Origin of the sequence: Pleomorphochaeta sp., from assembly GCF_050031695.1 — a bacterium.
GTDB lineage: Bacteria > Spirochaetota > Spirochaetia > Sphaerochaetales > Sphaerochaetaceae > Pleomorphochaeta.
This window is the reverse complement of sequence record NZ_JBNAIC010000035.1, coordinates 57672-115342: the sequence shown is the minus strand read 5'-3', so window position 1 is coordinate 115342 and position 57671 is coordinate 57672. Positions and strand designations below refer to the sequence as shown.

Sequence of the window (57671 nt, the reverse complement as noted above, 5' to 3'; positions counted from 1 at the left end):
AAATAAATTAAAAGCTAATCGTTTGAAAAAATTAGAATGTTGTGATGAAGTACAAGAAAAACAAACAAAACTCAAAGTTAAAAAAATAGGTATGAAATCTAATATTGTATATTCATTATGTGGTGGTGCAGGCATTTCTACATTATCTTTCTTTTTAACTATTGCTTTAAGTTTAAATAAAACTGTTAGAAAAAGTATAAAAATTCCTTTTTGCATAAAAGCAGCTGATAATGATATATTAGTTAATGATACATATAATATAAAATTTAAAAGAGGATTAGAACCAAGATTGTCATTCTATGATAATGCTGGAGAAATTGATAAATTATTTAAATCATATATTAAGAAACAACCATACTTACAACAAAATGAAATTTTGAATCAAGTACCCTCTAATTTAAAAGCTTACCCAACAAAAAATATAGAATATCTAAAGTATCTACAAAGTGAATTATATTTAGATGTACTTCCAAGTGTAGATGATGATGAAATTATAAGAACTATGCAATATTACCCTTCAAGTTCTTTTTATAATAATGGATTTGGTATATGTTTAGTTGATGATAAAATTACAATTTGTTCAATTTTACACAATGAAGAAAGCGAAAAATTATTTAGCGAATATCAGAGAACGATAAATTTAATATCTAAAAACTCTGATTCGGTTATAAACGAGAAATAGTATTTAAATAAAAAATGTTAGGGAGGATAGACCTCCCTTTAACTTTGAGGTAATTAATGATAAAAAAAAATGACAATATTAGAAATATTGCAATTATTGCACACGTTGACCATGGTAAAACAACATTAGTAGACAGTATGTTTCAACAAACAGGGCTTCTTCAAGATCAAGATAGAGTTATGGATAGTGGTGCTTTAGAAAGAGAGCGTGGGATAACAATTAGTGCAAAAAACTGTGCTATCGAATATAAAGGTGTTAAAATTAACATAATAGATACTCCAGGTCACGCAGATTTTAGTGGTGAAGTTGAACGTGGTTTATCTATGGTAGATGGTGTTATCTTGTTAGTAGATGCAGCAGAAGGTCCTTTACCTCAAACACGATTTGTATTAGATAAAGCTTTAAAACTTAATTTACAACCAATCATTGTTATAAATAAAATAGATAGAGCTGATGCAAGATCAGCTGAAGTATTAGATGAAGTTTACGATTTGTTATTTGATTTAAGTGACGATGAATCTTTATTAGAATTACCAGTTTTCTATGCTGATGGACGTAGTGGTATTTGTGGAACTGATTTAAAAAATATACATGATAATCTATTTCCTTTATTAGATTCAATGATAAACAATATCAGAGCTCCTGAATTTGATGATGAAGAACCTTTTCAAATGTTAGTTAGTGATTTATCCTATAATGATTTTTTAGGTAGATTAGCTATAGGTAAAGTTATAAATGGTAATGTTTCAATAAATGAACAATTAGTTTGTGTAGGAGCTGATAAAACAAATAATTTAAGAGTATCTAAACTCTATTCATTCAAAGGACCTTCATATTTTCAAGAAACTAATATTGAAGCTGGAGACATAGTTGTTTTAGCTGGAGTTGAGAATGTTGAAATAGGTGATACTATTTGTACAAAAATGAACCCAAAAGCATTGGAAAGAATTACTGTAGATGAACCAACAGTTTCAATGGTATTTAAGAAAAATATTAGTCCTTTAGCAGGTAAAGAAGGTAAAAATATTACAACTGCTAAGATTGGAGAAAGATTAGAAAAAGAAGCTCTTAGAAATGTTTCAATAAAAGTAGAAAAAAATATAGATGATTCTTTTACTGTAAAAGGTAGAGGTGAATTCCAAATGGCTATTATTGTAGAAGAAATGAGACGTGAGGGATTTGAATTATGTGTTGGTCGTCCAAAAATTTTATTTAAAAAAAATGATACTGGCAAATTAATTGAACCTATTGAAAGGTTGATTATTGACTGTCCTGAAGAAAATTCTGGAGTAGTAATGGAGAAATTATCTAAACGTAAAGCCTTGATGAGTGATATTACATATTCAGGTGATAGAGTTAAAATAACTTTTGATATTCCTTCTCGTGGACTTATTGGTTATAGAGATGAATTTTTGACAGATACCAGAGGTTTTGGGATAATGAATTCTTATATAAAAGGATATGATTTATATAAAGGTGATTTCCCTGATAGGAATAACGGATCTTTAGTAAGTGATAGAGGTGGTTCTGCAATTGCGTATGCTCTCTTCCAATTAGAAGATAGAGGTAAATTATTTGTTAAACCTGGAGACAGTATTTATGAAGGACAAGTTGTAGGTATTCGTAATCGTGAGGGTGACTTATTATTAAATCCTACAAGAACTAAGAAATTATCTAATATGAGAGCTAGTGGTAAAGATGAAGCAGTAATATTAACTCCAATTACTAGAGTTACATTAGAACAAGCTATTCAATTAATAAAAGATGATGAATTAGTTGAAATTACTCCTAAATCTATTAGAATGTGCAAGAAAATATTAGATACACAAAAGAGAAAAATCTTTAATAATCGTGGTGAGATCCCAGAATTTTTAAAATAAACAAGTAAATAGCAAAAGGTTAATCCTTTTGCTATATTTTTATAACTAGATAAACTGGTGCGTGATCACTGCCTAGTATTTTATCATCAATATCGCTATTGATAATATTTTCTGATAATTTATTAGATATTAACCAATAATCAATTCTCCATCCTGCATTTCTGTCTCTTGATTTAAATCTATAACTCCACCAGCTATATCTTTCAATGACATCAGGATAAAGATATCTAAAAGTATCAATAAAGCCTTCTTTTAGTAATTTAGTAAAACTTTCTCTTTCTTCAGGAGAAAACCCAGCATTTTTAACATTAGTTTTAGGATTTTTTAAATCTATTTCTTTGTGAGCTACATTAAAATCCCCACACATAATTATAGGTTTATCTTTATTCAAGTTAGATACATATTGTCTAAATTTACTATCCCAATCTAATCTTGTTTCGAGCCTTTTTAGTTTTTCTTGACTATTAGGTGTATATACAGTTAATACATAATATTTTTCAAATTCAAGTAATACTGTTCTCCCTTCAATATCTAAATCATGTTCAATACCGAAGGTAATATTTAAGGGTTCTTTCTTTGAATATATGGCAGTACCACTATAACCTTTTCTTTCTGCATAATTAAAATATTTAAAATAGCCTTCTGGGCTAAAGTCATATTGCCCTTCTGATAACTTGATTTCTTGAAGACAAAAAATATCAGAGTTAGAAGAATAAAAATATTCTTTAAAACCTTTTTTATCGCAAGCTCTAATTCCATTAACATTCCAAGAAGTAAATTTTAGTTGTTCCATATTTATGCTCCATGATATTGATTATATCAAAAAATATAGATAGATAACAATCTTTTTTTAATTAATAAATGTTATCTAAATAATTGTGGTTTATATTGATAAATAATAAGAAGTCACGTAAAAAGTGACTTCTAGTGTAAATAATTAAATAATTATTAATTACATTAATGGTATATTTCTTTCTTCAGAAACCTTTAATGTTTCATCATCCCAAACTGAAGCTTGAACTTCTGCAATATGAGCTTTATTTAAGATAAACATACAAATTCTACTTTGGCCGATTCCTCCACCTATTGTTTGAGGGAATTCGTTATTTAATAATCTCTTATGCCAATATAATTCTTTTCTGTCTTCAGCGTTTTCTAATGCTAATTGTCTTAATAAAGTTTCGTTATCAACTCTAATTCCCATGCTTGATAATTCTAAAGAATCTTGTCTAACGTTATCCCAAACAATAATATCGCCGTTTAAACCACAATGATCTGAATCAGTTTGTGTTGACCAGTCATCATAGTCAGGAGCTCTTCCACCATGTTTAACACCATCAGCTAATTTATTTCCGATACCAATCATGAAAATTGCACCATATTTTTCTGCTAGAACTTTTTCTCTTTGTTCTGGAGTTAAATTTGGATATTCTTTTTGTGCGTCTTCACTATGAATAAAAACAATTTCTTCTGGTAATATAGGATAAGAAGAAGGGAAATTCTCATTTACTAAGAATTGAGTTCTCTTTAGAGCTTCATAAACTTTTTTAACAATTTTCTTTAAGAATTCTAAATTTCTTTCATCGTCAGCCATAACTAATTCCCAATCCCATTGGTCAACATATAAGGAGTGGATTGCATCAATCATATCATCTGGTCTAATTGCATTCATGTCTGTATATAAACCTGTTTTAGGTTGGAAGCCATGGTCTGCTAAAGCCATTCTTTTCCATTTAGCAAGAGAATGAACAATTTCCATTTCTCTATTATTAAGATTACCAATCTCAAATCTAACAGGTCTTTCAATACCATTTAAATCATCATTGATACCTGAACCTTTTGGAACAAATAGAGGGCTTGTAACTCTACTTAATTTTAACTCACCTGATAATTCGCGTTCAAAAGTGTCTTTAACAAATTTGATAGCTTTTTCAGTTTGTTTTTTATTTAAAGTAGGTTTGTAGTTTTCTGGGAAAATCTTATTCATTTCTCTCTCCTATTTTTGATAAAACTTTTTTTACTATATTTTTTAGAAAATACAATGAATAGGTATAAAAATCAAGAATAAAACATTAATAATTTAAGATATGATAAATAATATATTATAAATTTAATAATTTTAGTAATAATTTATTATAAATGTATTAATTAACTAAAATTGAAAATCTGATTAATTATATTAGAATAATAATTAAAAAAAAATATAGCTTGCTTAATTAAAATATGATACTCTATTAGCATGTGTTGTGTAATTTTTTATTTTGTGTGTTAATAATATAATTTTTTTTAAGTAATAAATTTCTATATAATAACTATATGGTTTTAATATTTTAATACTTTTTTTATATATACAAAGTATAAGTTTTAATATAATTTTTAATCTTAAAAAAATGTAAATTATTAAACTTAGACTTGTTTAAATTTAAAATTTGTTTATACTTGTTGAAGAAGGGTAACTAGATTATGACTAAAACAATTGCTTTCCACTTACAAAAAGGTGGTGTTGGAAAAACTACTATTTCAGGGACATTGGCTTGTCAATCTGCTTTAGCAGGTATCCCTACATTATTAGTAGATTTAGATCCTCAAGGTAATGCTTCTTCTTGGTTTTTACAAAAAACACCTAAATGGGAACTTTCTGATGTAGTACAAGGGAAGTGTTTTCCAATTGATGCAATAGTGCCTGTTGAACATATTCCAAATTTGTATATATTACCTACTTTTGGTATTGGTGGCACATTAAAATTATACTCAGAGACAAAATTAGCTGAAGAGCCTTTTGTAATTCAAGATTTAATTAATGAATTTAAAGGTAAATTTAAACATGTTATTTTAGATTTATCTCCTGGATTGGGTCGGCTAGAACGATCTGCATTAATTGCTAGTGATGAAGTAATTACACCAATGACTCCAGAAGCTTTTAGCTTAGATGGTTTAGAAATATTTATTGACGAATTAAAAAGATTGAAAAAGAATTTTAGAGCTTCTGTCATTCATAAAAAAGTAATAATTAATTCTTATGATGATAGAATAAGACAACATAGAGAAATATATAAAGCTGCAAGCAGAGGGAATTTTAGAATTTATCAAATACCTGTAGATCCTGTATTTAGGAAATCACAAGATCAAAATGTTGCTCCTCAATTGTTTAAGGAGAATGGTAAAGGTTTAAAAGAAAAAACAAAAACAACATTTGAAGAAATGGAAAGTGAAATTTGGAGTTAGTATGGCATTAAAAAAGAACGATTTAAACACAAATAATAGAGCCGATAAGCTGTTTAGTGAACCAATAAAAAAAGAAGAAAAAGAGAAAAAAAGTCTAACAACTTTTTCCATTGAACCTTCATTTAAAAAATCTTTAGAATCTCAATTTGAAGAAATGGGATTAGGGTGGGCTTCTGGAATTCGATTTGCACTGAAATTTTTTCAAAAGAATTTTAAATTCAATAATGATGATGTAGATATGTAAATATTAATTAATTTTATAATGCGTCCTAGACTTATAGTTTAGGTTTTTTTTTGTTTTATCATTATAGAATTATAATTTAAATATACCTAAATTGGAACTTTAAATATAAAAACTAATTTTGTTTAAATTCGTTATTTTTTTTATTGTGTTTTTTTATAGTATAAATTATTCTTCAATATAAGAGGATGTATTCATGGATTTAGCTTGGTGGCAGGAAGGTATTTTTTATCAGATATTTTTAAGAAGTTTTAAAGATAGCAATAAAAATGGAATAGGTGATTTAATTGGGTTAATTTCTAAATTAGATTACATAAAAGACTTAGGTGTTGACGCTATTTATATTACTCCTTTTTTCCCTTCTCCCTATTTTGATAGTGGTTTTGATGTTTCCGATTTTTTTGATGTTGATCCTGATGTAGGTACAATGGAAGATCTAGATGAATTAATTTTAAAATCTCATGAAAAGAATTTAAAATTAGTGATTGATATCCCTATAAATCATACTTCTCTTAATCATGAATGGTTTGTTAAAAGCAGTGCTTCTAAAGATAATGAATTTAGTGATTTTTATATATGGAGTGATGAAATACCAAATAATTGGCTTTCAAATTTTGGTGGAAGTTCATGGACTTATAATGAAACAAGAAAACAATATTATATGCATTCTTTTACTAAAGATTTACCAGATTTAAATTGGCGTTGTGAAAATTTAGTATTGAAAATGCTTGATGTTTTATATTTTTATTTAGAAAAAGGCGTTGATGGAATTAGGTTAAGTTGTACTAATTTAATAGTTAAAGATAAGGATTTTAGAAATAATCCTAAATATCCAGGAACTTTTATAAATAGCTATTTTAAACAACGTCATATTTTTGACAGAAATCGACCAATTTCACATAGAATTTTAAGAAGAATAAGATCTTTATTTGATACATACGAAAATCGTGTTTTAATAGGGGATATTGTAATAACCCCTCCTGGGGAGCCTGAAGTAGCAGCTTCTTATTATGGAGTACATAAGGATGAGTGTCATTTAGCTTTTGATTATACAATAGCCAATTCAAAACTTACACCTAAGTTATTAAATTCTTTATCTAATAGATGGATTGATGCTTGTGATACATCTTGGCCGGCTTGGGTTTTATCTAGCCATGATCATAAAAGATTAGTTACTAAATTTAATCGAAATATTCAAAAAACTAGATTAGCAATGATGTTTTTATTAACTCAAAGAGGTACACCCTTTTTATATTATGGAGAAGAATTAGGGCTAGAGGACTCAAGAATACCAAAAAGCAAACAACGTGATTTGCAAAGAAGAAGATTGTTTTTTTTCCAAAATAGTAGGGATGGTGCGAGAGCTCCAATGTTATGGGACAAAACAGTATATGCTGGTTTTTCTACAGTAAAGCCATATTTGCCTTTAGGAAACCAAAAAAAATGTGTAGAAACTCAAGAAAAAAAAGATGTATCAATGTTAAAATATACTAAAAAATTAATTAGTTTGAGAAAAAATCATGAATCATTAATCAAAGGAGATATTTCATTTATTGATGTTCACAATGATAACATAATTGCATACATAAGAGTTATTGATTCTGAAGCTTTATTAGTTATATTAAATTTTACAAGAAAAAAAAGAACAATTAAGTTTGTAGATATTGGGCTTCCTTTTTTTACAAAAGAATCAGTCTTTTCAACAAATCCTTTATCTAAAAGCCCGAATTATAGTAAGACTGAAATATTTCTAAATGGATATGAAGGTGCTATTTATTCAATTGATATATAGTCTTTACATTAATAAAATATTTATATATATTGCTAATGAATGGAGGCCTGTTCTTAGGCAATAGATCTGATTACAGTTATGTCATCCAACCAGTTAGAAGGAATTATTTATGGAAGAAATTTCTAAAAATAATCCGAAAGTAGCAAAAAAGGTTGGTGATTATATAATCAATGCCTTAAATGGCATGGCCCAAGGTCTTTTCGCTTCATTAATTATCGGATTAATCATTAAACAAATTGGGACTTATTTAAATTTACCTTTATTAGTCAATTTCGGATTAGCCGCTCAGTATTTGACCGGACCTGCTATAGGTTTAGGTGTTGCCTTATTTGTTGGAGCTCCTAAATTAGGTGTTTTAAGTGCTGCTGTTGCAGGAGCAATAGGTGCTGGAACATTTGTTTTTGATGCAGATGGAACTATCATAAGATTTATGATTGGAGAACCTGTTGGAGCTTTACTTGCAAGTTTGGTCGGAGCAGAAATAGCAAAATTAGTAAACAATAAAACTAAAGTTAATATTATGGTAGTGCCAATAGCCACAATAATAGCTGGAGGGTTAGTTGGTGTTTTTGTATCCCCTTTTGTAAGTGCATTAATGAAAGGTCTTGGTATGTTAATTAATACTTTGACCACTCTTTATCCTCTACCAATGGGTATTTTAGTAGCAACTGTTGTTGGAATGGTTTTGACTTTACCAATATCATCAGCTGCAATATGTATTAGTTTAGGTATTTCAGGATTAGCTGCTGGTGCAGCTACTGTTGGATGTAGTGCTCAAATGATTGGGTTTGCAGTTATTTCATACAAAGAAAATAAGATGGGTGGTTTAATATCTCAAGGAATTGGAACTAGTATGCTTCAAGTCTCAAATATAATACATAATCCATTAATTTGGATTCCCCCAACTCTTACTGCTGCAATTATAGGACCTTTGGCAACTGTAGTTTTTAAAATGCAAAATAACGCTGCAGGAGCTGGCATGGGTACTAGTGGATTAGTTGGACAATTTAATACTGTTGCTGTTATGGGGCCTGATTCTATTATCCCTATTATTTTATTACATTTTTTATTACCTGCTGTACTTTCTTTAATTATTGCTAAATTTATGAGAAAGAAAGGTTGGATTAAAGATGGTGATATGAAATTATTTGATGACTAAATAAAATAACAGGCTAGCTTAGGTTAGCCTGTAATCTTTTTTTATAGTTTTCAAAAGCGCTAGAGATTTCATTTTTGCTTAATAATCTATTTTCAGCATTATCAATTAAATTTTCAGGTATTTCATTAATAAATCTTGATGGATTACTTTGAATCTCTTGAGCTCCTCTTATTCTGTTTTTTGCTGAGCTTATTATGAGTTTTTTCTTTGCTCTAGTAATTGCAACATAAAATAATCTTCTCTCTTCTTCAATATTTTTAGGATTTTCTTCAATAGCTCTTTGATTTGGAATTATATGATCTTCAATTCCAACTAAATAAACTATATCAAATTCTAAGCCTTTCGAAGAATGCATTGTCATTATATTTACACTATTATTGTTGATATCATCATTTTCTTTACCAGTTAATAAAACTTTATTAATCCAATTTTCGATTGAAGCATTTTCATTATAGTAATTAAGCTCCCATTTTTTAAGCATATCAACTAGAATATTAATTCCTTTCATCTTAAAAATAACAGCTTTATCACTATTGTTTTCTTCAATTAAAAAATCTCTATAATTGATTTGATTAATTAGGCTATATAATACTTTATGTTTAGTTTTATCGTCATTATTCTCAAATTCAATTCTATATTTATCAATTAAATTATAAAAATATACTAAAGAATTTTTCGTATTGTTTCGAATTTTATAGTCAGATGAAAAAGCTAAAATTGATAAAGCTGAAAAAAGAGAACAGCTATGTTTCTCGGCAACTTCTTTAATTTTTTCGATTGTAGTTCTACCAATAGCTCTTCTAGGAGTATTTATTATTCTAAGTAAATTAACATCATCGTCTGGGTTAATTATTACTTTTAAATAACTTAATATATCTTTAATTTCTTTTCTTTCGAATAAAGACTTACCACCACTTACATGTGTATTAACTTCTCTCATCATAAGAGCTGTTTCAAATGCAGGAATTAAAGAGTTTGTTCTAGTAAGAATTGCAAAGTTATTGAATTTAATATTTTCTTTTTTATGTAGCTCCACTATTTCTCTAGCTACTTGATTAGCTTCTTTTTCACCATTTTTCGGTTTTATTAAATAAATATTAGTACCAGCTGCACTTTCAGTCCAAAGCTTTTTATCTTTTCTTTGTTTATTATTTATGATTAAATTATTAGCAGCATCTAGTATTGTTTTACTACTTCTATAATTTCTTTCTAAAAATATTTCTTTTCTTTCTGGAAAATCTTCTTCAAACATTAAAATATTGTTAAAATTTGCACCTCTCCATGAATATATGCTTTGATCATCATCACCAACTACACATAGATTTCTATTAGATTGAGCAAGTGTTTGTACTAATTTATATTGAATAATTGAAGTGTCTTGAAATTCATCTACTAAAATATATTTAAAACGTTTAGTGGTTTTTTCTAAAATTTCGGGAAATTTTTGTAAAATTTCTAAAGGTTTTACAATTAAATCATCAAAATCTACAGCATTATAAGTTTTTAAATATTTATCATATTCACTTAGTAAAGTTTTTGTATTTTCTGCTGTATTATTATCAACTATTAATCTTTTTGTTTTATATTTACTAATATAATTTTGAACGTCATTTATGTTAAAAGAATCGAGAGACCAACCTAAATTAATAATAATTTGTTTTAATAATGAAATTTTATCGTGTGTATCATAAATTGTAAAATTATTTTTCCAACCCAAATGATGGATGTGTTGCTTTAAAAATCCCAAACCAAAAGAGTGAAACGTAGTAGTTGTTAAATGCTTTAACTCTTTAGCCGTAAGACTTTTAATACGTTGTCCCATTTCACTTGCTGCTTTATTTGTAAATGTTAATGCTAAAATATTTTTTTCATCGATTCCGTTGTCAAGCATATGTGCAATTCTATATGTTAGCATACGTGTTTTACCACTTCCTGCTCCAGCAATGATTAATAAAGGTCCATCTATAGTTGAAGCAGCAAGATATTGTTCTTTGTTTAATTCATTTTTTAAGTTCATATATTCCTATTTATCAATTTTTATTGCATTTGCAGGGCATACCTCATGACAGCAATAACATTTGATACATTTATTTTCATTTATTGTTATTTTGTTATTACTTAGTGATAACGCATTTGCAGGACAAATATCAATACATTTTTTACATTTAATACAAGGCTCTTCTAAAAAGATAGGTGCATTTCTTTTTTCTTTTAATTTTTTATTAGAAATTCTTTTATAATCTTTTATTACTAAATCATTCGCATCTAATTTAGTATAATTTATATCTTTTAGCTTACGGGTTTCACTAAGTCGTTTTTTTATACCTAGTTTTATAATCGGTATATCTAATGGATTATATCCCATTATTATAGCTTGAGCGGTATCTAAAGCGAGTCCATCATTACTAGCTAATAAATAACCAACTTTTCTAGGATCACCATTACCAGGTCCAGCTCCTTCCATGCCAACTACTGCATCCATAATATTATATTCTGTTTTGCTTATTTTATATAAGCCACAAATGAATTTTGCAAAACTGTTTCTGCTAGGATTATAGACATGTTGTTTGCTTTTATTAAAGCCAGGAACTAATCCAAACATATTTTTTATAACACCTGTGGTATACATTAATTCATGTGTTTTGAATTTTGCTACAGAAATACAAAAATCGACTTCATCAAGAATTTGTGTAATTGCTACTTTTCTTCTAACATAAGGAACTCTCTTTTTTGTAGTGTTGCTATGAAAATTAACCCATTCTACATTTTCTTTTTCACAAATTTGATAAATTTTAGATTGTTTAGCTTTAAACTTTGGTGGATGAATAGCAGGAGAATCTCCAACATATATTTTCTTAGCACCCATTTCTTTTAAAATAATAATAACAGCTTCAACGACACTTGGATGAGTTGAAACACTTAATTCTGGAGGAACATCGGATAAAATATTTGGTTTTACCAAAATAGTTTTACCTTTAATTTCAGGGATTTTAGTTGATGAAATTGTTTCTTTTAAGCTTTTTAAAACAGTTTCTAACTCATAGCTTTTACATTCAACAATACTTACATCGCTCATTTTAGTCTCCTTATTAAGCAAAAATATAATGGTCCTCTATTTTGACTATTATCAGGTAATACGATTTTCCCATATTCTCTATCTTCTGCTATTTCACAATCGAAATTTATTATTTCAAAACGATCTTTTCTTTTTTTAAATAGTTTTTTTATAACATCTTCATCTTCAAGTGGTGTAATTGCACAGGTTGAATAAAGAATTATTCCACCTATTTTAACAGCTTCTAAAGCTGCAGCTAGCATTGCAAATTGTTGATAGGAGAGATGTTTTGGTCTATTTAAGGACCATTTATCTAAATAAGATTGATCTGTTAAAACATGTCTTTCACTTGAACAAGGGGCATCTAAAAGAATTTTATCATAAACCTCTTGTTCATATAGTCCCCATCTTGTTGAATCATGAGCAGTAATTGAAATATGATCTAAATATTCTTTAGGTAAATGTTCTTTAATTACATTGTGAAGACGTGCACGTCTTTTACTAGATCTATCATTAGAAACAAGATGTCCACTTCCTTTTAGCTTGGAAGCTAAAACTAAGCTTTTACCACCTGGAGCTGCACACATATCTAATACTTTATCGCCTTCATTGATTTCTAATAAATTAGCACAAAATAAAGAAGCTTCATCAAAATAATAAGGTTTAATCAAGTTGTTAGAATATTCTATATTTGTCTTTTCTTTTTTAAGTGCTTCTTTTAAATTATCCCATCTTTCTTTATAGATATTTCTATAATAATTATCGAATTCTAAAGCGGGGTTTTTAATCTTTTTCTTTCCCATAATCATATTATATATAGAAATGATAGTTTTATAAATAGTTTATTTTAATGTATAAAGCGTTCTATGTGTTTTTGTTGGAGTTTGTTTATAAATAAGTATTTAGGTGATTAAGTTACTTTACAAATTGTTATTTCTAACTATTATTTGTATATGGCATATATAACAGCATTATTAGAAGGATTATTAAGTTTTATTAGCCCTTGTGTTTTACCTATGATACCTTTGTATATAGGATATTTAGCAGGTGGCATCGCAAATAAAGATAGTGATGAAAAGGCAAGAAATAGGTTGATTTGGAATTCCTTTTTCTTTATTTTAGGTTTCACTGTATTGTTTGCTACGTTAGGTGCGAGCGCAAGTTTTTTAGGGCAATATCTAAGCGATCATTTGGATAAGATAAATAGAGTAGGTGGAATATTAGTAATAATATTTGCATTAAGCTTCTTGGGTTTAAAATTATTACCATTTATGGAGAATACTTATAAATTAAAATTTAAAGCTAAATCATTAAATTATTTTTCTTCCTTTTTATTTGGAATAGTTTTTGCAGTTGGCTGGTCTCCTTGTACTGGTCCATTTTTAGGCTCTGCTTTAATGTTAGCAGCTAATACTGAGACTTTATATCAAGGTATTTTAACTTTATTAGCCTATTCTTTAGGGTTGGGTGTTCCTTTCTTCTTATCCGCTGTTTTATTAAAGCAATTAGAAGGTGCTTTTACTTTCATCAAAAAGCATTATAAAATTGTTACAGTTATTAGTGGCTTATTACTTTTAGCTATGGGTATCTTGATGGTTATGGGATATTCACCAGCAATACTTTTTGAATAATAATTGGAGAATAAAAATGAATAAAAATCAAAGAAATAGTTTAATATTAATAATAGTTATTATTGTTATTTTTGTTTTAGCATATGTTGGATATGGTGTATTAAGTGAAAATGCTCCTGATAATTCATATACTCCAACTTTAACTGTAAGTGAAGACCCTTCTGAAAAAGAAGTAACCCCTGAAATTACTGATAAAGTTGATTCTGTTGAGATTGTTGCTTCAGCTAATGAAGAAGCAATAGAAACAATAGAAGAAAAAGAAGCAGTTTCTCAAGAATCTGAAGAAGTTTCTAATGTAATGCCTGATATTCCTTTAACTTTGTTAAATGGGGATGAAACAACTTTTTGGGAATTAGCTGAATTAGGGAAACCCGTTGTTATAAATTCTTTTGCTTCATGGTGTCCTCCATGTAAGCAGGAAATGCCTCATTTTATTGAAATGAGTGAAAAATATAAAGGGGAAGTAGTCTTTATTTTCTTTGATTCTTTTGATGGAGAAAGAGAAACAGAAGAAGCTGTTAAAGCTTTTGCAAAAGAATATTTTAATGAAGATACAATTTGTGTTTTAGATCCTGGATATATTTCTTATTTATTTAAATCTAATAGTTTACCAACTACAATTTTATTAGATAAAGAAGGCGTTCCAGTAAATGGCTTTCAAGGTATGATTTCAGAAGAAACCTTAGAAACTGCTATTAAAGAATTACTATAAAAATATAATAAGCAAAAAATGCACTTTTTAAAGTGCATTTTTTATTACATTAAATATTTTAATATTCCTATATAAAAGGAAAGACTTGCGGCAACACAGAAAATATGCCAAATCAAATGTCCATGTGGTATTTTTTTAAATCCATAAAATATAACACCCAGAGTATATAAAATACCTCCAGTTAATATATATTTAAATAATCCTTGAGGTAAATTTGGAACTATATCATTCCAAAAGAATACTAAAAACCAACCCATTATTAAATATAAAACTACATGTAAAGGTTTTAATCTTCCCCAAAATAGTAAAGTAAAACAAATACCTAATGCAGCAATAATCCAAATTAGATAAAATATAGTTATAGTTTTAGGTGATTGAATATATAAAAGTAATGGTGTATAAGTTCCAGCAATTAAAAAATAAATATTACTATGATCTAAAATCCTACAAAAACGTTTATAATTATTTTTTGGAAGCCCATGATATAAAGAACTTGCAAAATATAATAAAAAGTTTGAAATTCCAAAAATTATTAATCCTGTTTTTAAATAATTACTTTCCATATTATTTAGATTGATTAATATATAAATTATTCCAACAACAGCCAAACCTGCTGCAATTGCATGTGATATAGAATTTTCTTTTTCTGCTTCAGGATGAACTAATATAGGCAGTGAAATATTTCTCTCTAACCAAGTTTTATTGTTTTTCATGATATCTCCTAATATTATTATTGATAAAATACCAATATATTTAATTTATACTTATTCAAATTAAATTACAATCCATTAAAAAGGGCGTTCCAAAATGGAACACCCAAAGTGATAATTAAAAGAGAGTTAATACTCTAAAAAACAAAATTAATATTTCTTTTATATAATAATACAATAATTAATGTTTGAAAATATAAATTATAAAATAACATATGTCAATAATGATGAATAAATTTAATAATTATTATCAAGAAATAAACTAATTTATTATTATATAGATAAATATTTTCTTGTAAAAACGTAAAAAGTTATTATTGATTAAAAAAATAACTAGCAACAAAATATTGTTAATAGTTATTTTATATTTTTTAATAATCAAAGATTCATTTATGTTACAAAATATGTTCTAAGAATGTTTTTGTTCTAGAATTTTGTGGATTATCAAAGATTTGTGATGGAGAGCCAACTTCTATGATTTTTCCTTCATCCATGAATACTACTTTAGTTGCAGCAGCTCTAGCGAATCCCATTTCGTGTGTAACTAATAGCATTGTCATACCACTTTTTGCTAAATCAAGCATAACATCTAAAACTTCTTTAATCATTTCTGGATCAAGAGCTGATGTAGGTTCATCAAATAGCATTATTTGAGGATGCATTGCTAGAGATCTTGCTATTGCAACTCTTTGTTGTTGCCCCCCTGATAATTGATTAGGGAAAGATTTTGCTTTTTCTTCTAAACCAACTTTTTTAAGTAATTGCATAGCTGTTTCTTTTGCTTTTTCTTTCTTTATATTTTTAACTTTCATTGGGGCTAAAGTAATATTATCTAAAACTGATAGATGTGGAAAAAGGTTAAATGATTGGAAAACCATTCCAACTTCTTCTCTTACTTTACGAATGTCTGTTGAATGACTTGTTGTATCAATTCCATCCACCAAAATTGATCCACCAGTTGGAATTTCTAATTTGTTAACACATCTCAATAAAGTAGATTTACCACTTCCTGATGGTCCAATTATTACAACAACTTCGCCTTCTTTTACATCTAATGAAGCATTATCTACTGCTTTAACTTTTGTTCCATGATTTGTGACGAAAGTCTTATCTAAGTTTTCTATTATTATATTAGGCATTGTCGTTCATCCTTTCTTCTAATTTTCCTACTAAGCGAGATAAAATTAATGTAATTACTAAATAAATTAATGCAACAATTAACATTGTTTCTAATGATAAGAATGTTCTAGAAATATATTCTTTACCTCTTCTTAAAATATCACTTAATGCTATAACTGATACTAAGGAAGAATCTTTTAACATACTAATAAATTCATTACCTACTGCAGGGAGTACTACTTTTAATGTTTGTGGTAATATAACATATCTAAATGCTTGATAACGTGACATCCCTAATGCAATAGCGGCTTCCATTTGACCTTTAGGTATAGCTTGAATTCCAGCTCTAACAATTTCTCCCATATATGCACCAAAACAAATAGCTAAAGAAATAACTGCTGCAGTAATTCCACTAAGGGAGAAAAATCTTCCTAATGCATAATAAATAAATATTAATTGTACTAATAAAGGTATACCACGAATTAATTCAACATATACACCACTTATCATATTAACAATACTATGCTTTGAAACAGATCCTAAACCAGTAAATGTACCAATTATTACTGCGCCTATAATTGCAAATATAGTACATTGGAAAGTAACAGGGGCTCCTTGTATACATACAAAGAATATTTCTCTATATGGATCTGGTACGAAAATAATTAATGACAATAATGTTATTAGGGCAAAATAGAAAGTTATTCTCCAACTATTCATTAGTTTCCCATTATTTTTATTAGGAATTAATACCCCATCAGTCATTTGTATTGTGGTTTGTGTCTTCTTTTTTTCTATAGGACTTTTTTTTGTGTTTTTTTCACTCATTGTATATTCATTACATCCTTTATGCATATCTTCGTTATTTATCTCATAAATATGCAAAATAGTCAAGGATAAATGTATATATATTCATTATATATGCATAAAACACTAATATTTAATTGTTATCTTTTTTTCTTGCTTGCATTTTATGGAGTGTGAAAATAATTAATACCCCTAAAGAAAACCCTATAATATTAAATGTTGATAAACTAAGTGGGGCTTTTGGAATTTCTAAGGTTGTAGGACCTAAGATAATTGAATAAACAGCAGCAAGTATTAAACCAATAATAAAGCTAAGAGTGCTAGCTCTATACTTTTTTAAAGCTGTCTTTACTATTTTTACGGTAGTTATTGCACCGAATAAGATTCCACAGCCAAAAATAAATAAAGCAAAAAAATAAGTAAAGTTAAAATGGAAAAATTCTTTTAATGCATTTATAATTGGTAAATATAATTTAAAGATTACTAATAATGAAGACCCTGAAATTCCTGGTAATATCATAGTAGCAATAGCAAGCATACCTACAAAAAATAGCTTTATTGATAGTAAAAAAGTAAGATTTTTTAAATCAATAACTTGGTTAGAAGAAGATCCTGAATTTGTAGAAATGTAAATAACAATAATAAATCCTAATATAAAAAAGAATGTATATTTTATAATATCTTTAATATTTTTATTAAAGATATTCTTTTCTTCTTTTAGTATTAAAGGTATAGAAGAAAGAGTTAATCCAATTAATAAAGAACTCATAAAATATATTTGATTTGTAAATAATGTTGATAATATTAATATACTTAAAATAAATCCTATCAACCAGCCAAATATTAATTGAACTAAAAAAGTTATTGCTGATTTTTGCTCATTTTTATCTCTTGAAAATATATTGTTTAAACTTGATAGAAACTTATCGTAAAAACCTAAAATATATGCAATTGTACCACCGGAGACTCCCGGTATACTATCAGCTAAAGCCATACAAAAGCCTTTTATACTATTATTAATCATAACCAATCCTTATTTTTATAAGATATTGTGAATTAATTAAAAATGCAATAACAAAAAAAGCGTGGAAATTAATTCCACACTTTATTCTAATATTTAAAATTTTATTATAAATTCCATTTTGCTTTAAGTTTAGCTAATTCTCCATTAGCTTCTAATGCTGCTAGACCATCATTAATAATTTTAAGTGTTTCTAAATCACCTTTTTTGAATGCCATTGCAATCGGTTCTGTTTCACTGCTTGCAACACCAGTAATTTTAATTTTACCTTGGTAGTTATCATTTAATACAACATAATCACTAGCTACAACGCTATCTGTTACTACACAATCAAGATTACCATTAATTAAATCTTCAATAGCTAATGCTATATTATCGTATGCTTTTACTTCTGCATCTAAATCTTCGTTATCAATTAATACTAAGTGTCCTGTTGTACCAATTTGAACACCAATTGTTGTATTGTTTAAATCTTCCATGCTTTCTAGACCTGTAGAAGATGCAGGAGCAATAATACTTTGTGTAATTTCGATAATAGGTGTTGAGAATTCCATTTTTGGTTTTCTTTCTTCTGTTACTGATACACCACTAGCAACGAAGTCATATGCACCGTTAGCAAGACCTGCAAAAATACCATCCCAAGCTGTGTTGATAATTTCAAATTTGTAATCAGTTACAGTTTCTAAAGCCTGAATTAATTCAATTTCAAAACCAGCTAAGTCACCATTTTCATCAACAAATTCTAGTGGAGGCCATTCACAGTTACTTGCAACTGTTAACACATTTTCGTCTTCCGCTTGACCATTTGCATAAATATTGAAATTAAGGATTGCTAATAATCCTAATAATACTAATAAATTTTTTTTCATAAATTATCTCCCAATTAGATTTATCGTTTAATTATGTTGTTGATTATGCATAAATATACAAATAATGTCAATATTATTTGTATATTTATTTATTATTTTTTTTATTTTAATGTATATATATATAATATTTAATGAATAAATATAAAAAAACTTCCCAAAAGGGAAGATTCTATTTCATTTTTTAATTAAAGCTTTATATTACAAAAGGTACTATTATTCCAACAATTAAGCCTAGAACAAAACCAAAAAATACTTGTGAAAAGGTATGACCTAGCATTGTTTTTAAATTAGCTTGTGTAAAACGACCATCTTCGCTGAATATTTCGCTCCATTGATTTAATAATTCAGCTTGTTTTCCTGCTTGATTTCTAATCCCCATAGCATCATGAATGACTATTAATCCGAATACAGCGCAAATAGCAAATAGGGGAGATCCAATACCATATTGTATTCCTACAGTTGTTGTTATTGCAACAACTGATGCTGTATGACTTGAAGGCATTCCTCCAGTTGAAAAAGCCATTTTATAATCAAATTTATCTCCAACTATTACTGATATAATTGGTTTTACAAATTGAGCAATTATACAAGCAAAAAAAGAAGATAAAAAAGGTGCGTTCATAAATAAGTTATTATTGTTCATATATGAAAAATAGCTTATTTTTCATAATAAAACAAGACTTTTTATTTTTACTATGTTAATCTATTAAAAAAATAAAAAAGAGTATTTTAATGAAACAAGATTCAAAGCAATTATTATTTTTAAGTTTAGTTTCGTTTTTTGCTCAAATGATTATAGCTAGTGTAAATTTATCATTAGTATATTATTTAAATGATGTCATGAATTATTCAGCATCGACTATAGCAATTACGGTTTCTAGTTTCTCTATTTCTTATGTTGTTTTTTGTTTGCTTTTAGAAAAGCCAACAAATTCAATTAGTCCTCGTCTAAATATATATATATCATTATTTGGTATGGGTGTATTTATATTATTATTTCTAAATTCTAATTCATTTAGTTTAATTTTAATATGCTTGATATTATATGGTGCTTTTATGGCATTACTATGGCCTCATATGGCAAGTTGGTATTCAAGAGGTAGAGAAAATGAAAAATTGAATAGGGCAATTAGCTTTTTTAATCTCTCATGGGGATTAGGTGTTGCTTTCTCTTCAATCATCTGTGGTGTATTAACAGAAATAAATGTAATGTTACCTCTAATTGTTAGTATAATTTCCTTTATTATATTATCTGTAATTGTTTTTTTTATGACTTCTCGTATTCCATATTTGAAGGCTGTAGAAAGTGAGAAAAAATATAATGAAAAAGTAAGTTTAGTTGATAAAAGTACACCTCTTAGATATTTTTCTTGGATAGCTGTTTTTTTAGCATATTTCTTTTTTGGTATGTTTATAAATATTTTTCCACTTTATGCAAAAAATGATTTATTAATAAATGAAACACGTATAGGTTTCCTTCTATGGAGTAAGGGAATTATTAGCTGTTTGGCATTTTATTATTTAGGTAAGATGAGTTTTTGGCATTTTAAAAGTTTTTATATTATTGCATGTCAAATTATTTTAGCTATTTTATGTTTTATAACTGCTATGTGTACTTCTTATTTAGCTTTCTTTCTTTCCTTTATGATTTTTGGTTTAGTTTTTTCACTAATGTATCTACAAAGTATCTTTCATGGAGTTAGTGGTGCTTTAAATAGAACAAAGAGAATGACAATTCATGAAGTTGTATTAACTAGTGGGTTAGTTTTTGGTTCAATTATTAGTGGCTATATATATGAGCATCTAGGTTTTAGTAATGCATTGTTTTCTTTTGGTATTTTGATGTTGATAGTAATAGTTATTGAAATAGTATTTTTCTTTTTTGTAATTAAAAGAGATTGATAAAGGATATTATATAAATAAATCAAAAAGATTTTATTTTGAGCGGTTGAATATTATTATATTCTCATTATAATTTATTACTAATAGGAGTGAAATTATATGGCAAAAACATTAACAGAGAAAATATTACAGGATCATTTAGTAGAAGGGGATTATCAAGTTGGAAGTCCTATTGGTATTAAAATTGATCAAACTTTGACTCAAGATGCAACAGGTACTATGGCATATTTACAATTTGAATCTATGAAAATTGATAAAGTAAAAAATGAACTAGCTGTAAGTTATGTTGACCATAACACTGTTCAAGTTGGTTTTGAAAATGCTGATGATCATAAATATTTACAAAGTGTAGCTGCAAAAAAAGGTATTGTTTTTTCAAGACCTGGTAATGGTATATGTCACCAAGTGCATTTAGAAAGATTTGGAGAACCTGGTAAAACTTTATTAGGTAGTGATTCTCATACTCCAACTGGTGGTGGTTTATCTATGATTGCTATTGGTGCTGGTGGATTAGATATTGCTGTAGCTATGGCTGGAAAACCTTTTCATATAATTACTCCAAAGGTAATTGAAATTAGATTATCTAATAAACTTAGACCATGGGTTACTGCAAAAGATGTAATTTTAACTGTTTTACAAAAATTTGGTGTAAAAGGCAATGTAAATTGTATTTTTGAATATACAGGAGAAGGTGTTAAATCATTAGAAGTTCCTCAAAGAGCTACTATTTGTAATATGGGTGCTGAGTGTGGTGTAACTACTAGTGTTTTCCCAAGTGATGAAAAGACAAAAGCTTTTTTAGAAGCACAAAATAGAGGCGATTTATACAGAGAATTAAAAGCTGATGAAGGTGCTGTATACGATGACCTTTTTGAAATAGATTTATCTAAGGTAGAACCTTTATGTGCTTGCCCTCATAGTCCTGGTAATATTAAAACTATTGAAGAACTTAAAGGTAAAAAGGTTGATCAAGTTTTAATTGGTTCATGTACTAATTCAAGTTATGATGATTTAAAGAAAGTTGCTGCAATTTTAGATGGTAAAACTGTACATCCTAGTGTAAGTTTAGGAATTGCTCCAGGTAGTAGAGAAGTTTTACTTATGTTAAGTGAAGATGGTAGTTTAGCAAAATTAATTAAATCTGGTGCAAGAATTTTGGAAAGTGCTTGTGGTTTCTGTATTGGTAACCATCAAAGTCCAAAAAGTCATGGAGTATCACTTAGAACATCTAATAGAAACTTCGAAGGTAGAAGTGGAACTAAAGATGCTCAACTATATCTTGTAAGTCCTGAAACTGCAGCATTAAGTGCTATTACTGGTGTATTTACTAATCCTTTAGATGATAATGGTATTGATTATCCAGAGGCTACTGTTGTAGAAAAGTTTATTACGGATGATTCTATGTTTGTTTTCCCTCCTGAAGATTCAAGCGATATTGAAATATTTAGAGGCCCAAATATTGGTAACCCACCTAAAAATGAAGCTTTACCATTTGTTGTTGATGGGGAGATTACAATAAAAGTTGGTGATAAAATTACAACAGATCATATTATGCCAGCTGGAGCTAGATTAAAATATAGATCAAATATACCTGCATATTCAGAATTTGTTTTTGAAAATACAGATCCAACTTTTGCAACACGTTGTAAAGCAAATAAAGAAAATAATATTCATAACTTTATTGTTGCAGGAGCGTCTTATGGTCAAGGCTCATCAAGAGAGCATGCAGCTATTTGTCCAATGTATTTGGGTGTAAAGGTTGTTTTAGCTGTATCTATTGAAAGAATTCATCAAAACAATTTATGTAACTTTGGTATCGTCCCTTTAACATTTATTGATGAAGAAGATTATAAAAACATTAAACAAGGGGAAAAAATTCAAATTGAAGATTTACCTGATCAAATTACAATGGCAAATCTTGAAGACAATCCAATAATTGTAAAAATTGGAGATAGAAATATTAAAATGAAATGTGATATCACAAAAGCACAATTAGATATGTTATTAGCTGGTGGATTATTAAATCTATTAAAAGAAGAATAGATTTATAATAAACTAAATTAAGGGGGTAGTTAAAAGATACTACCTCTTTTTTTATTTGTCTTTTTGGCTTTCTAAATAAGTATTGATTTCAGATTCATTGAGTATCCCAAAACTTGAAACATAATAATTTCTTGTCCAAAGTGTTGGTATTTTAGTTTTTAGTGGACTAAATTCATTTCTTAGGATTTTAGAAGTATGACCTTTAAACTGTTGAACTATGTAATGAGGGCTATCTTCAGGGTTTGCTTTTACAAATAAATGAACACATTCCGGCATTATTTCTATAGATACAATTATTACATCAATCTCTCTTGATTTTTCATATAATAAGTATTCTAATCTTTCTTTTACTTTATCTACTAGAAGTTCTTTTTTGTATTTTACACACCATAGAATGTGGTAATAAAGGTTTGATGTAGTATCTTCACTTGTTTTCCAACGTTTATTTTTCATGGGATAAGGATAACATTAAAAATCTAAATATAAAAGGATTAAATCTAATTCTATTTAGTAATTTATTTATTTAAATTACTAAGAATAAGTTAAAAAAACACTTATTGCTTTATAATGCAATAAGTGTCAATTTATCTATCTTTCATCGATAGGTACAACTTTTCTATGGCTAGGACCTGTATATACTTGTCTAGGTCTACCAATCTTTTGATATGGATCTTTTTTCCATTCAAGATAGTGAGCTATCCAACCAGGTAGCCTTCCTAATGCAAACATAACAGTAAACATAGAGGATGGTATGCCCATATAATGGAATATGATTCCAGTATAGAAATCAACATTTGGATATAAATTTCTATCAATAAAATATTGATCACTTAGAGCCTCTTCTTCAAGTTGAAGTGCTATTTTTAATAATGGATCATTATTAGCATCATCTCCTAATACATCAGCACATAATTTTTTAGCAATTTTTGCACGAGGATCATATGTTTTATAAACTCTATGGCCAAACCCAGATAATCTAAAGTCGTCATTTTTGTCTTTAGCTTTTTTAATTACTTCATCAACCGACCAACCTTCATTTAAAATGTTTTCAAGCATTTCTAAAACAGCTTGGTTTGCTCCACCATGTTTTTTACCCCAAAGAGCACAACAACCAGCAGAAACTGAAGCGTATAGATTTGCTGCAGAGGAGCCAACTAATCTTACAGCAGTAGTTGAACAGTTTTGCTCATGGTCTGCATGTAATATTAATAATTTGTTTAATGCGTCAATTTGCTTAGGGTCAGGAACATAGTTTTTGACAGGAGAATCAAACATCATATGTAAAAAGTTTTCACAATATGAATATTTATATGAAGGATTAACAATGTCTTGACCTTTTGATTGTCTATAAGTATATGCTGCAATTGTACGCATTTTAGATAATAATCTTGTAACAGTTAAATCTAAATGGTCTTCAGGATTATCATCATTTTCTAATTCAGGGTAGAAAGCTGAAAGAGAAGCAACCATAGCTGATAATATACTCATTGGATGAGCTCTTTGAGGATAGCTTCTAAAGAATAATTGCATATCAGTGTGAAGCATTGAGTGCTTATTTAATAATTCTTGATATTCATATCTTTGTTCACGTGTAGGAAGTTCTTCTTTTACTAAAAGATAAGCAACTTCAACAAAATCGCAATTTTCAACTAAATCTTCTAAATCATATCCACGATATCTTAAAATACCTTTTTCTCCATCAACAAAGCAAATAGAACTTTGACATGATCCTGTATTAGCAAAACCAGGGTCATAAGTTATCATACCAGTTTCATTTCTTAAAGTTGAAATGTTTATTGAAGTTACATCAACATTGTCATGTATTAAATCTAACTCAATTTCTTTATTATCATATTTTAGTGTTGCTGCTTTTTTTTCTATATTCATATCTTCTCCTTGTCCTAATTATAGTTTATTTCTCTTAATGCTAAAATAAGAGCTTGTGTTCCGAACTTTCCCTTTCCATCATTTTGAAGTTTTTCATAAAGTTGTTCTACTAAATTAAGTGTAGGGAGAGTAATATTTAATTTCTTACACTCATCGAGTGCAATTTTCATATCTTTAATAAAATGATCAATATAAAAACCTGGATCATAATTATCATTTATTATTCTAGGTGCTAAATTATCTAATGACCAACAACCTGCTGCACCACTTTTTATCGTGTTAACTAAAGTGTTTAAATCAAGGCCGTTTTTTTCAGCATATAATAATGCTTCACATACACCACCCATTGTACCTGCTATTGTTATTTGGTTTGCCATTTTAGTATGACTGCCAGCTCCAGCGGGTCCTTCAAGGATATAGCTTTTTCCTAAAATCTTAAAATATTTTTCTAATTTCGCAAAAGTTTCTTTGTTTCCGCCAACCATAATTGAAAGTGTACCGTTTTTAGCTCCAACATCTCCTCCTGATACTGGTGCATCTAGAGTTTCAACTCCAATCTCTTGACCTTTAATATATATCTTTTTAGAAAGGGTGGGGCTTGTTGTTGTCATATCACAAAAGATTTGGCCTTTCTTTGCTGCCGCAAAAAGTCCCTTTTCTCCAAAATATACTTCTTCAACATCACTTACAAAGCCAACTATTGTAAATACAAGATCACTGTTTTCAGCAATTTCTTTTGGAGAATTATAATAAGTTGCACCTAAATTAATTAATTCTTGGGCTTTCGATTTTGTCCTATTATATACATTGATTTCAAAATTATTTTCTAATAACCTTTTGCACATGGATAAACCCATAACACCAGTACCAATCCAGCCTATTTTATTCATTTAATCCTCCTTGTGTTGCATTCTATCATAATTAATATTATATATTTGTTATATTTATGTGTTGATTATACTAAAAAACCAGATTCTTTGGAATCTGGCTCTATTTTAGAAATATTAGTAAATTGTATGGTCTTCTTTTTCTTTATATTTCTTAAATAAAGCTAATGTTTTTTCTCTATCTTGTTGTTCTAGTTTTACGATGTCTTCATCATTGCAGTTATTTTGAATGTAGTTGTAGATAAAATCGTCTCTAAATCCAATTTCTGCGGCGTCTTCTTTTGTGCATCCATAAACTATTTTATCGATATTGGCCCAAATCGCCGCACTTAAGCACATGGGACAAGGATAGCATGTAGTATAAAGTGTGCAACCTGAAAAATCATGAGTTTGTAATGCTTTAGAAGCTTTTCTAATTGCATTTACTTCAGCATGAGCTGTTGCATCATGTGTATCTAAGACAGAATTACTAGCTACATAAATATTATTATTTTTATCAACAATAGCTGCACCAAAAGGTCCACCAATGCCTAATGACATTGTTTTATCTGCTTTTTCTATAGCCATTTCCATTATTGATTTACTCATATTTTTCTCTCTAGTCTCTTTTTACTTAATAAGTATAGAATAAAAAATTGTCCTTATGCAACATGTATTTAAAAAAAGAGATACTAAAATAAATTAGTATCTCCCGTTTTTATGCTTTAAAATTTAGTTATCTCTTTCTGCAGAAGCCATTAAGCGAATAGCATTAATGTTAATAAATCCTTTACAATCTATTGGTTCATAACCACCACTAATTTCCATAGAGCCTAATTCTTCATTATATAAAGATACATCACTTGAGATACCTGCCATGATAATATTACCTTTGTATAGTGCTACTTTAGAAGTGCCTGTTACGTTTACTTGGCTTTGTTCCATAGCTGCTTCAAGCATGTTAAATTCAGGAGCATGCCAATAACCGTTATATACTAATTCTGCATATTTTGGCATTAAGCTATCTCTTAGATGCATAACTTCTTTATCCATAGTAATACCTTCTAAGTTATGGTGAGCTTGCCATAGGATTGAACATCCTGGAGTTTCATAAACACCACGTGATTTAATACCAATATAACGGTTTTCAACCATATCTACTCTTCCGATAGCATTGTCATGACCAACTTTGTTTAGATATAAAATCATTTCTAATGGGTCTGTTACTGTTTCATTAGTAGTTTCATTTGTAACTGATACAGGAACACCATCTTTAAATTCAAAACTTAATAATGTTTCTTCATCAGGAGCATCTTTTAATGATACTGATAAACTATATACATCTTCAGGACATCTCATTGCTGCATCTTCTAAGATACCAGCTTCATGAGAAATATGAATTAAATTTTCATCTTCACTGAAAGGTTTTTTTGTTGATGCTTTTATTGGAATATCATATTTCTTTGCATAGTTAATCATATCTGAACGGCCTTCAAATTCATTTAACCATACAGGATCTTTCCAAGGTGCAATTATTTTTACTTCAGGCATGTGCATATAATATCCAAATTCAAAACGTACTTGGTCATTACCTTTACCAGTAGCCCCATGAGCAACGTATACTGTATTTTCTTTCTTTGCAATTTCAACGTGACGTTTTGCAATAATAGGACGTGCAATAGAAGTACCTAAAAGATATGTTCCTTCATAAATAGCATTTGCTTTCATTGCAGGAATAACATAATCTGTTACTAATTCTTCTCTCAAGTCTTCAATGTAAACTTTAGAAGCTCCACTTGCATAAGCTTTTTCTTCAACTGCTTTAAAATCTTCTTGTTGACCAACATTTGCAACATAAGCAATTACTTCAAATCCTTGATTTGCTAACCATTTTAATATAACAGAAGTATCTAATCCACCGCTATATGCTAAAACAACTTTTTTCTTATCCATGACTTTATCCTATTTGTTAATATTTATTTTTTATTTTTTAATTGAGCTTATTATGCATAAATATGCATTAATGTTCAAGTACTTTTTTGAATAAATATTTAAAAAATCAATGATTTTTTTCAAATATGATGTATTTTTTTGATAAATATTCATTTTAATTGGTTTTATATGCAAAAATATTTATGTATTTATGTATGTTTATTAGGTTTTTACTTAAAAAAGCTTGCCTCTTGACAAATTGAATTTTGTATTTGATAATAAATGTGATATCAAAATGATATCTATTTATGAGGTTAGTAGTATGATTGAATTTAAAAATTTGAGTAAACAGTATCAAAAGGAAAAGCCTTTTGCAGTAAAAGATTTAAATTTTAAAGTAAAAAGGGGAGAAATTTTTGGTTTTCTAGGACCAAATGGTGCAGGAAAGAGTACGACTATAAATATGTTAATGGGAGTTCTCTCTCCAACAAGTGGTTCAATTGTGGTTGATGAAAAAGATGTTTTAACAAATAGCTTTGATATTAAAAGTATAATAGGATTTGTTCCAGATGAACCATTATTTTATGAAAAAATGACAGGAATGCAGCATCTTTCATTTATCTGTGATGTTTTTAATGTTAATGATGATGATAGAAATGAAAGAGCTCAACGACTTTGCAAGTTGTTTAATTTAGAAAAAGCAATAAATGATCGTATCTCTTCATATTCTCATGGGATGAAACAAAAACTTGGTGTTATTGCTGCTTTAATACACGAGCCTAAAATATTAGTATTAGATGAACCTATGGTTGGATTAGATCCAAAAGCTTCATATATATTAAAAGATGTAATGAGAAGATTTTGCGACAAAGGTGGAACTGTATTTTTTTCAACTCATGTAATGGAAGTTGCACAAAATCTTTGTGATTCGATTGGAATAATAAATAAAGGTGAATTAGTATTTAATGCAACTTTAAAAGAGTTTAATGAAAATGAAAATTCTTCACTTGAAAAAATGTTCTTAGAAATTACAGGGAATGAAGATTTAGAATCTGTTGTTGATGAGGCACTTTTATGAGAATAAATTTAGTATTTGATTTAGTAAAGCATCAATTAATTGCTTCAAAACCATTAGAGCAATTTGTCTCTAGTGCAGGAAAAAGTAAGAATACTTTATTAAATAAAGTGTTAAGACTTTTAGGCATTATTTTGATTGCTTCAAGTTTTATTTATTTATTAGGTTCAAACTATTTTGGATATATTAAAATTTCAAAAATGTTACAAATAGAAAAAGAAGGTATTGCTTTTTGTACTTTCTCAAGTACTTTGTTTTTATTATTTATAAGTACAACATATTTGGAACATACATATTTTAGAGGGAAAGATACTAAAATATGGAGACTTTTACCAATATCTAAATCTGAGTTTTATTTTGCAAAATTTTTAGCAAATTATGCTTATTCTCTTTTATTAAATATCATAGTTACTTTACCTATGATTGTAGCAATTTTTTATTATTTTGGATTTTCCTCTCTTTCTGTATTTTCATCCTTTTTTCTATTCTTTTTATTGCCTATTGTCCCTTTAGTTATTAGTAGTTTATTAGTCATTTTAAAGATTACAATATTTAGAGGTCGAAGTATTAAAATTGTAGACTTTATATTTAATAATGGACCGTTTATTTTTGGAATTTTGTATTTATCTAAAAGTGCAAATCAAATGACTAGATTAGCTTTTGAAGGAGCAGCTATAGATCAATTAGTAGCTTTGAATAATTATATTGTATCTATTGGATCTCTTCCTTATTTCTCCCTTATGGGATCTACTTTTTTCAAAACGTACTCTCTTTTTTCATATATTTTATTTACTGTTGCAGTTTTTTTATTGGCAGCTGCTATTATTGCACCGTTGTTTGAAAAATGTATGAATCTTATAACTCTTGCTAATAATAATGAAAATAAAGCAAGGAAAAATATAAATAATAAAGAATTTAAATTTGCTTCTAATAATTTATTTTTATCATTAATAAAAAGAGAATTTTACATTTTAGGAAGTGAAAAAGGATTTTTATCAGAAAGTATTTCTGAAATGTTAATTCCTATTATATTAATTATTGTATGGCAATTTTCAGGTAGTTTAGAAGAAATAAGTGAATTGATTGAGGAGTTTTCAAGTTCTACCTATTTTATAGCTATAATTTATACTATAGTTCATTTGTTTGCTGCTATGGTATTAATTTCTTCGACTTCAGTTAGTAGAGAAGGACATTTGTTTAAATTAAATAAAATTCTTCCAATCGATGTTAAGAAAATTGTAAAAGCAAAAGTTGCTTTCCATTTGATATTTATTACAATGATTCAAATAATTTATTTAATTGTATTTGTTGTTATGTTTGATATAAATATGATTAATTTCATTTGGATGATACCTTTATTTATAATCAATAGTATAAACATATCATTATCAGGGCTTTTCTTAGATTATTCTAATCCTAAATTAGAATGGGAAGTAGGGGTTGCCGCTATGAAAAGGAATATGAATGGTGCTATAGGAATGTTAGTTGGTGTATTGGTAATAGCTCCTTCTATATTGATAGTTTTTTTTAAACTTGAATTTGTTTTATTAGCTATTATAGTTTCAATTATAATTAGTTTTGTATTCAAGAAATTAACTTACAAAGCTGCTAATAACATATTAATTTAATTTAATTGTATATAATATAAGGATTTATTAATATTAACTAGTTTTAGTATATTTATAATAAATCCTTTATTTTGTATTTTTTTAAAAAAATAAAAAAGTTTGTTTTTTAGCTATTTTAGACTAGCTTTTTTGAAAATTTAGATATATTCTCCCTAGCTAGAAAACCACTATAAAAAGTTATTTTTTAAACTAATAAAAGAGGTTTGGTGAAAAATTTTAATTAAGGAAGTAACCAAATGAAAAATAATGACTATTATATAAATAGACAAAATGCATTTGAGTCCAATGCTAGGAGCTATCCTAGGAAATTCCCTTTTGCTTTAAATAAAGCATATGGGTCATATTTAGAAGATGTGGAAGGAAATAAATATTTAGATTTTCTTTGTGGTGCTGGAACACTTGCTTTAGGTCATAATAATCCTGAAGTGAATAAAGCAATGATCGATTTAATTTCAAGTGAAGCTCCTCTTCATACTCTTGATTTAATTACTCCTACCAAAGATTTATTTGTACAAACTTTAATTGAGAACTTACCAGCAGGATTAAAAGATAGAGCTAAAATTCAATTTTGTAGCCCATCAGGGACTGATGCTGTTGATGCTGTAATTAAGTTGTTTAAAACTGTTACAAATCGTAGAACTGTTATTGCATTTAGCGGGGCATATCATGGAATGGGACATGGAGCCTTAGCTCTAACTGGAAATTTAGGAGCAAAAGAAAAAGTAGCTTCATTAATGCCGGATGTTCATTTTTTCCCTTTCCCTAATTCTTATAGATGCCCATTTGGGATTGGTGGAGAAACTGGTGTTGATGCTGCTATTGCATATTTTGAGAGAACATTAAAAGATCCAGAATCTGGTATTACTAAACCTGCAGCAGTAATTCTTGAACCCATTCAAGGTGAAGGTGGGGTCATTGTAGCACCTATTAAATTTTTAAAAGAAATTAGAAGGATAACAAGAGAATTAGATATTCCATTAATTTTTGATGAAATCCAATGTGGTATAGGAAGAAGTGGGAAATTTTTTGCACATGAATATGCTGATGTTACTCCGGATGCTATTTTAGTTTCTAAAGCGATAGGTGGTGCACAGCCAATGAGCTTAGTAATTTATGATAATAAATATGATGTATGGGATGCAGGCTCCCATGCAGGAACTTTTAGGGGCAATCAATTAGCCATGGCTGCAGGCACAGTATTAATGAAAAAGGTTTGTCAAAAAAAGTTTCTAAGAGAAGTTAAGGAAAAGGGTGATTACTTAATAAATAAATTAAATAATTTAAAAAATGAAGTTTCAATAATAGGGGATGTTAGAGGAAAAGGCTTAATGATAGGTATTGAATTTATTAATCCTAATGGTGAAAAAGATTCTCTTAATTGTTTTCCTTATTCTGGTGAAATTTCTGCATTAGTTCAAAAAAAATGCTTTGCTAAGCACTTAATTATGGAAAAAGGTGGCAGATATGGTTCTGTTATGAGAGTATTATGTGCATTAAATGTAAGCTATAAAGAAATAGATTTAATGTTTGATATTTTCTCAAGTGCAGTAAAGGAGGTTGATAGTGAATATAGATAATTTATTATTAACAAGTAATATTAAATCTAAGGAATATTATCAAGAAATTATATCAAAAACTTCTAAAGCAATCGTTAAAGCTTACAATTCGACTAAAGCTTACAAAGGCTTAACCCCTGATAAATTAAAAGAGGAATTAAGCAATATTGATTTATTACCTAATAATGGAAAGTCATACGATGAAGTATTAGAGCTAATGTCTAGAAAGATCTTACCAAATTTTTTATATACATCATCTAAAAATTATATGGCACATTTACATAGCCCTTCATTAATAGAAGCAATAGCTACTGAATTAATAATATCAACATTTAACCAATCCTTAGATTCTTGGGATCAAAGTCCAATTGCTACAGAAGTTGAATTAATTGTAATAAAATTACTTTGTAAATTGTATGGCTTTAATGAAAATAGCGATGGTGTATTTACCTCTGGTGGTACTCAGTCTAATTTTAGTGGAATAATGTGTGCAAGAGATTGGTATTGTAATGAAGTTTTACATCATGATATAAAAAAGGAAGGATTACCAAATAATTATTCGAAGTTTAGAATATATACTTCTTCTGTTTCTCATTTTTCGGTTGAAAAATCTGCACATATTTTAGGTCTAGGTTATAATAGTATACGAAAAGTAGAAGTTGATGAGGCTTATAAGTTAGATACGAATAAACTTATAGAAATGATTGAGCAAGACATAAAAGATAATAATATTCCGATTGCTGTAATCGCAACTATTGGAACAACTGATTTTGGTAGTATTGATGATATTAAAGAAATAAGAAAAATTTGCGACAAATATAACATGTATTTACATAGTGATGCAGCTTATGGTGGAGCTTTAATATTTAGTGACAAAAATAAATATAAAATTGAAGGAATAGAATTGTCTAATTCTATTACAGTAGATTTTCATAAAATGTTTTTAATTCCTATTAGCTGTAGTGTTTTTCTAGTTAATAATAAGAGCTTGTTAGAACCTTATCAATTACATGCGGATTATTTAAATAGGGAAGAAGATGAAGAAGATGGATATACTAATCTAGTTGGGAAAACTATTCAAACTACACGACGCTTTGATGCATTAAAAGTGTGGGTTTCTTTGCAAACTCAAGGAGTTTCAGGTTTTGCAAATATTGTAGATCTTTCATTATCTAATGCTTATAAATTGTTTAGTTTGTTAGATTTAGAAGATAATTTTACTACTTTGATAGAGCCTGAATTAAGTTCTGTAGTTTTTAGATATAAAGGATCTAATAACTTAAATAAAAAAATCAGGAAATTATTAATACATGAGTACGGGCTAGTTATAGGACAAACAAGTATAAATGAAAAAGTCTATTTAAAATGTACTTTACTTAATCCTTTAGTTGATATTTATGATTTGGGACATATTATTAAATCTATTAGTAATATAGTAAAAGATGAAAAAATCAAACTTTATAAATAAAAAATGGGAGATATTAATATCTCCCAAAAAGTTTTTAGTTAAAGTTTGAATATGACATTATCTAGAATCTTTAACATTAATTCAATTTCATCTTTTTTGATGGTTAATGGTGGTACAAATCTTACCACATCGCTAGCAGCTCTAACTAATAATAATTTTTCTTTTAAACATTCATTAATTATTAGAATTGGATCTACTTTTACAACGATTCCTTGCATTAAACCAAGTCCTCTAACACAATCAATTTTCTCAGGATATTTATTAGCTAAGTTTTGTAATCCTTCAGTTAGTAATTTACCTTTTTCTTGTACTTCTTTAATGAAGTTAGTATCTTCTAATTTACTCAATACTGTAGCAGACGCATTAAGTGCAACCAAATTACCACCAAAAGTTGATGCGTGATCACCTGGGACAAATACATTGTCAGCCTTTTTACCTACAACCATGGCGCCGCAAGGTATTCCACCACCTAGAGCCTTAGCAAGTGTTAATATATCCGGTTTAACATCAAAGTTTTGATAACAGAAAGGTTTTCCACTTCTTCCCATTCCACATTGAACTTCATCAAAAATTAACAATAAATTGTTTTCATCACACAGAGTTCTAAGACCACTTAAAAACTCTTGAGTTGCAGGTATTATTCCACCTTCTCCTTGTAATGGTTCTACTATTATTGCACACACGTCATTATCTATTTTATTTTTTACACTTTCTAAATCATTATAGTCTGCGTATTCTATTCCTGTTAAAAGAGGGAAGAAGTTTTTATGGTATTTAGGTTGTCCTGTAGCTGTAACTGCACCGTATGTTCTTCCGTGGAAAGAGTGATTCATTGATATTATTTTATATCTATTATCTTTAGAACCAAATTTTCTAGCAAGTTTTAGAGCTGCTTCGTTAGCCTCTGCACCACTGTTACAATAGAAAGCTTTTTCTAAACCTGAAAGTTTAATTAATTTTGATGCAGCTTTTAATTCATATGGGTGCCAATATAAATTTGAAGTATGTAAAACGCCGTTATAAAGAACTTCAGTAATTGCTTCTTTTATCTCAGGGTTGTTATAACCTAAGGCGTTTACTGCTATTCCCGCTACAAAATCAAGATATTTATTACCTTCGGTGTCTATTAAATAATTTCCTTCACCTTTCTCAAACACTATTGGAAATTTGGAATAAGTATTTAATATTACATTTTTAGATTGTTCTATTTGATTATTCATTGAATTCTCCTTTTTTAAACATCATAGTTCCACATCCTTTAGAAGTAAATATTTCTAATAAAATGGAGTGTTCTAAATTACCATCTAATATGTGAATAGATTTAACACCTTTTTCAACAGCTTCAATACAGCATTGAACTTTTGGTATCATTCCACCTTTTATAGTCCCATCTTTAATATAATTTTTTGCTTGTTCTTTAGTTAATCTACTGATAGAACTCTCATTATTATCTTTATTTTCTAATATTCCATTAGTATCAGTTAAGAAAATTAATTTTTGAGCTTTTAGAGCAGCCGCTATTGCACTAGCAGCATAATCAGCATTTATATTATAGGTATTTCCCTTTTCATCACTTGCTATAGGAGAAAAAACAGGAATATAATTTTTTTCTAAAAGAGTATCAATTAATTCAGTATTAACTTTATCTATTTTTCCAACAAATCCTAAATCAACTTCTTTTATTTCTTTTGATACTTCTAGAGTGTTGCCATCTTTTCCACTAACACCAACTGCGTTTAAACCATGAGATTGTAAATCTTGAACAAGGCCTTTAGAAATAGAGCCAGATAATACCATTTCAGCAATTTTTGCAGTTTCTTTATCAGTTACTCTCAAACCATTAATAAATTGTGTTTCTTTGTTCATTTTTTTAAGTGTGTTAGTTATATCTTTTCCACCACCATGAACTACTACAATATTAACACCTAAATATTTTAGCATTGAAATATCTTGTATAATTGAGTTTTTTAATTTTTCGCTACTCATTGCAGAACCACCATATTTAACTACTACAGTTGTGTCTGCGAATTTTCTTATATATGGAATAGCTTCTATTAATACATCAGCTTTTTTTATATATTCTTGCATATTAGCTCCTATAATCTCCATTAATTTTTACATAATCATAGCTTAAGTCGCATCCCCAAGCTTTTGCAGAGCTATTTCCATCTCCTAATGTAATGAAGACTTTAATAGTTTTTTCTAATAATATTTTTTTAGCAATTTCTTCATTAAAGTTAATAGGGATACCATTTTTTACAACATTAATATTTCCAAATTCACTTTCAAAATTAATTGAAACTTTATCTACATCAAATTCGGCATCACTGTATCCCATACTGCATAATATTCTTCCCCAGTTAGCATCGCTACCAAAGAAAGCACATTTCACTAAGCTAGAACTAATTACTGATTTAACTAAAATTTTAGCATCTTCTTTAGATTTTGCGCCGTTAGCTATAACTTCAATAAATTTACTTGCACCTTCACCATCTTTAACTATTGCTTTTGCAAGATAAGTATTCACAAAGACAAAAGCTTCTTTAAAATTTTCAAAGTCCTTTGTGCCTTTTTTAATTTCAGTATTTTTTGCAGCTCCGTTTGCTAAGACTAGAACTGTATCATTAGTACTAGTATCTCCATCAACACTAATCATGTTATATGTATCTTCTATTGTATTACCTAGTAATGTTTGAATGGTTTTTTGACTAATATTTGCATCAGTAATAATAAAGCTTAACATTGTTGCCATATTAGGATGAATCATACCAGAGCCTTTAGCAGAACCTGTAATTGTTATTTCTTTTCCATCAATTTCCGTTTTGACTGAAACTGTTTTTTTAGTTGTATCAGTTGTAAGAATAGCTTCATTAAAATTATTTAGATTTTCATCTTTATCTTCAATGGTTTTTACGATTGTATTAATACCTTTTTTATATGTTTCCATGTTTAATGGAACACCTATAACACCTGTAGAACAAACTAAAACATTTTCTTTTTCGCAGTTTAAATTTTTAGCAACTTCTATAGCTATATCTTCATTGTCTTTATCACCTTGAATAGATGTGCATGCATTAGCATTACCACTGTTTACAATTATAGCTTTAGTTTTAAATTTGTTATCTGTTAGTTTTTTATCCCATTTTACTGGAGCAGCTTTAACTTTATTAGTTGTGTATGTTCCTGCACTAACTCCTAGTGTATCACTAACTATTATAGCCATATCTTTTTTTACTTTTTTTAGTCCACAAGCTATACCATTGGTTTTATAGCCTTTTGGAAGTGTTGGGTTTTGAAGTTTTTTATACATTTTACTTTTTCCTTATAGCGGAGTTGATGAAAATTGAGTTAATCCTAAATATTGATCAAAACCAAAATGTAGGTTCATATTTTCTATAGCTTGTCCACTTGCACCTTTTACTAAGTTATCTATTGCACCTAATACGATAATATTATTTAATCTCTTATCAATATAAAAAGATATATCGATACGATTAGTATCTTTTACATATTTTGTTTCAACAATTTTATCTTTACCTAAGAAATTAACAAACTCACAATCTTTGTAAAAATTATCATATGCCTTTATAATTTCCTCTTCAGTTACACTATCTTTTAGTTTTGCATAACTTGTTGCTAATATTCCTCTATTCATAGGAATTAAGTGAGGTGTAAATTGAATTTTGATTTCTTTATTTGCTAATTTAGATAGTTCTTGTTCAATTTCAGGAGTGTGTCTATGTGATGTTATTCCATAAGCTTTTATGTTTTCGTTTGCTTCACAATAGAGAGAGTTGTAATTTAAGCTTTTACCAGCACCTGTTACTCCACTTTTAGCATCTATTATAATGGTTTCAGTATTTATTAATTTATTTTGAACTAGGGGAGCTAAAGATAGAATTGAACATGTAGTGTAGCATCCTGGATTTGCAATTAATTTAGTATCTTTTACTTTATCTTTATAGATATCTGTTAATCCATAAATAGCTTGATTTAAAATATTTTCTTCTGCAGCTTGTGCTCCATACCAAGTTTCGTATGTTTTAGGATCTTCTAATCTAAAATCTGCACCTAAGTCTATTATAACAGTATTATTTAGTACTTCTTGTGTTATCATATCTTTTGCTACTCTGCTAGGTAATGCTAAGAAAACAACATCGCATAATTTACTAACTTCTAATAACTCTAAATTTTCTAATAAAAGATTAGTAAATGGAGAAAAGTTTTTATATATATCACTTAATAACATACCACTATGGCTTTTTGAGCCTAAATAAACAATATTTACTTCTTGATGATTTAATAATAATTGTACTAGTTTAGCTCCAGAATATCCTGTAGCTCCAACTACACCAACTTTTAACATATTCTATCTCCTATATGATAATTTAGCATATTTATACAATAAATATTCATATTAATCAAGTAAAAATTAATATTTATACAAAAAGTTTTACTATTACTTAATATTTATACATATGGCTAATAAATATTTAAAAATAAGTTGATATATATACAAAAAAAACTTGGATACATTTAATTGTATCCAAGTTATAAAGTTGTAAGTTAGAAATAATTTTTATTTTACGTCTATACCATAAAGTAAATCGAAATATTCCATATCTGTTGTTAATACTTTATTTAAATCAGGTATAGTTTTTTTATAAGATTCTAAAGTTCTCCATAATTTAAAGAAGTAAGGATCAGCTTCATAAGCATCTGCATAAATTTGAGCAGCTTCTGCATCTGCTATACCTTTTATTTCTTCACTTTCTGCATAAGCTGAAGAGATAATATTTTTTTGTTCACTCTCTGTTTTACCACTCCATTCAGCTAGTTGACCTTGACCGTAAGATCTATATGCTTCAGCAATCTGATTTCTTTCTTTTATCATTCTTTGATAAACACTTTGAGTTAAATCATCACTATATCTAATTTGACGAATAACAATGTCTATCAATTCTATACCATAAGCTTCTGTGAAAGTATCTGCCATATCATACATTTTAGAAGATAATCCTTCACGACCAATGCTAATTGTTTCTTGAAGTGTAGAAGTGCTAGTAACTTGTCTTAAAGTTTCTGAATCTTGTACATTTTCAAGATTTTGAACATTTTCTTCTATTTTAATTTCATTAATTTGGTTTGAATTTCTTACAGCTTCATTTAATGAGTTTTCAGAAATAACCGTTCTAACAGTTGAGTCTAATATGTCATTAAGTCTCGAAATACCATTACTTAAAGTATTAACTGTTTCATAGTATTTAGCTGGGTCACTAATCTTCCATCTAGCAGTTGTATCAACCCAAATAAATTGATTTTCTTTTGTTGGAATTCTTTGAGCTTCTCCATCCCAAGATAAAACTTTTTTAGGGTAAATTAATACATTATCAATAACTGGCATTTTAAATTTAAGACCAGCTGAATCTTCTGTTTGAATAATCTTACCAAATCTAGTAACAACTGATTGTTCACCTTCATCTAAAGTATAGAAAGGTCCTAGTAAAATAAATACTATTAATAGTGCTAGTATAACAACTAGAGTAGTTATGAATTTTTTCATTAGTTAATACCTCCTGTTGTTGGTGCTACCACGGTGCTATTAGAATTTTGAATTTGAGAAATAGGGAGGAAGTTTTCTAAATCTTTATCAATTAAGGTTAAGTTACTACTTCCTTCACTCATGATTTCTTCCATTGTTTCAATGTATAGTCTGTCTGCTGTAATTTCTTTACTTTGTTCGTATGTATTTCTCATACTGTTAAATCTTGCAACATCACCTTTTGCATTATTAACTCTTTCCTTAGCATAACCTTCAGCAATTTGAATTTGTTGTTTTGCTTCACCTTGAGCTTTAGGAATAACTGAGTTGTATTGTTCTTTACCTTCGTTAATATATCTATTCATATCTTGGATAGCTTTGTTAACATCTTCAAAAGCATTTTGTACGTCACCTTCAGGTGGAACAATGTTTTGAAGTTTTACAGTTACAACTTTGATACCTAACCCATAAGAGTCTAAAGTATCTTGCATTTGTTCTTGTGCAAGAATTTCTATATTAGTTCTTTCACTAGTCATAACTGAAAGTATTGGTAAATCGCCAACTAATTGGTTCATTGTACTTTGACTAATGTCTCTAATAGTTTTTTCTTTTTCATATACATTAAATAACCATTGTTGTGGATTGCTTATTTGATATTGAACAATCCATTCAAGATCAATGATATTTAAATCGCCTGTTAGCATAATTGATTCAGAAGGATAATCAGTGCTAGCGATTAATGGGCTAGTATTAATTGTGCTTCTGTAACCAAAAGTCATTGTTTGTACAACTTGTGTTGGAACGGTGTAAGCTTTTTCAATTCCTAGAGGAATTTTAGTTTGTAAACCAGGTCCAACTGTTCTACTATATCTTCCAAATCTTGTAATAACAGCTTGCTCAGTTTGGTCGACAACGAAAAAACTAGACATAGCTGATGCAAGAGCAATGATAGCAACTAATAGCCAAATAACCAGTTTAGGACTGATATTCAGTTTTTTATTATTATTTGCTGGTTTAAAAGGTTCTTGATCCATTTCATCTCCTCGAGAGTATTATTTGTCTCTTATATCTTAAATGTAACTATGATTTGTACTATCGGTCAAGCTATTTCAAGATAATCATAGTTTTTACATAAGAAATAATAGGAAAAGTTGTATTTTTTATAAAATATTTATTATTACCACTATATTTTAAAATTATGAGATTAAATAATATCTATATAGGTTGAAAATTTGTTATTTCAATTATATTATAGCAAAAGCATTAAAAAAAATATTGTATTTTTTAAGAACCTGGAGGTTTTTATGAAGAAAAAAAGACTAGTTACTTCAGCACTACCTTATGTAAATAATATTCCACATTTAGGTAATTTGACTCAAGTTTTATCTGCTGATGTATTTGCAAGATTTTGTAGATCAAAAGGATATGAAACTTTATATGTTTGTGGAACAGATGAATATGGTACAGCTACTGAAACTAGAGCATTACAACAAGGTGTTACCCCCAGAGAATTATGTGACCATTATCATAAAATTCATAAGGATATTTATAAATGGTTTGATATAAACTTTGATTACTTTGGAAGAACAAGTACAGAAAAACAAACTGAAATTGTTCAACATATATTTAAGAAAGTTGATGAAGCCGGTTATATTAGAGAAGGTGAAATTGAACAACTTTATTGCCCAAATTGTGATAGATTCTTAGCTGATAGATATGTATTAGGCACATGCCCCCATTGTGGAAGTGAAAATGCAAAAGGTGATCAATGTGATAATTGTTCAACACTTTTAGAGCCAACAGAATTAATAAATCCACGTTGTAGTGTTTGTGGTACAACACCTGAAGTTAAACGAACAAAGCATTTATATATAGATTTACCTAAAGTATTGCCTTTATTAGAAGAATGGATGAATGAAGCTTCTGTAAATGGATTTTGGGCTAAAAATGCTGTTCAAGTAACTAAGAGCTGGATTCGTGATGGTTTAAAAGAAAGAGCTATAACTAGAGATTTAAAATGGGGTATTCCTGTTCCTAAAGAAGGATATGAAGATAAAGTTTTCTATGTATGGTTTGATGCACCTATTGGTTATATTTCAATCTCAGCTTATGCTGTAGAAGATTATAAGAAATGGTGGCAAAGTCCTGAAGATACTGAATTGTATCAATTCATTGGTAAAGATAACATTCCTTTCCATACAGTTATTTTCCCATCATCATTATTAGCAACTGGTGAAAACTGGACAATGCTTCATCATATGAGTTCTACTGAGTATTTAAATTATGAAGGTGGAAAATTCTCAAAAAGTCTTGGTGTTGGTATTTTTGGTAATGATGTTATGGATACTAAAATTCCAAGTGATGTTTGGCGTTTTTACATGTTCTATAATAGGCCTGAAAAATCAGATGTTATGTTCTCTTGGGCAGATTTCCAAGAAAAAGTTAATGGTGAGTTAATTGGTAATTTATCAAACCTTGTTAATAGAACTTTGTCATTCCTTAATAGATTCTATGATGGTAAAGTTCCTGAAGGTGAATTTGATAATGAGTTGATTGAACAAATTCTTGAAAAAGAAAAGAAAATTGATGAACTATTTGAAAGAGCTGGCGAAAGAGATGCATTAAGAAATATATTCTTCTTATCTTCTATTGGTAATAAAGCTTTCCAAGATGGAGAACCATGGAGATGTAGAAAAGAAGATCCTGAAAGTGCTGCTAAACTTCTTAGAACTTTAGTTTATTTAATTAGAGATTTAGGTGTTTTAGTAGAACCTTATATGCCACAAACAAGTAAAAAAATTCTTAAATTTGTAAATTGCGAAAATGCTAATTGGTCAGATTTAGGAAAGTTTGATGATAGTATTAAAACTATTGGTGAAATTGAATTATTATTCTCAAAACTTGAAGATGACAAAATTGAAGAATTTAGAACTAGATTTAGTGGTTCTCAAGCTGAAAGAGAGAAGAAGATAGGAGATAAGAAAGTGGAAGAAAATAAAGAAAGCTTAAGTGTAGCTGATGAATTTGCTTCTCGTGTTGATTTAGTTGTATCAAAGATTGTTGAAGTTGAAAAACACCCTGAAGGTGATAAACTTTATATTTTAAAATTAGATACTGGTGATGAAGATGATGATAGAACAATTGTTTCTTCAATCGTTCCTTACTACAGTGCTGAAGAACTATTAAATAAAAATATTGTGCTTGTTAGAAATTTGAAACCTGCAAAATTTAGAGGTGTTAAATCAAGAGGTATGTTGTTAGCAGCTAGTGCAAAAGATGATGAAGATCATTCAACTTGTGAAGTTCTTTTTGCTGATGAATTTGAAGTAGGTACTACTTTATTACCTGAAGGTACTTCTAATCCTGAAGCTGCAAGATGTTATGTTAAAGGATCTAAATTCTTTAGTATGCCAATGTATACAGAAGAAGGTGTAGTTAAAGTTGATGGTAAAGCTATAAAAGCTGAAGACGGAAAAACTTTAACTGCTAAAGTATATGTAAATGGTGAAGTTGGTTAGTAAATATTAATTATTATAAAACTAAAGCAAGCTGCATTTTTTATGTGGCTTGTTTTTTAATAAAAATAATTAACTTGATTTCTTCTCATTTATATAGATATACTAATTATATGGAAATTTCTAACGTAATGTTTGCTTTTGGGCTAACTGCATTTGCAGGATTAGCAACTGGTATCGGCTCTATAATGTCATTTTTCTCAAAGAAGTTTAACCCTAGGTTTCTTGCAACAGCTTTGGGTTTTTCAGCAGGTGTGATGTTATATGTTTCTATGATTGAAATATTTGTGAAATCAAAAGATGCACTTGAAGGTGCACTTGGAGCAAGGCAAGGATATTGGGCTACTGTCGGCTCTTTCTTTCTAGGTATTGCTATTATTGCAATAATTGATAAGTTAATTCCTAGTTATGAAAATCCTCATGAATTTCATACTAATCCTCAAGAGGAATATGAAAAAACTCATCATGATAAAAAATTGATGAGGATGGGATTGTTTAGTGCTTTAGCTATTGCTATTCATAACTTTCCAGAAGGTTTAGCAACTTTTATAGGTGCTTTAAGTGATCCAGCACTGGGTGTCAGTATTGCTATCGCTATAGCAATTCATAATATTCCTGAAGGTATTGCAGTATCTGCCCCTATATATTATGCAACAAAGAGTAAAAGAAAAGCTTTTTGGCTTTCTTTACTTTCTGGAGTAAGTGAACCAGTGGGTGCTTTAATTGGGTATTTTATACTAAAAGACTTATTTAATGATATAACTTTTGGTGTTGTTTTCGCACTAGTAGCCGGTATTATGGTATATATTTCCTTAGATGAATTATTACCAACAGCTGAAGAATATGGGGAACATCATTTTGCTATAGGCGGGGTAATTGCTGGTATGGCAGTAATGGCACTATCTTTAATTTTAGTTGCTTAAAAATCAAAAATACTTATATAACAAGTTCTTTTCATAGGGCTTGTTTTATTTTTATTATAATCATATAAAAAAATATATTTGCAGAATATAAAAAATTATATTATAGTGATATTGAATTGGAGATTATATGAATTATTTAGAATTAGATACCCCATCTTTAGTAATAAAGAAAAATACAGTTGAAGAAAATATTAAATTTATGCAAGATTTAGCAAATATAAATAATGTTAATTTAAGGCCTCATACGAAAACTCATAAAATGCCTAAAATTGCAAAATTGCAACTATCTAATGGTGCTATTGGAATAGCTGTAGCTAAAATTGGTGAAGCAGAAGTTATGTGTGATAATGGTATAAATGATATCTTTATTGCTAATGAAATTATCGGAAAGCAAAAATTTCAAAGGATTGCTGCATTAAGTAAATCTAATTATATCTCTTTTGGTGTAGATAACCCTATTCAAGTAATTCAAGCAAACGATGTATTTAAATCTTTTAATCAAACAGCAAATGTCTTAGTTGAAATAGAAGTTGGAGAAAATAGAAGTGGAATAATTGAAAAAAAGGATTTTATTCAGTTATTAAATGTTATAAAAAAATCAACTAATATTACATTTAAAGGTATTTTTTCACATGATGGTAATAGTTATAGTGCTAAAAATATTGAATCTTGCATAGATATATCAATTAATGCACAAAAGCGTACTCTCGAGTTTTCACATATCGCAAAAGAGATGGATATGGTATGTGAAGTTGTAAGTTATGGATCAACTCCAACTTTATTTAATAAATGTCCAATATTAGATGGGATAACAGAGATAAGACCTGGAACTTATATTTTTATGGATGCCTCTCAAGCTAATTCTGTAAATGATATTAGTAGATGTGCTGCTATGGTTTTAGCATCAGTTATTAGTAAACCAACAAAATCTAGAGTTATTTTAGATGTAGGTGCAAAAGGACTTACTATGCAAGAAAGAACTTTAGGAATTTGTAAAACTATAGGGAAAGGTACTTTATTTAACTATCCAAATACTTATATTGAAAAAGTATTTGATGAGCATGCAATAATAAATAATGAAGAGTTTTCTAAACAAATTAATATAGGGGATAAAGTTTTAATAATACCAGTTCATATTTGTCCAGTTTGTAATTTATATGAAAAAGCATATTTAATTGATCAAAATGAAGTTGTAGATGAAATAGATATTGCTTGTCGAGCAAAGTTACAATAGAGGAAAAAAAATGAATCCTTTAATTAAACCTTATATACCTATTGCAAAAATAATTGTTGAAACTTTTGGTACTGATTGTGAAGTAGTTATCCATGATTTGTCAAATCCTGAGCACTCAGTTGTCTATGTTGAAAACCCTGTAGTAACTAAAAGAGAAGTAGGGCAAAGTTTTGATCATATAATTAAACAGGTTATTTATTCAAAAAAACTTAAAGATGACTATGTCTGTAATTATTATTTTAAAACTACATTAAATGTATTAGTAAGATCATCTACTCTTTTAATTAGAGATGAGAATAATAAATTAGTAGGAGCTTTATGTATTAATATTGATACAACTAAGGTTACTAAACAAATTGATTATTTAAAGGCTTTTTTACCTAATAGGGAAACAACTTTCTTTGATGATATAAGTGATGATATAATAAAAAATGATTTTGAAGTTGAAGATGATAATTTACATGTAAATACTATGATTACATCTTTAATTGATAATATTTTAAAAGACTGTAATATTGATATTTTAACTAGGGATGAAAGAATAGAAAAAATAAGATTCATGGATAAAAAAGGTATTTTTTTGATGAAAGGGAGTGTTGAAGAAGTTGCTAAAAAAATGAATATAAATAAAGTTACAGTTTATAGTTATTTAGATATTGTAAGGGGGAAAAGAAAATGAAAGTAGCTCAAATACAGATGAAAGTTTCAAAAGATAAAGAAGAGACTAAGAAAAGAGTCGAAAAGTTTATTGAAGATATTAGAAATGAAAATGTTGATTTAGTTTGTTTGGGTGAAATGTTTGATTGCCCATATGATATTAATTTATTTCATAGTTATGCAGAGAAAGAAGGTGGAGATATATACAACTTTTTATCTAATATTGCAGAGAAATATAAAGTATACCTTTCTGCAGGATCTATTAGTGAGCTAGATGGTAATAGTGTTTATAACACAGCTTATGTTTTTGATAGAGATGGGAATAAAATTGCAAAACACAGAAAGATGCATTTATTTGATATTGATATTAAGGGTGGACAATCATTTAAAGAGTCTGAAACTTTAACTGCTGGTAATCAAATAACTACTTTTAATACTGAATTTGGTAAAATGGGACTGTGTATTTGTTATGATTTTAGATTTCCAGAACTAAGTAGATTAATGACTTTAGATGGTGCAAAAGTAATTTTAGTCCCTGCTTCTTTTAATCTGACTACAGGGCCATCTCATTGGCAAACAATGTTTAAATCTCAGGCATTAAATAATCAAGTGTTTGTTATTGGAACTTCTCCAGCTAGAGATATGAAAGCTTCTTATAAATCTTATGGTCATAGTATAATCACAGATCCTTGGGGTGAAATTGTAAGTGAGTTAGATTCAAAAGAAGGGATAATGATAAAAAATCTTGATTTAACTAAAATAGATGAAATTAGAGAACAGCTTCCACTATTAAAACATAGAAGAGAAGATATCTATACAATATGTAAAAGGTAGGTAATATGAAACATATATATTTAGAATCTAATAAAAAGGGCCATTATTCACCGGCTGTTATATCAAATAATATGGTATATATTTCGGGACAATTACCAATTGATTATAAGAGTGGTAAAGTGGTTGATGGTGATATTACTATCCAAACTCAACAAGTATTAAATAATATTAAGCTGATATTAGAAAAAGTAGAATTAACTAAATTTAATATAGTTCAATGTCGAATTTATATACCAGATATCAAATACTGGGATATTGTTAATGATGTATATAGTTCTTTTTTTGAGTCACATAAGCCGGCAAGAGTAGTTGTTCCATCTAGAGATCTTCATCATGGGGCGTTAATAGAAATTGAAGCAATAGCAGAAATCGAGGAGAAATAAATGAAATTTGTTTGTTCTAAGTGTGGAAAAAAAGAGAGTGTTTCAACATTAAAACCTAAGTGTGAATGTGGTGGGCTATGGAAATTAGATTTTACACCTCCTAAATTTGAAATTGATAAAATTGATAATACTCAATGGAATATTTTTAGGTACAGACCTTTTTTAGCTTTAATAGATGATAGCTATAAAGATATAACTCTTGGTGAGGGGCTTTCTCCTATTATAAATTTTGATGATAATCTTATGCTTAAAATGGACTATTTTATGCCAACTTTATCTTATAAAGATAGGGGAGCTGCTGTATTAATTTCACATTGTAAAGCTATAGGTGTTAAATCTGTTGTGCAAGACAGTAGTGGTAATGCAGGAAACAGTGTAGCAGCATATTGTGCAAAGGCTAATATTAAGTGTGAAATATTTGTTCCTGAAAATACTTCCCCTAAAAAAATCGCCATGATAAAAGCTCATGGAGCTAAAGTAAATGTAGTAAAAGGGAGTAGGGACCATTGTGCCGATGTATGTAGATCAAAAGTTGAAAGTGATAATGTTTATTATGCTAATCATGTTTATAATCCATTTTTTTATGAAGGGACTAAAACCTATATTTATGAAGTTTATGAACAATTGAGAAGAATTCCTGAGAATATATTCATACCAGTAGGTAATGGTACATTGTTTTTAGGAGTAATGAAAGGTTTAGAAGAATTAAAAAATAGCGGGGTAATTAATGAAATGCCAAAAATATTTGCAATTCAAAGCGAATACTGTGCTCCTTTATTAACCTCTTTCAAAAAGCATAAAATAATTGCTTCTATTGTTGATATAAAGACAACCCTTGCAGAAGGTATTGCAATTGGTAAACCAATGAGAGATAAAGAAATTCTTGACTATTGTTATAAATATAATGTTGAATTTATTTATGCCTTAGAAAAAGATATTTTAAATGCTAGGTCTACTTTAGCTAAAAAAGGAATATATTGTGAACATACAACAGCTGCAAATTATGCAGCATATGAAAATTATATTAAAAATAATGGAGTTTTAAAGGACTGTTTAATTACTATGTGTGGAGCAGGGTTGAAATCTGATCATTAATCAAAATACTGTTATTTTCTTATTGCTATAACTTTCATCTTCAGTGGTCTCAAAATTTAAGTAGATAGTATCGGAAAATAAACCTGCATTTAAATCATTTATGTTACTAGATGAAGTAGTTATATAAAGATTAAATTGTTTTAATTCTTCAGCACTGATTTTTTGAACTACATATTTATCACCATTACTAACAGTATGAGTCTTTTTATCGCTCTTACTAACTTTTAGTGTATAAGGGAGTTGTTTATCTCCTTCACCAGGCGAATTAGATTTTAATATAAAATTATTTTCACTTGTAATTTGTAATCCTATATAGTAACTATCTGAACTGTCTTTTGTCTCAGCTAATGGATCTGTTAATATAGCTTGTAAGTATATTTCCCATTCTAAATTATCTGAAGAAGGGGAGTTGAAAAAGCTAGAATTAGTCCAACTACTAGGTCTCTGTGCATTTACTTGTAGATATGTATCATAAACTTCGATAAAACTTTCAGGGGTTGCTTGAAGGTTAATAGAGTCGGATAGAGAGCTACTAAAAAATGATTCTTCTGTATCATAATAATTATCTAAATAAAACAGATAGTAGTTTGTTGCTCCACCTGTATCAAGTGTTAAAAATGAATCAGAAGCTCCAGATGTATTTAAAATGTTATTAGGGTTATCTATCAAATAATAGAGGGTAATATCAAAACTAGAAGCAAGTTCTGTTAATTTAGTTCTATTATAAATGTAAGTCTTAGCATCATCAATGAGATACCAAGTTGTTTCATCATCTATATACTCATAGTTGATAGTAGTTTTTACAAGAAGTGTACAAGTAGAACTGTTAGTCCCGTCTGATAAAGTTGCTTTATAATTTTCAATGTTTATGTGAGGAGTTGCTTGGTCAAGATAATTTGTGTCTGTTGAAATTGTAGTTAATTCGATTATTTTTTGACCGCTTAGTACTTCGGTCTCAAAAGAATTTTCAGTATTTTTTATTGTTAAGTTAATTAAGGCATCTTGTTCTTCAATGTTTAAAAAATCAATTTTATATTCATAGCTATCATATGTGCAAAATATGAATGATGAAGCAAAAATAGTAATCGCTAATAAAATTAAAATTTTTTTCATATATTTTCCTATTCTCATGTCATAAGATTATTATGATTGATTCAAATTGTCAATAATTTAGTTTACTTTTAAGATATTTTTGCTATATTTTGTTATCAAATCTTGTTATATTTGATTTTTCGTGTTAAATTATAATTGATTTTATTAGATAAGAGGATGACATGAGGAAAAAAATCATATTTATTTCACTAATTATGACAACACTTGCAAATTCTATTTTATTTTCAGCAACTCCAATTTCTGGGCCAAATTTTGGTCAACCTCTTGAAATATATTCAATTTGGAACCCGAATTCTTCACCTCTTTTTATATTATATGCGAATAATTCTAGTATCGATTATTCTCAATCAACAATACAATATGAAACTGAAGATTATGATTTAAGCGTATCTAATCAAACTGATGATTTTACTTTATATGTTGAAAGTAATTTTTATAGACCTCGTAATAAATATTATTTATATGATTTAAATATTTATTTTTCTAAATATTTTGTTCCAGTTGATGATACCGAATACAATGAAGGAGCTTATCCTGAAGTTGAATTAAATTTGAATGCAACTGTTTCAACTGATTATTTTGAAATGTGGACACCACCTTATTATTCTTATTACTATTATATAGTTCCAGATTATAATGTTCAAAATCAAAACGCTACATTATTGTATAATGGACGTTCAGTAGAAGCTAGTAAATATACATATAGTATTCTAATTTCAACAGGATCTCATGCTTTAGATTTAATTGATTTTAATTTTTCATGGACTGGTTATACTGGTGCTACTAGGTATTGGGATATGGAAGGCTACGTATTAGTAGAACTTGAGAGTGTTTAAATAGTTTGGAAATTATAAATATTAACACTCTAGATTTGAGAGTGAAAAATCCGTTTGTTAGTGATTATTGGTCAAAAGTTAAATCATTAAATCATTGGAATTCTTATGCTTTTTTAATTAAAGAGAATAATAATGAGTTTGAATTATTACTAATGACTAAAAAGATTTTTTGTAATTATTATATAGGATATATACCTTTTTCTCCTGTTTCAATTAAAAGCGTTAATCAAATATCTTTGAATACTTTTTATTCTGCCCTAAGAATAATAAAGAAAATGTTAAAAGAAAAATGCATATTATTAAAAGTAGATTTGCCTTTTGAATTTGTTAATGTTGACATAAATAAAACTAAATTTAGATTTTCTAAAGAGAGTATTCAACCTGAGGCTACTGTAAGAATTGATTTAACGAGATCTTATGATGAAATACTATCTGAGTATAAAAAAAGGGCAAAAAGAAATTTAAAAAAGAATGAAGGAATAATAGAAACAAAAGAAGTTGAAATTAATGATATTAATATTAATCTTTGGTATTCTATTTATCAAGAAACAGCTAAAAGAGATGGTTTTAGTTTAAGAAACTTAGATTATATTAAATCTGTTTTATATACTAATAGTGATGTAAATAAGAAGTTTATATTTTCTTATAAAGATGGGAACTTAGTTGGAGGATTAATTATTATTTATTCTGAAGATTTAGCTATCTATCTTTTTGGTGCTTCTAAAAAATTAGATAAGCATTCCCCAAGTTATTCAATGCAGGATTATGCTATTTATAAATTGAAAGAAATAGGTGTTAAATCTTATGATTTTCATGGTATTGGTTTAGATAATAAATCATCACATTTAAAAAGTCTTACTTTATTTAAAACTTCTTTTGGTGGATGTGTATATAAAAGGCCAAAAACTCTTGATTATCCAATAAATAAATTTATGTATTTATTGTATAAAGCTGCAGAAAAAATTAGAAATGCTATTTATCGATAATTAATTTCACACTTTTTTTGAATTGATTTCCTCTATCAAATTCATTTATAAATAACTCAAAACTAGTTGCTCCTGGTGATAATATTACAACCTTCATTTCTCTTGATTGATCTTCATTTGCTAAATTATATGCTTTATTAACAGCTGATTTCATTTGTTTATAAGGTCCATTATACTTGATTTTGTTATCTTTTAAGTAAGGAATTAACTTGTTTTGAGTAAAACTGCCATCAAGTAATGTAATTGAAGAAACTTTATGAAATACATTAATTAATGTTTTAACCTTTAAATTTTTATCAGTTCCACCGCATATTAAATGCAAATTTACATCTCTAAAATGTGAAATACTAAAAGCTATAGCTTCAGGGATAGTTGCAGCACTATCATTAACAAATAATATATTTTTATGAATTCCTAGCCATTCTATTCTATGAGAAACTCCACTAAACGTATTTAAATGTTTTAATATAGTATCAGATTTTATTTTTAGTGAACTAAGTGCTTTGTATGCTGGTATTAACTCAGGAGTGTTTGATAAATCTATATTAAGTTTAGTTTCTAAAAAAATGAGATTTCTTTTCTTTATATTGGTTTTTTCTAAAACACTTTTTTCAAAAGCTTTAGGACAAATTACTTGTTTAGTATTTTTTGTAAATAGTTTTAATTTATCTTGTAAATATCTTTCCATAGAATCGTAAGAGTTTTGATGGTCTTCTAATAGGTTAGTAAATACTGCGACTTTTGTTGATGGAAATTCTTTTTCTAAATATAAAAAAGTATCTCTTAGTTGCCAAGAAGAAAATTCGCATACTAGATAATCAATTTTTTGATCATTTTTCTCAATATAAGATGCAATTTCAAATGCACTAATACCCATATTCCCAACTAATTTTACATTATAATTTAATTTTTTTAGAACATGAAAAATTGCATGTGATGTTGTTGTTTTGCCTTTTGTTCCAGTAATTCCAATAATTTTTATCTTATTTAAATTGTAATTATTAATTAAAAAAGCAAAATCATTAGTGATTCTTTTAGCATATTTAAGATATATATTGTTTGGTAAAATTGAAGTGTTTTTTACTACTAAATCAGCCCATAAAAAATCTTCTTTTGAGTGCTGTCCTAGGTGGAATTTAGCTCCTAATTTTTCTAGTATATTAATAGCTTTTGTAAAAGATTTTTCTAATTTAATATCCGTAATTAATACTTCATTTTTATGTTCTAAAAAGTATTTAGCTGCTGAAAAACCTCCACCATTAACACCTAGACCAAAAATTAATACTTTCATCTATTATAATATCTCTCCCTAAATATGAGTATATACTTGTTTTTAAATGAAAAACAATATTTTTTTTTATAAAAATATATTAAATAAGTCGAAAATAGTTTGAAAAACTCATTATTATTTCAATAATTAGTCTTGAAAAATAGTTATAAAATTAATATTCTTACACAGTGGTTTGTTGTGGTGAATTACTTAATTAGTATTTTAATCATAATAGCTATAAATTAATAAACAACTCCGGGTCACGTTGTGATAATTAAAACCGGGTAATCATATTGAAGGAGCTTTACAGTGCCTTGTGGAAGAAAAAGAAAAAAGCATAAGATTGCAACTCACAAGAGAAAGAAAAAACTAAGAAAGAACAGACATAAAAATAAGTAATTCTTAGGCGATTCTTTGCAATTCGCTTTTACTGCTAGTCAGTACTCGGCTATTAACCGTCGGTTATTTCTCCGACGGTTTTCTAGCGAACAGTGTCAGTTGTTGTGTTTGAATGGCAAACACACGCTTTATAATTTAATTAATTTGCAAATTTAATTATAAAGAAGCCTCTTTATCCACTATTTGTGGATCTTTATGTCCGTAAGGAGGACGCATGAGAAATTATGAGTTCACAATTATCTTCAGAGCAAACGAAGAAGATACTCAAGCTGGTCTAAAACAAGTTTCTAGTTTGTTTGAGGCAGCAGGTGTTGAAATCACCAAGCAAGAAGACTTGGGCGTTAAATTATTCGCCTATGAAATGAAGAAACAAGATAAAGGTCATTATTATTACTATGAAATTGCTGCAGACCCATCATCTATTGTTACTTTCGAAAAAAAATTCTTACTTAATAACTCAATTATTAAATTCTTATTTGTTAAAAAAGAAAATTAATATTTGATGTATGGAGATGGTTTATGGCTACTGATTTAAATATTGTTGCATTAGTTGGAAGGTTAACAAGACCTTGTGAAATGCGTTATACAAATTCTGGATTTGCTATTTGTTCTTTTTCTCTTGCGGTTAATCGCAGAAAAAAGAATCCTAATGGTAATTGGGAAGATAGCGTAAGTTTTTTTGATTGTACCTTTTTTGGGAAGGCTGCAGAAGGTGTTAGTTCATATTTAACACAAGGGCAGCAAGTATCTATTAATGGTTACTTAGATCAACAAAGTTGGGAAACTAATGGACAAAAAAGAAGTAAGGTTGTAGTCATTGTAAATTCATTGAGTTTGTTAGGAAGTAAAAATAGTAATTCTAATTCAAATCCTTATAAGCAAGCTTATGAAAATAATAGGAATCAAAATCAAAACTTCAATTCCAACCAAAATAATACTGGTAATCAACAATTTGGAAATACTGGGAATAATTATCAAAATAATCCTAGTAACCAAAATAATTCATTTAATAATGCAAATAATGCACCAATTAATAATGGACCTGAAGATTTTGCTGATGACATTCCATTTTAAGATTTTAGGAGAAACGAATAATGCGCGAAAATAATGACGCTAAAGAAGAAAAGAAAGAAAGGGCCCCTAGAAAAGGTGGAGCTCGCCGTGGCGGTTTTAGAAAAAAGGTATGTAGATTCTGTGCAAACAATACTACACCAGATTATAAGAATCCTGAACAGTTAAAAAGATACACAACAGACAGAGGTAAAATCCTTCCTGCACGTATTACAGGTAACTGTGCTAAGCACCAAAGAGCTGTAACAGCTGAAATTAAAAAAGCACGTATTTTAGGATACTTACCTTTCGAAAAGAAATAAAAGAGGTTATATGGTACTAATCGATAGAAGAAATAACTCAATATACATTGCTACAGTAATGAGTGCTGTTTTTTACTTAATTGGGTTTACTTCATTTTTATTGGTTTTACCTTTACTTTATTATTATTTTCGAAGTAAAGAGAGAGAAAAAACCTTATATGCATTAGCTATTTTATTAGTTTTTGTTTTAGCTGTTGAATTAGTTCCCTTAAGGGATCAACTTTCAGATAAAAGTGTTTTAGGTATTCTCTCAATTGGGTTGTTCTTACCGGTAGTATTAATAGGATGTTCAATTGTTTGGATTTTATTAGACGAATATCGGTTGTTAGTAAGGTATGTATCAAGTTCAGCAATCGTTGCATTGATGATGGTAATAATCGGAATATGGTTTAAAACAGATTCAGAGATGGCTTTAGCAGTAGATGAAGCTATAGTTGACGCACTGAATACAATATTAAATCAAGACACTCAACAAACTTCTTTAGTTTTAGGAGTTCCTATAGATGAGTTATTCTCTACTATGAGGTTGGTTGTTTTTTCAATGTTATTACCTTTAGGCGCAGGTTGTTTTGGCTTTAATGCTTTTTTTGCTTTATCTACTCCCACTTATGTAGGAGATGAAAGTTTTGATGATAAAGTAATGAACTGGAAACTGCCAGAAATATTTATGTGGCTTTTTTTGATAAGTCTTGTATTATTATTATTAGGAGTATTTATAGATTTTCCTATAGGTCTTTCATTAGTAGTAATTAATATAGCTTTATATTTAGCTTTATTGTTTTCAATACAAGCTTTATCTATATTATTATATAGACGTCGAATAAAAGGTTACCATACAAGAGCTGCAAGAGTTTTTGGATTGGCATTATTTTTAATAATACTATTTCAAGGTTTGAACATAGTTGCTGTCGTCGGATTACCTATTATAGGTGTTTCGGAGACATGGTTTACATATAGAAAGTAAGAGAGAAGGAGTTTTCAATATGAAGATTATTCTTAATCAGGATGTAATAAACCTCGGTGAAGAGGGTGATGTAGTAGTAGTAAAAGATGGATATGCTCGTAACTATCTATTACCACAAGGATATGCTGTAGCATATAATAAAACTAATTTAGCTATTGTAAATAGTCGTGCAAAAGCTATTGAAGCTAGAAAAGCAGAAAAGAGAAAAGCTTCTGCAAGCTTAAAAGAAAGATTAGACGATTTAACATTAAATTTAGTTGTATCAGCTGGTGATACTGGTAAATTATTTGGTAGTGTTACTTCTTCAATGATTCAAGAAGCATTAGCAAAAGAAGGAATTGAAATCGAAAGAAAGAAGATTGAAGTTGCTTCTAACATGATCAAAATGGTTGGTAATTATTCAGTACGTATCCATTTATATGAAAAAGATTATGCTGTTGTAAAAATTGTTGTTGAAAGTGAAGCTCAAATTAAACAACGTCAAGCTGAAGAAAAGAAAGCAGCAGAATTAGCAGCTAAAGAAGCAGCAGCTGCTGAAGAAGCAAAAGAAGTAGTAGAAGAAGCTCCTGTAACAGAATAATAGGAGTTAATACTATATGGCATCGTTTGAAAACAATATGCGCATCTTACCAAGTGATGAAGCAGCTGAAAAAGCAATATTAGGCTCTGTTTTGTTAGATAGTTCTATAATGAATGAATTATCTACAATAATAGGAGCTAATGACTTCTATAAAAATGGGCATAGAGAATTGTTTCAGACGATGCTTGATTATTTTCAAGACAATCCTAACAATATTATAGATATTATTACTTTAGTTGATAGTCTTAATAAAAATAATAAACTTGAAGTTTGTGGTGGTGTTTCTTATTTATCAAGTTTGACTAGTGATGCTCCATCATCATCAAACGCAATTATATACGCAAAAATGATTAAAAAATTATCTATGCGTAGAAAATTAATAACTATTGCAACTTCATTAAAAGATGATGCGTTTGATTTAACTCAGGATGTTTCATCTTCAATTGATAATGGCGAAAGTTTATTATCTGATTTAGCCTCTAATGGAAATGTAGCTGGAGATTATGTTTTTGCACCTGATTTATTAATGAGTGTTATTACAACTATTCAAGATAGAACAAAAGATGATAGTTTTATCGGTTATAGTACAGGCTTTAATGAATTAGATAAAAGACTTTCCGGTGGGTTTAAAGAGCAGGATTATGTAGTAATAGGAGCTCGTCCATCTATAGGTAAAACAGCATTTGCATTAACTGTTGCTTTAAATATGATTATTATGCATTCATATAGAGTTGGTTTTTTATCATTAGAAATGAAGGCTACAGATTTACTTGAAAGAGCAATTACAGGTATTAGTAATGTTGATTTTTCTCATATCAGAAATGGTTTATTAACTGATAATGAATTAGAAGAAATTTTTGAAGCTTGTGATCATTTATCAAAAAAAGAATTATATATTCAAGATACACCAAACATGCAATTAAATGATATTAGAACTCAAGCTAGAAAAATGAAAAGAGAGAAAGATATACAATTATTATTTATTGATTATATTGGTTTAATTCAAAATTCAGACAATTCAATACCTAGACATGAACAGATAGCTAATATTTCTAGAACTTTAAAACAATTAACTCGTGAATTAAATATACCTATTATAGTTTTATCCCAAGTTGGAAGACAAACCGATGGCCAATTACCTAGATTATCAGATTTGAGGGAATCCGGCTCTATCGAACAAGATGCTGATGTTGTAATTTTATTACATAGAAATAATGCAGAAGAAGCAGTTATACAAAAAACAGAAGTTCTTGTTGCAAAAAATAGAAATGGTGAAACCGGTAAAATTGAATTGGGCTTTCATCGAAATATCGTTAAATTCGAAGAACTTTCTCGCGATTTCAATGCGAATACTCAATAAATAAACTCCTTCAGTAAAGAACTGAAGGAGAACAGAGAAAGAAACCATATACAAAAAGGAATATATATTATATATGGATTTCTATTTTAGTGTGTTTATAGATTAAGCATTTTTGTTAGCTTTCTCTTCTAATCTTTCTTCCCAAAGTCTATCAGCTACTGGAGCCCAAGCTTTTGCATATTCTTTAGTTTTAGAAACTAGATGAGTTGCTTGTTCCGGTGCTTCTAAATCTGTTGATTCTGCTTTAGCTTCTTTTACCATTTTTGGTAAGAATTCAGGATTTTCTAGCATTGGGCATGGCCTAAACATGTTTTTATTGAAAGGTTGATTCTTTCTATATTGCATGAATAATGGTTGTTGTAAGGCTTCTAGTATAGTGTTTTCATGAATATTTGCAGTAGAATAATGTATAAATACACAAGGTTCTACATCTCCATTAGGATTAATATGTAAAAAATGCTTTCCACCAGCAATACATCCTCCAACAAATTCACCATCATTTTGGAAGTCTAACATAACAATAAGATGATCATTATTTTCTCTTCTTTTCTTTCTTAATGTTTTTAACATGAATTCTCTTTGTTCAGGAGTTGGAATTAATTCGTTACCTGTATTTTGACCTACAGGCATAAAATGAAAATACCATGCCCATAAACAACCTTTATTTACTAAAAGTTGTAAAAATTCATCACTAATTACAGTTTCACAGTTTTTACTAGTCCAACATACTGAAGTACCAAATGGAAGTTTATATTTTTTAAGTAAGTCCATTGAAGCCATTACTTTATCAAAACAGCCTTCACCTCGTCTAAAGTCATTTTGCTCTTTGAAACCTTCTAATGAAATAGCTAATATAATATTTCTACATGCTAACATTTCTTTACAAAATGCTTCATCTACTAATGTTCCATTAGTAAAACAGTGGAAAATACAATCATTATGTTTTTTTGCAAGTTTTATAAGATCTGCTTTTCTTACTAAAGGTTCTCCACCTGTTAATAAATACATGTGAGTACCCAATTCTTTTCCTTGAGAAACGATTGAATCCATATCTTCAAAAGATAAATTATGTTTTGGGCCATATTCTCCTGACCAACAACCTTTGCAATGCATATTGCAAGCGCTTGTTGGATCAAACATCATTGTCCAAGGAACATTACAATCATATTTTTCACTTGATTCTCTAACTGTATTTAATCCACGATATCCAGCTTCATAACCTAAATTTAGTAACAGTGTTTTAACAATTTTTGGATCAACATTTTTAATCAAATTCTTTGCATATCTCATCCATTTTGAGTTTGGATCTGAAGTTGCTTCAGCAATACCTGAAAACGCATTGCCTCC

At 28.4% G+C, this 57671-nt stretch carries 54 protein-coding genes (2 of these 54 cut by a window edge); 29 read left to right on the top strand and 25 right to left on the bottom strand.

The features are described from left to right. Positions 1 to 682, top strand: partial view of a hypothetical protein gene (locus ACPKM0_RS06805; RefSeq protein WP_472474557.1) — the 3' portion only. Its footprint begins 452 nt before the window's first position; the window shows 682 of its 1134 coding nt (coding positions 453-1134); the start codon falls outside the window, past its left edge; its stop codon occupies positions 680 to 682. 56 nt (positions 683 to 738) lie between these two features. Further along, positions 739 to 2562: a translational GTPase TypA gene (gene typA / locus ACPKM0_RS06800; RefSeq protein ID WP_472474555.1), complete on the top strand. Its 1824-nt coding sequence runs from the start codon at positions 739 to 741 to the stop codon at positions 2560 to 2562. Between the two features lie 31 nt (positions 2563 to 2593). Here the strand turns inward: typA and ACPKM0_RS06795 are convergent, their stop codons facing one another. Both ACPKM0_RS06795 and asnA read right to left on the bottom strand, forming a co-directional pair. Further along, complete coding sequence (locus tag ACPKM0_RS06795; protein ID WP_472474554.1) at positions 2594 to 3355, bottom strand: exodeoxyribonuclease III; 762 nt, start codon at positions 3353 to 3355, stop codon at positions 2594 to 2596. A gap of 159 nt (positions 3356 to 3514) precedes the next feature. After that, on the bottom strand, positions 3515 to 4549 hold the full coding sequence (gene asnA / locus ACPKM0_RS06790) for an aspartate--ammonia ligase (RefSeq protein ID WP_472474553.1): 1035 nt from the start codon (positions 4547 to 4549) through the stop codon (positions 3515 to 3517). A gap of 476 nt (positions 4550 to 5025) precedes the next feature. On the opposite strand from asnA, the gene ACPKM0_RS06785 reads away from it, so the two are divergent. The 4 genes from ACPKM0_RS06785 to ACPKM0_RS06770 all read left to right on the top strand — a co-directional run bounded on the left by ACPKM0_RS06785 (position 5026) and on the right by ACPKM0_RS06770 (position 8979). Beyond that, positions 5026 to 5787 (top strand): ParA family protein, encoded by a 762-nt coding sequence (locus tag ACPKM0_RS06785; RefSeq protein WP_472474551.1) that lies wholly within the window; start codon positions 5026 to 5028, stop codon positions 5785 to 5787. A gap of 1 nt (position 5788) precedes the next feature. Next, positions 5789 to 6031, top strand: a complete 243-nt coding sequence (locus tag ACPKM0_RS06780; RefSeq protein ID WP_472474549.1) for a hypothetical protein — start codon at positions 5789 to 5791, stop codon at positions 6029 to 6031. Between the two features lie 193 nt (positions 6032 to 6224). Further along, positions 6225 to 7820, top strand: a complete 1596-nt coding sequence (locus ACPKM0_RS06775; protein ID WP_472474547.1) for an alpha-amylase family glycosyl hydrolase — start codon at positions 6225 to 6227, stop codon at positions 7818 to 7820. Positions 7821 to 7929: 109 nt separating this feature from the next. Next, entirely contained in the window at positions 7930 to 8979 is a 1050-nt protein-coding gene (locus ACPKM0_RS06770; RefSeq protein WP_472474545.1) for a PTS sugar transporter subunit IIC, read from the top strand. Between the two features lie 13 nt (positions 8980 to 8992). On the opposite strand, the gene ACPKM0_RS06765 is transcribed toward ACPKM0_RS06770, so the two are convergent. Genes ACPKM0_RS06765 through ACPKM0_RS06755 form a run of 3 tightly spaced genes read right to left on the bottom strand, consistent with a single transcriptional unit; the run spans position 8993 to position 12837 of the window. Then, a complete protein-coding gene (locus tag ACPKM0_RS06765; RefSeq protein WP_472474543.1) occupies positions 8993 to 10996 on the bottom strand; it encodes an ATP-dependent helicase in 2004 nt (667 codons plus the stop codon). 6 nt (positions 10997 to 11002) lie between these two features. After that, positions 11003 to 12055 carry a DUF362 domain-containing protein gene (locus ACPKM0_RS06760; RefSeq protein ID WP_472474541.1) on the bottom strand — a complete coding sequence of 351 codons (1053 nt, stop codon included), beginning with the start codon at positions 12053 to 12055 and terminating at the stop codon, positions 11003 to 11005. After that, on the bottom strand, positions 12052 to 12837 hold the full coding sequence (locus ACPKM0_RS06755; RefSeq protein ID WP_472474539.1) for an RsmB/NOP family class I SAM-dependent RNA methyltransferase: 786 nt from the start codon (positions 12835 to 12837) through the stop codon (positions 12052 to 12054). Before ACPKM0_RS06755 ends, ACPKM0_RS06760 begins: the two co-directional genes overlap by 4 nt. Before the next feature lie 150 nt (positions 12838 to 12987). On the opposite strand from ACPKM0_RS06755, the gene ACPKM0_RS06750 reads away from it, so the two are divergent. Both ACPKM0_RS06750 and ACPKM0_RS06745 read left to right on the top strand, forming a co-directional pair. Further along, a complete protein-coding gene (locus tag ACPKM0_RS06750) occupies positions 12988 to 13665 on the top strand; it encodes a cytochrome c biogenesis CcdA family protein (protein WP_472474537.1) in 678 nt (225 codons plus the stop codon). Positions 13666 to 13681: 16 nt separating this feature from the next. Beyond that, positions 13682 to 14377 (top strand): TlpA family protein disulfide reductase, encoded by a 696-nt coding sequence (locus ACPKM0_RS06745; RefSeq protein ID WP_472474535.1) that lies wholly within the window; start codon positions 13682 to 13684, stop codon positions 14375 to 14377. Between the two features lie 44 nt (positions 14378 to 14421). Here the strand turns inward: ACPKM0_RS06745 and trhA are convergent, their stop codons facing one another. The 6 genes from trhA to ACPKM0_RS06715 form a co-directional block, all read right to left on the bottom strand. Continuing rightward, a complete protein-coding gene (gene trhA, locus ACPKM0_RS06740; RefSeq protein WP_472474533.1) occupies positions 14422 to 15090 on the bottom strand; it encodes a PAQR family membrane homeostasis protein TrhA in 669 nt (222 codons plus the stop codon). A 392-nt stretch (positions 15091 to 15482) separates the two neighbouring features. Continuing rightward, positions 15483 to 16226 carry an amino acid ABC transporter ATP-binding protein gene (locus tag ACPKM0_RS06735; protein WP_472474531.1) on the bottom strand — a complete coding sequence of 248 codons (744 nt, stop codon included), beginning with the start codon at positions 16224 to 16226 and terminating at the stop codon, positions 15483 to 15485. Continuing rightward, on the bottom strand, positions 16219 to 17061 hold the full coding sequence (locus ACPKM0_RS06730; RefSeq protein WP_472474529.1) for an amino acid ABC transporter permease: 843 nt from the start codon (positions 17059 to 17061) through the stop codon (positions 16219 to 16221). The genes ACPKM0_RS06735 and ACPKM0_RS06730 overlap by 8 nt, the downstream gene beginning before the upstream one ends. Before the next feature lie 85 nt (positions 17062 to 17146). Then, positions 17147 to 18037, bottom strand: coding sequence for a DUF368 domain-containing protein (locus ACPKM0_RS06725; RefSeq protein ID WP_472474527.1), 891 nt, complete (start codon positions 18035 to 18037; stop codon positions 17147 to 17149). A 104-nt stretch (positions 18038 to 18141) separates the two neighbouring features. Then, a complete protein-coding gene (locus ACPKM0_RS06720; RefSeq protein WP_472474525.1) occupies positions 18142 to 18903 on the bottom strand; it encodes a transporter substrate-binding domain-containing protein in 762 nt (253 codons plus the stop codon). 193 nt (positions 18904 to 19096) lie between these two features. Then, positions 19097 to 19546, bottom strand: a complete 450-nt coding sequence (locus ACPKM0_RS06715) for a divergent PAP2 family protein (RefSeq protein WP_472474523.1) — start codon at positions 19544 to 19546, stop codon at positions 19097 to 19099. An 89-nt stretch (positions 19547 to 19635) separates the two neighbouring features. Between ACPKM0_RS06715 and ACPKM0_RS06710 the strand changes: the two genes are divergently transcribed. Together ACPKM0_RS06710 and ACPKM0_RS06705 are read left to right on the top strand one after the other, a co-directional pair. Further along, complete coding sequence (locus ACPKM0_RS06710) at positions 19636 to 20805, top strand: MFS transporter (protein ID WP_472474521.1); 1170 nt, start codon at positions 19636 to 19638, stop codon at positions 20803 to 20805. A gap of 99 nt (positions 20806 to 20904) precedes the next feature. Continuing rightward, positions 20905 to 22848 (top strand): aconitate hydratase, encoded by a 1944-nt coding sequence (locus ACPKM0_RS06705; protein ID WP_472474519.1) that lies wholly within the window; start codon positions 20905 to 20907, stop codon positions 22846 to 22848. Positions 22849 to 22899: 51 nt separating this feature from the next. Here ACPKM0_RS06705 and tnpA read toward each other — a convergent pair whose 3' ends face one another. The 5 genes from tnpA to ACPKM0_RS06680 form a co-directional block, all read right to left on the bottom strand. Continuing rightward, on the bottom strand, positions 22900 to 23301 hold the full coding sequence (gene tnpA, locus ACPKM0_RS06700) for an IS200/IS605 family transposase (protein ID WP_472474517.1): 402 nt from the start codon (positions 23299 to 23301) through the stop codon (positions 22900 to 22902). A 135-nt stretch (positions 23302 to 23436) separates the two neighbouring features. After that, complete coding sequence (locus ACPKM0_RS06695; protein WP_472474515.1) at positions 23437 to 24735, bottom strand: citrate synthase; 1299 nt, start codon at positions 24733 to 24735, stop codon at positions 23437 to 23439. A 14-nt stretch (positions 24736 to 24749) separates the two neighbouring features. Beyond that, positions 24750 to 25625: an NAD(P)-dependent oxidoreductase gene (locus ACPKM0_RS06690; protein WP_472474513.1), complete on the bottom strand. Its 876-nt coding sequence runs from the start codon at positions 25623 to 25625 to the stop codon at positions 24750 to 24752. Between the two features lie 114 nt (positions 25626 to 25739). Further along, positions 25740 to 26210 (bottom strand): nucleoside deaminase, encoded by a 471-nt coding sequence (locus ACPKM0_RS06685; protein ID WP_472474511.1) that lies wholly within the window; start codon positions 26208 to 26210, stop codon positions 25740 to 25742. A 123-nt stretch (positions 26211 to 26333) separates the two neighbouring features. After that, positions 26334 to 27554 carry an argininosuccinate synthase gene (locus tag ACPKM0_RS06680; RefSeq protein WP_472474509.1) on the bottom strand — a complete coding sequence of 407 codons (1221 nt, stop codon included), beginning with the start codon at positions 27552 to 27554 and terminating at the stop codon, positions 26334 to 26336. 301 nt (positions 27555 to 27855) lie between these two features. Here ACPKM0_RS06680 and ACPKM0_RS06675 point away from each other — a divergent pair, with 301 nt between their 5' ends. The 4 genes from ACPKM0_RS06675 (at position 27856) to ACPKM0_RS06660 (ending at position 33260) form a co-directional block, all read left to right on the top strand. Then, positions 27856 to 28611: an ABC transporter ATP-binding protein gene (locus tag ACPKM0_RS06675; RefSeq protein ID WP_472474507.1), complete on the top strand. Its 756-nt coding sequence runs from the start codon at positions 27856 to 27858 to the stop codon at positions 28609 to 28611. Beyond that, positions 28608 to 30236, top strand: a complete 1629-nt coding sequence (locus ACPKM0_RS06670) for a hypothetical protein (RefSeq protein ID WP_472474505.1) — start codon at positions 28608 to 28610, stop codon at positions 30234 to 30236. Before ACPKM0_RS06675 ends, ACPKM0_RS06670 begins: the two co-directional genes overlap by 4 nt. Positions 30237 to 30472: 236 nt before the next feature. After that, the gene (locus ACPKM0_RS06665) at positions 30473 to 31813 is read left to right on the top strand and encodes a diaminobutyrate--2-oxoglutarate transaminase family protein (RefSeq protein WP_472474503.1); all 1341 of its coding nucleotides are present in this window, start codon (positions 30473 to 30475) and stop codon (positions 31811 to 31813) included. Further along, positions 31800 to 33260, top strand: a complete 1461-nt coding sequence (locus ACPKM0_RS06660; protein ID WP_472474502.1) for a pyridoxal phosphate-dependent decarboxylase family protein — start codon at positions 31800 to 31802, stop codon at positions 33258 to 33260. Before ACPKM0_RS06665 ends, ACPKM0_RS06660 begins: the two co-directional genes overlap by 14 nt. Before the next feature lie 38 nt (positions 33261 to 33298). On the opposite strand, the gene ACPKM0_RS06655 is transcribed toward ACPKM0_RS06660, so the two are convergent. The 6 genes from ACPKM0_RS06655 to hflK form a co-directional block, all read right to left on the bottom strand. Further along, positions 33299 to 34480 (bottom strand): acetylornithine/succinylornithine family transaminase, encoded by a 1182-nt coding sequence (locus tag ACPKM0_RS06655; RefSeq protein WP_472474501.1) that lies wholly within the window; start codon positions 34478 to 34480, stop codon positions 33299 to 33301. Further along, the gene (gene argB / locus ACPKM0_RS06650) at positions 34473 to 35348 is read right to left on the bottom strand and encodes an acetylglutamate kinase (protein ID WP_472474499.1); all 876 of its coding nucleotides are present in this window, start codon (positions 35346 to 35348) and stop codon (positions 34473 to 34475) included. Before argB ends, ACPKM0_RS06655 begins: the two co-directional genes overlap by 8 nt. 1 nt (position 35349) lies before the next feature. After that, positions 35350 to 36570: a bifunctional ornithine acetyltransferase/N-acetylglutamate synthase gene (argJ, locus tag ACPKM0_RS06645; protein ID WP_472474497.1), complete on the bottom strand. Its 1221-nt coding sequence runs from the start codon at positions 36568 to 36570 to the stop codon at positions 35350 to 35352. Between the two features lie 12 nt (positions 36571 to 36582). Next, complete coding sequence (gene argC / locus ACPKM0_RS06640; RefSeq protein WP_472474495.1) at positions 36583 to 37626, bottom strand: N-acetyl-gamma-glutamyl-phosphate reductase; 1044 nt, start codon at positions 37624 to 37626, stop codon at positions 36583 to 36585. Positions 37627 to 37839: 213 nt separating this feature from the next. Next, positions 37840 to 38823, bottom strand: coding sequence for a protease modulator HflC (hflC, locus tag ACPKM0_RS06635; RefSeq protein WP_472474493.1), 984 nt, complete (start codon positions 38821 to 38823; stop codon positions 37840 to 37842). Then, positions 38823 to 39836, bottom strand: coding sequence for an FtsH protease activity modulator HflK (gene hflK, locus ACPKM0_RS06630; RefSeq protein ID WP_472474491.1), 1014 nt, complete (start codon positions 39834 to 39836; stop codon positions 38823 to 38825). Before hflK ends, hflC begins: the two co-directional genes overlap by 1 nt. Before the next feature lie 270 nt (positions 39837 to 40106). Between hflK and metG the strand changes: the two genes are divergently transcribed. The 7 genes from metG to ACPKM0_RS06595 all read left to right on the top strand — a co-directional run bounded on the left by metG (position 40107) and on the right by ACPKM0_RS06595 (position 47443). Beyond that, positions 40107 to 42320 (top strand): methionine--tRNA ligase, encoded by a 2214-nt coding sequence (metG, locus tag ACPKM0_RS06625; protein WP_472474489.1) that lies wholly within the window; start codon positions 40107 to 40109, stop codon positions 42318 to 42320. A 110-nt stretch (positions 42321 to 42430) separates the two neighbouring features. Further along, positions 42431 to 43240: a zinc transporter ZupT gene (zupT, locus tag ACPKM0_RS06620; protein WP_472474487.1), complete on the top strand. Its 810-nt coding sequence runs from the start codon at positions 42431 to 42433 to the stop codon at positions 43238 to 43240. Positions 43241 to 43367: 127 nt separating this feature from the next. Beyond that, on the top strand, positions 43368 to 44474 hold the full coding sequence (locus tag ACPKM0_RS06615) for an alanine racemase (RefSeq protein WP_472474485.1): 1107 nt from the start codon (positions 43368 to 43370) through the stop codon (positions 44472 to 44474). 10 nt (positions 44475 to 44484) lie between these two features. Then, the gene (locus ACPKM0_RS06610; RefSeq protein ID WP_472474484.1) at positions 44485 to 45153 is read left to right on the top strand and encodes a helix-turn-helix transcriptional regulator; all 669 of its coding nucleotides are present in this window, start codon (positions 44485 to 44487) and stop codon (positions 45151 to 45153) included. Then, positions 45150 to 45965, top strand: coding sequence for a carbon-nitrogen hydrolase family protein (locus tag ACPKM0_RS06605; protein WP_472474482.1), 816 nt, complete (start codon positions 45150 to 45152; stop codon positions 45963 to 45965). The genes ACPKM0_RS06610 and ACPKM0_RS06605 overlap by 4 nt, the downstream gene beginning before the upstream one ends. A gap of 5 nt (positions 45966 to 45970) precedes the next feature. Then, the gene (locus tag ACPKM0_RS06600) at positions 45971 to 46348 is read left to right on the top strand and encodes a RidA family protein (protein ID WP_472474481.1); all 378 of its coding nucleotides are present in this window, start codon (positions 45971 to 45973) and stop codon (positions 46346 to 46348) included. Beyond that, positions 46349 to 47443 (top strand): threonine synthase, encoded by a 1095-nt coding sequence (locus tag ACPKM0_RS06595; protein WP_472474479.1) that lies wholly within the window; start codon positions 46349 to 46351, stop codon positions 47441 to 47443. Here ACPKM0_RS06595 and ACPKM0_RS06590 read toward each other — a convergent pair whose 3' ends face one another. Further along, positions 47444 to 48556: a hypothetical protein gene (locus tag ACPKM0_RS06590; protein ID WP_472474478.1), complete on the bottom strand. Its 1113-nt coding sequence runs from the start codon at positions 48554 to 48556 to the stop codon at positions 47444 to 47446. A gap of 161 nt (positions 48557 to 48717) precedes the next feature. Between ACPKM0_RS06590 and ACPKM0_RS06585 the strand changes: the two genes are divergently transcribed. Further along, positions 48718 to 49392, top strand: coding sequence for a hypothetical protein (locus ACPKM0_RS06585; protein ID WP_472474476.1), 675 nt, complete (start codon positions 48718 to 48720; stop codon positions 49390 to 49392). Positions 49393 to 49433: 41 nt separating this feature from the next. After that, positions 49434 to 50378, top strand: a complete 945-nt coding sequence (locus tag ACPKM0_RS06580; protein ID WP_472474474.1) for a lipid II:glycine glycyltransferase FemX — start codon at positions 49434 to 49436, stop codon at positions 50376 to 50378. Here the strand turns inward: ACPKM0_RS06580 and ACPKM0_RS06575 are convergent. Next, positions 50365 to 51669 carry a Mur ligase family protein gene (locus ACPKM0_RS06575; protein ID WP_472474472.1) on the bottom strand — a complete coding sequence of 435 codons (1305 nt, stop codon included), beginning with the start codon at positions 51667 to 51669 and terminating at the stop codon, positions 50365 to 50367. The genes ACPKM0_RS06580 and ACPKM0_RS06575 overlap by 14 nt on opposite strands. Positions 51670 to 52261: 592 nt before the next feature. Here ACPKM0_RS06575 and rpsF point away from each other — a divergent pair. The 6 genes from rpsF to dnaB are packed head-to-tail and all read left to right on the top strand — an operon-like array spanning position 52262 to position 56324. Continuing rightward, positions 52262 to 52543, top strand: a complete 282-nt coding sequence (gene rpsF / locus ACPKM0_RS06570) for a 30S ribosomal protein S6 (RefSeq protein WP_472474470.1) — start codon at positions 52262 to 52264, stop codon at positions 52541 to 52543. A gap of 23 nt (positions 52544 to 52566) precedes the next feature. Beyond that, entirely contained in the window at positions 52567 to 53121 is a 555-nt protein-coding gene (locus ACPKM0_RS06565; RefSeq protein WP_472474468.1) for a single-stranded DNA-binding protein, read from the top strand. Between the two features lie 20 nt (positions 53122 to 53141). Next, a complete protein-coding gene (gene rpsR, locus ACPKM0_RS06560; RefSeq protein WP_472474466.1) occupies positions 53142 to 53420 on the top strand; it encodes a 30S ribosomal protein S18 in 279 nt (92 codons plus the stop codon). Between the two features lie 10 nt (positions 53421 to 53430). Beyond that, positions 53431 to 54384: a hypothetical protein gene (locus ACPKM0_RS06555; RefSeq protein ID WP_472474465.1), complete on the top strand. Its 954-nt coding sequence runs from the start codon at positions 53431 to 53433 to the stop codon at positions 54382 to 54384. 19 nt (positions 54385 to 54403) lie between these two features. Continuing rightward, a complete protein-coding gene (rplI, locus tag ACPKM0_RS06550) occupies positions 54404 to 54964 on the top strand; it encodes a 50S ribosomal protein L9 (RefSeq protein WP_472474463.1) in 561 nt (186 codons plus the stop codon). A 16-nt stretch (positions 54965 to 54980) separates the two neighbouring features. After that, on the top strand, positions 54981 to 56324 hold the full coding sequence (gene dnaB, locus ACPKM0_RS06545; protein ID WP_472474461.1) for a replicative DNA helicase: 1344 nt from the start codon (positions 54981 to 54983) through the stop codon (positions 56322 to 56324). A gap of 102 nt (positions 56325 to 56426) precedes the next feature. Here the strand turns inward: dnaB and ACPKM0_RS06540 are convergent, their stop codons facing one another. After that, positions 56427 to 57671, bottom strand: the 3' portion of a protein-coding gene (locus tag ACPKM0_RS06540; RefSeq protein WP_472474459.1) for a radical SAM protein. Its footprint extends 156 nt past the window's final position; 1245 of the gene's 1401 nt are visible here — the last part of the coding sequence; the start codon falls outside the window, past its right edge — the gene reads right to left on this strand; it ends in the stop codon at positions 56427 to 56429.

Coding starts and splice junctions, on each gene's coding strand:
- ACPKM0_RS06715 (WP_472474523.1), bottom strand. CDS start 19,546: ATGAACAATAATAACTTATTTATGAACGCACCTTTTTTATCTTCTTTT.
- ACPKM0_RS06675 (WP_472474507.1), top strand. CDS start 27,856: ATGATTGAATTTAAAAATTTGAGTAAACAGTATCAAAAGGAAAAGCCT.
- ACPKM0_RS06590 (WP_472474478.1), bottom strand. CDS start 48,556: ATGAAAAAAATTTTAATTTTATTAGCGATTACTATTTTTGCTTCATCA.
- ACPKM0_RS06680 (WP_472474509.1), bottom strand. CDS start 27,554: ATGGATAAGAAAAAAGTTGTTTTAGCATATAGCGGTGGATTAGATACT.
- argJ (WP_472474497.1), bottom strand. CDS start 36,570: ATGTATAAAAAACTTCAAAACCCAACACTTCCAAAAGGCTATAAAACC.
- ACPKM0_RS06765 (WP_472474543.1), bottom strand. CDS start 10,996: ATGAACTTAAAAAATGAATTAAACAAAGAACAATATCTTGCTGCTTCA.
- hflK (WP_472474491.1), bottom strand. CDS start 39,836: ATGGATCAAGAACCTTTTAAACCAGCAAATAATAATAAAAAACTGAAT.
- zupT (WP_472474487.1), top strand. CDS start 42,431: ATGGAAATTTCTAACGTAATGTTTGCTTTTGGGCTAACTGCATTTGCA.
- typA (WP_472474555.1), top strand. CDS start 739: ATGATAAAAAAAAATGACAATATTAGAAATATTGCAATTATTGCACAC.
- tnpA (WP_472474517.1), bottom strand. CDS start 23,301: ATGAAAAATAAACGTTGGAAAACAAGTGAAGATACTACATCAAACCTT.
- ACPKM0_RS06665 (WP_472474503.1), top strand. CDS start 30,473: ATGAAAAATAATGACTATTATATAAATAGACAAAATGCATTTGAGTCC.
- argC (WP_472474495.1), bottom strand. CDS start 37,626: ATGTTAAAAGTTGGTGTAGTTGGAGCTACAGGATATTCTGGAGCTAAA.
- ACPKM0_RS06735 (WP_472474531.1), bottom strand. CDS start 16,226: ATGCCTAATATAATAATAGAAAACTTAGATAAGACTTTCGTCACAAAT.
- ACPKM0_RS06760 (WP_472474541.1), bottom strand. CDS start 12,055: ATGAGCGATGTAAGTATTGTTGAATGTAAAAGCTATGAGTTAGAAACT.
- ACPKM0_RS06745 (WP_472474535.1), top strand. CDS start 13,682: ATGAATAAAAATCAAAGAAATAGTTTAATATTAATAATAGTTATTATT.
- ACPKM0_RS06610 (WP_472474484.1), top strand. CDS start 44,485: ATGAATCCTTTAATTAAACCTTATATACCTATTGCAAAAATAATTGTT.
- ACPKM0_RS06750 (WP_472474537.1), top strand. CDS start 12,988: ATGGCATATATAACAGCATTATTAGAAGGATTATTAAGTTTTATTAGC.
- ACPKM0_RS06555 (WP_472474465.1), top strand. CDS start 53,431: ATGGTACTAATCGATAGAAGAAATAACTCAATATACATTGCTACAGTA.
- ACPKM0_RS06780 (WP_472474549.1), top strand. CDS start 5,789: ATGGCATTAAAAAAGAACGATTTAAACACAAATAATAGAGCCGATAAG.
- ACPKM0_RS06670 (WP_472474505.1), top strand. CDS start 28,608: ATGAGAATAAATTTAGTATTTGATTTAGTAAAGCATCAATTAATTGCT.
- ACPKM0_RS06710 (WP_472474521.1), top strand. CDS start 19,636: ATGAAACAAGATTCAAAGCAATTATTATTTTTAAGTTTAGTTTCGTTT.
- ACPKM0_RS06605 (WP_472474482.1), top strand. CDS start 45,150: ATGAAAGTAGCTCAAATACAGATGAAAGTTTCAAAAGATAAAGAAGAG.
- ACPKM0_RS06685 (WP_472474511.1), bottom strand. CDS start 26,210: ATGAGTAAATCAATAATGGAAATGGCTATAGAAAAAGCAGATAAAACA.
- ACPKM0_RS06585 (WP_472474476.1), top strand. CDS start 48,718: ATGAGGAAAAAAATCATATTTATTTCACTAATTATGACAACACTTGCA.
- ACPKM0_RS06775 (WP_472474547.1), top strand. CDS start 6,225: ATGGATTTAGCTTGGTGGCAGGAAGGTATTTTTTATCAGATATTTTTA.
- rpsF (WP_472474470.1), top strand. CDS start 52,262: ATGAGAAATTATGAGTTCACAATTATCTTCAGAGCAAACGAAGAAGAT.
- ACPKM0_RS06725 (WP_472474527.1), bottom strand. CDS start 18,037: ATGATTAATAATAGTATAAAAGGCTTTTGTATGGCTTTAGCTGATAGT.
- rplI (WP_472474463.1), top strand. CDS start 54,404: ATGAAGATTATTCTTAATCAGGATGTAATAAACCTCGGTGAAGAGGGT.
- ACPKM0_RS06730 (WP_472474529.1), bottom strand. CDS start 17,061: ATGCATAAAGGATGTAATGAATATACAATGAGTGAAAAAAACACAAAA.
- ACPKM0_RS06565 (WP_472474468.1), top strand. CDS start 52,567: ATGGCTACTGATTTAAATATTGTTGCATTAGTTGGAAGGTTAACAAGA.
- ACPKM0_RS06655 (WP_472474501.1), bottom strand. CDS start 34,480: ATGAATAATCAAATAGAACAATCTAAAAATGTAATATTAAATACTTAT.
- rpsR (WP_472474466.1), top strand. CDS start 53,142: ATGCGCGAAAATAATGACGCTAAAGAAGAAAAGAAAGAAAGGGCCCCT.
- ACPKM0_RS06695 (WP_472474515.1), bottom strand. CDS start 24,735: ATGAATATAGAAAAAAAAGCAGCAACACTAAAATATGATAATAAAGAA.
- argB (WP_472474499.1), bottom strand. CDS start 35,348: ATGCAAGAATATATAAAAAAAGCTGATGTATTAATAGAAGCTATTCCA.
- ACPKM0_RS06755 (WP_472474539.1), bottom strand. CDS start 12,837: ATGGGAAAGAAAAAGATTAAAAACCCCGCTTTAGAATTCGATAATTAT.
- ACPKM0_RS06690 (WP_472474513.1), bottom strand. CDS start 25,625: ATGAATAAAATAGGCTGGATTGGTACTGGTGTTATGGGTTTATCCATG.
- metG (WP_472474489.1), top strand. CDS start 40,107: ATGAAGAAAAAAAGACTAGTTACTTCAGCACTACCTTATGTAAATAAT.
- dnaB (WP_472474461.1), top strand. CDS start 54,981: ATGGCATCGTTTGAAAACAATATGCGCATCTTACCAAGTGATGAAGCA.
- ACPKM0_RS06770 (WP_472474545.1), top strand. CDS start 7,930: ATGGAAGAAATTTCTAAAAATAATCCGAAAGTAGCAAAAAAGGTTGGT.
- hflC (WP_472474493.1), bottom strand. CDS start 38,823: ATGAAAAAATTCATAACTACTCTAGTTGTTATACTAGCACTATTAATA.
- ACPKM0_RS06785 (WP_472474551.1), top strand. CDS start 5,026: ATGACTAAAACAATTGCTTTCCACTTACAAAAAGGTGGTGTTGGAAAA.
- ACPKM0_RS06600 (WP_472474481.1), top strand. CDS start 45,971: ATGAAACATATATATTTAGAATCTAATAAAAAGGGCCATTATTCACCG.
- asnA (WP_472474553.1), bottom strand. CDS start 4,549: ATGAATAAGATTTTCCCAGAAAACTACAAACCTACTTTAAATAAAAAA.
- ACPKM0_RS06705 (WP_472474519.1), top strand. CDS start 20,905: ATGGCAAAAACATTAACAGAGAAAATATTACAGGATCATTTAGTAGAA.
- ACPKM0_RS06575 (WP_472474472.1), bottom strand. CDS start 51,669: ATGAAAGTATTAATTTTTGGTCTAGGTGTTAATGGTGGAGGTTTTTCA.
- ACPKM0_RS06795 (WP_472474554.1), bottom strand. CDS start 3,355: ATGGAACAACTAAAATTTACTTCTTGGAATGTTAATGGAATTAGAGCT.
- ACPKM0_RS06720 (WP_472474525.1), bottom strand. CDS start 18,903: ATGAAAAAAAATTTATTAGTATTATTAGGATTATTAGCAATCCTTAAT.
- ACPKM0_RS06595 (WP_472474479.1), top strand. CDS start 46,349: ATGAAATTTGTTTGTTCTAAGTGTGGAAAAAAAGAGAGTGTTTCAACA.
- trhA (WP_472474533.1), bottom strand. CDS start 15,090: ATGAAAAACAATAAAACTTGGTTAGAGAGAAATATTTCACTGCCTATA.
- ACPKM0_RS06615 (WP_472474485.1), top strand. CDS start 43,368: ATGAATTATTTAGAATTAGATACCCCATCTTTAGTAATAAAGAAAAAT.